The 57,671-nt window shown below is 58.2% G+C and carries 47 protein-coding genes and 1 pseudogene (1 of these 48 only partly in view); 14 read left to right on the top strand and 34 right to left on the bottom strand.

All coding sequences use genetic code 11. The features are described 5' to 3' along the window. The first annotated feature begins 179 nt into the window (after positions 1–179). The 4 genes from FYM52_RS18820 (at position 180) to FYM52_RS19085 (ending at position 3,296) form a co-directional block, all read left to right on the top strand. Complete coding sequence (locus tag FYM52_RS18820) at positions 180–416, top strand: hypothetical protein (RefSeq protein WP_154162662.1); 237 nt, start codon at positions 180–182, stop codon at positions 414–416. A 109-nt stretch (positions 417–525) separates the two neighbouring features. Further along, a complete protein-coding gene (locus tag FYM52_RS00535) occupies positions 526–885 on the top strand; it encodes an RNA-binding protein (protein WP_043385276.1) in 360 nt (119 codons plus the stop codon). A 55-nt stretch (positions 886–940) separates the two neighbouring features. Continuing rightward, on the top strand, positions 941–1,291 hold the full coding sequence (locus FYM52_RS00530; RefSeq protein ID WP_043385176.1) for an RNA-binding protein: 351 nt from the start codon (positions 941–943) through the stop codon (positions 1,289–1,291). 256 nt (positions 1,292–1,547) lie between these two features. Continuing rightward, on the top strand, positions 1,548–3,296 hold the full coding sequence (locus FYM52_RS19085) for a methyl-accepting chemotaxis protein (RefSeq protein ID WP_154162661.1): 1,749 nt from the start codon (positions 1,548–1,550) through the stop codon (positions 3,294–3,296). Between the two features lie 140 nt (positions 3,297–3,436). Here the strand turns inward: FYM52_RS19085 and FYM52_RS00520 are convergent, their stop codons facing one another. Then, positions 3,437–3,931, bottom strand: a complete 495-nt coding sequence (locus FYM52_RS00520) for a GNAT family N-acetyltransferase (RefSeq protein ID WP_154162660.1) — start codon at positions 3,929–3,931, stop codon at positions 3,437–3,439. Positions 3,932–4,178: 247 nt separating this feature from the next. After that, complete coding sequence (locus FYM52_RS00515) at positions 4,179–5,813, bottom strand: EAL domain-containing protein (protein WP_154162659.1); 1,635 nt, start codon at positions 5,811–5,813, stop codon at positions 4,179–4,181. Positions 5,814–6,523: 710 nt separating this feature from the next. Between FYM52_RS00515 and FYM52_RS19145 the strand changes: the two genes are divergently transcribed. The 4 genes from FYM52_RS19145 (at position 6,524) to FYM52_RS00495 (ending at position 8,808) form a co-directional block, all read left to right on the top strand. Continuing rightward, entirely contained in the window at positions 6,524–6,916 is a 393-nt protein-coding gene (locus tag FYM52_RS19145; protein WP_154162888.1) for an HNH endonuclease, read from the top strand. Further along, on the top strand, positions 6,880–7,155 hold the full coding sequence (locus FYM52_RS00505; protein WP_154162658.1) for a hypothetical protein: 276 nt from the start codon (positions 6,880–6,882) through the stop codon (positions 7,153–7,155). Before FYM52_RS19145 ends, FYM52_RS00505 begins: the two co-directional genes overlap by 37 nt. A gap of 73 nt (positions 7,156–7,228) precedes the next feature. Next, positions 7,229–8,191, top strand: a complete 963-nt coding sequence (locus FYM52_RS00500) for a hypothetical protein (protein WP_154162657.1) — start codon at positions 7,229–7,231, stop codon at positions 8,189–8,191. Positions 8,192–8,601: 410 nt separating this feature from the next. Then, the gene (locus FYM52_RS00495) at positions 8,602–8,808 is read left to right on the top strand and encodes a hypothetical protein (RefSeq protein WP_154162656.1); all 207 of its coding nucleotides are present in this window, start codon (positions 8,602–8,604) and stop codon (positions 8,806–8,808) included. An 87-nt stretch (positions 8,809–8,895) separates the two neighbouring features. On the opposite strand, the gene FYM52_RS00490 is transcribed toward FYM52_RS00495, so the two are convergent. Continuing rightward, positions 8,896–9,105 carry a hypothetical protein gene (locus FYM52_RS00490; protein ID WP_162524608.1) on the bottom strand — a complete coding sequence of 70 codons (210 nt, stop codon included), beginning with the start codon at positions 9,103–9,105 and terminating at the stop codon, positions 8,896–8,898. Between the two features lie 136 nt (positions 9,106–9,241). On the opposite strand from FYM52_RS00490, the gene FYM52_RS00485 reads away from it, so the two are divergent. Continuing rightward, positions 9,242–9,577, top strand: coding sequence for a hypothetical protein (locus FYM52_RS00485; RefSeq protein WP_154162655.1), 336 nt, complete (start codon positions 9,242–9,244; stop codon positions 9,575–9,577). 3 nt (positions 9,578–9,580) lie between these two features. On the opposite strand, the gene FYM52_RS00480 is transcribed toward FYM52_RS00485, so the two are convergent. The 9 genes from FYM52_RS00480 to FYM52_RS00435 form a co-directional block, all read right to left on the bottom strand. Continuing rightward, a complete protein-coding gene (locus FYM52_RS00480; RefSeq protein ID WP_043385071.1) occupies positions 9,581–9,841 on the bottom strand; it encodes a hypothetical protein in 261 nt (86 codons plus the stop codon). A gap of 563 nt (positions 9,842–10,404) precedes the next feature. Further along, on the bottom strand, positions 10,405–11,937 hold the full coding sequence (locus FYM52_RS00470) for an aspartate aminotransferase family protein (RefSeq protein WP_154162887.1): 1,533 nt from the start codon (positions 11,935–11,937) through the stop codon (positions 10,405–10,407). Between the two features lie 2 nt (positions 11,938–11,939). Next, the gene (locus FYM52_RS00465) at positions 11,940–13,313 is read right to left on the bottom strand and encodes a diaminobutyrate--2-oxoglutarate transaminase (protein WP_154162653.1); all 1,374 of its coding nucleotides are present in this window, start codon (positions 13,311–13,313) and stop codon (positions 11,940–11,942) included. A 1,141-nt stretch (positions 13,314–14,454) separates the two neighbouring features. Further along, entirely contained in the window at positions 14,455–15,096 is a 642-nt protein-coding gene (locus FYM52_RS00460) for a bifunctional 4-hydroxy-2-oxoglutarate aldolase/2-dehydro-3-deoxy-phosphogluconate aldolase (RefSeq protein WP_154162652.1), read from the bottom strand. Further along, positions 15,078–16,907 carry a phosphogluconate dehydratase gene (edd, locus tag FYM52_RS00455; RefSeq protein ID WP_154162651.1) on the bottom strand — a complete coding sequence of 610 codons (1,830 nt, stop codon included), beginning with the start codon at positions 16,905–16,907 and terminating at the stop codon, positions 15,078–15,080. The genes FYM52_RS00460 and edd overlap by 19 nt, the downstream gene beginning before the upstream one ends. 96 nt (positions 16,908–17,003) lie before the next feature. Next, positions 17,004–18,023 carry a TRAP transporter substrate-binding protein gene (locus FYM52_RS00450; protein ID WP_154162650.1) on the bottom strand — a complete coding sequence of 340 codons (1,020 nt, stop codon included), beginning with the start codon at positions 18,021–18,023 and terminating at the stop codon, positions 17,004–17,006. Between the two features lie 48 nt (positions 18,024–18,071). Next, entirely contained in the window at positions 18,072–19,352 is a 1,281-nt protein-coding gene (locus tag FYM52_RS00445; protein ID WP_154162649.1) for a TRAP transporter large permease, read from the bottom strand. Positions 19,353–19,364: 12 nt separating this feature from the next. Then, entirely contained in the window at positions 19,365–19,871 is a 507-nt protein-coding gene (locus tag FYM52_RS00440; RefSeq protein WP_154162648.1) for a TRAP transporter small permease, read from the bottom strand. A 30-nt stretch (positions 19,872–19,901) separates the two neighbouring features. Then, a complete protein-coding gene (locus FYM52_RS00435) occupies positions 19,902–20,465 on the bottom strand; it encodes a gluconokinase (protein WP_179954916.1) in 564 nt (187 codons plus the stop codon). Positions 20,466–20,618: 153 nt separating this feature from the next. Between FYM52_RS00435 and FYM52_RS00430 the strand changes: the two genes are divergently transcribed. After that, positions 20,619–21,704, top strand: coding sequence for a LacI family DNA-binding transcriptional regulator (locus FYM52_RS00430; RefSeq protein WP_154162647.1), 1,086 nt, complete (start codon positions 20,619–20,621; stop codon positions 21,702–21,704). A 117-nt stretch (positions 21,705–21,821) separates the two neighbouring features. On the opposite strand, the gene FYM52_RS00425 is transcribed toward FYM52_RS00430, so the two are convergent. The 6 genes from FYM52_RS00425 to dctP all read right to left on the bottom strand — a co-directional run bounded on the left by FYM52_RS00425 (position 21,822) and on the right by dctP (position 28,409). Beyond that, positions 21,822–22,490, bottom strand: a complete 669-nt coding sequence (locus FYM52_RS00425) for a glutathione S-transferase family protein (protein WP_154162646.1) — start codon at positions 22,488–22,490, stop codon at positions 21,822–21,824. A gap of 2 nt (positions 22,491–22,492) precedes the next feature. After that, complete coding sequence (locus tag FYM52_RS00420) at positions 22,493–24,127, bottom strand: AMP-binding protein (protein ID WP_154162645.1); 1,635 nt, start codon at positions 24,125–24,127, stop codon at positions 22,493–22,495. Positions 24,128–24,155: 28 nt separating this feature from the next. Next, positions 24,156–25,433 carry a hydroxymethylglutaryl-CoA reductase, degradative gene (locus tag FYM52_RS00415; RefSeq protein WP_154162644.1) on the bottom strand — a complete coding sequence of 426 codons (1,278 nt, stop codon included), beginning with the start codon at positions 25,431–25,433 and terminating at the stop codon, positions 24,156–24,158. A 19-nt stretch (positions 25,434–25,452) separates the two neighbouring features. Then, positions 25,453–26,757, bottom strand: coding sequence for a TRAP transporter large permease subunit (locus FYM52_RS00410; protein WP_238826057.1), 1,305 nt, complete (start codon positions 26,755–26,757; stop codon positions 25,453–25,455). A gap of 8 nt (positions 26,758–26,765) precedes the next feature. After that, positions 26,766–27,293, bottom strand: a complete 528-nt coding sequence (locus FYM52_RS00405; RefSeq protein WP_154162642.1) for a TRAP transporter small permease subunit — start codon at positions 27,291–27,293, stop codon at positions 26,766–26,768. A 72-nt stretch (positions 27,294–27,365) separates the two neighbouring features. Then, the gene (gene dctP, locus FYM52_RS00400) at positions 27,366–28,409 is read right to left on the bottom strand and encodes a TRAP transporter substrate-binding protein DctP (protein ID WP_154162641.1); all 1,044 of its coding nucleotides are present in this window, start codon (positions 28,407–28,409) and stop codon (positions 27,366–27,368) included. Positions 28,410–28,623: 214 nt separating this feature from the next. On the opposite strand from dctP, the gene FYM52_RS00395 reads away from it, so the two are divergent. Continuing rightward, on the top strand, positions 28,624–30,030 hold the full coding sequence (locus tag FYM52_RS00395) for a PLP-dependent aminotransferase family protein (protein ID WP_154162640.1): 1,407 nt from the start codon (positions 28,624–28,626) through the stop codon (positions 30,028–30,030). A gap of 338 nt (positions 30,031–30,368) precedes the next feature. On the opposite strand, the pseudogene FYM52_RS00390 reads toward FYM52_RS00395, so the two are convergent. Beyond that, positions 30,369–31,637, bottom strand: a pseudogene (locus FYM52_RS00390) (tyrosine-type recombinase/integrase). A gap of 701 nt (positions 31,638–32,338) precedes the next feature. Between FYM52_RS00390 and FYM52_RS00385 the strand changes: the two are divergent. From FYM52_RS00385 to FYM52_RS00375, 3 genes are all read left to right on the top strand, one after another. After that, complete coding sequence (locus FYM52_RS00385; RefSeq protein ID WP_154162639.1) at positions 32,339–33,445, top strand: DUF262 domain-containing protein; 1,107 nt, start codon at positions 32,339–32,341, stop codon at positions 33,443–33,445. Further along, positions 33,442–34,095: an MAE_28990/MAE_18760 family HEPN-like nuclease gene (locus FYM52_RS00380; protein WP_162524607.1), complete on the top strand. Its 654-nt coding sequence runs from the start codon at positions 33,442–33,444 to the stop codon at positions 34,093–34,095. Before FYM52_RS00385 ends, FYM52_RS00380 begins: the two co-directional genes overlap by 4 nt. 149 nt (positions 34,096–34,244) lie before the next feature. Then, positions 34,245–34,682, top strand: a complete 438-nt coding sequence (locus FYM52_RS00375) for a hypothetical protein (RefSeq protein ID WP_154162638.1) — start codon at positions 34,245–34,247, stop codon at positions 34,680–34,682. Positions 34,683–34,774: 92 nt separating this feature from the next. Here FYM52_RS00375 and FYM52_RS00370 read toward each other — a convergent pair whose 3' ends face one another. The 15 genes from FYM52_RS00370 to FYM52_RS00300 form a co-directional block, all read right to left on the bottom strand. Continuing rightward, the gene (locus FYM52_RS00370; RefSeq protein ID WP_154162637.1) at positions 34,775–43,087 is read right to left on the bottom strand and encodes a PLxRFG domain-containing protein; all 8,313 of its coding nucleotides are present in this window, start codon (positions 43,085–43,087) and stop codon (positions 34,775–34,777) included. Next, positions 43,087–45,186: a hypothetical protein gene (locus FYM52_RS00365; protein WP_154162636.1), complete on the bottom strand. Its 2,100-nt coding sequence runs from the start codon at positions 45,184–45,186 to the stop codon at positions 43,087–43,089. The genes FYM52_RS00370 and FYM52_RS00365 overlap by 1 nt, the downstream gene beginning before the upstream one ends. After that, on the bottom strand, positions 45,167–45,823 hold the full coding sequence (locus tag FYM52_RS00360; protein WP_154162635.1) for a hypothetical protein: 657 nt from the start codon (positions 45,821–45,823) through the stop codon (positions 45,167–45,169). Before FYM52_RS00360 ends, FYM52_RS00365 begins: the two co-directional genes overlap by 20 nt. A gap of 33 nt (positions 45,824–45,856) precedes the next feature. Next, positions 45,857–46,276 (bottom strand): hypothetical protein, encoded by a 420-nt coding sequence (locus FYM52_RS00355; protein ID WP_154162634.1) that lies wholly within the window; start codon positions 46,274–46,276, stop codon positions 45,857–45,859. A gap of 83 nt (positions 46,277–46,359) precedes the next feature. Next, positions 46,360–46,761 carry a hypothetical protein gene (locus FYM52_RS00350; protein ID WP_154162633.1) on the bottom strand — a complete coding sequence of 134 codons (402 nt, stop codon included), beginning with the start codon at positions 46,759–46,761 and terminating at the stop codon, positions 46,360–46,362. Positions 46,762–46,833: 72 nt separating this feature from the next. Beyond that, on the bottom strand, positions 46,834–47,940 hold the full coding sequence (locus FYM52_RS00345) for a N4-gp56 family major capsid protein (RefSeq protein ID WP_154162632.1): 1,107 nt from the start codon (positions 47,938–47,940) through the stop codon (positions 46,834–46,836). Positions 47,941–48,211: 271 nt separating this feature from the next. Then, positions 48,212–49,153: a hypothetical protein gene (locus FYM52_RS00340; RefSeq protein WP_154162631.1), complete on the bottom strand. Its 942-nt coding sequence runs from the start codon at positions 49,151–49,153 to the stop codon at positions 48,212–48,214. Between the two features lie 42 nt (positions 49,154–49,195). Beyond that, on the bottom strand, positions 49,196–49,387 hold the full coding sequence (locus FYM52_RS00335) for a hypothetical protein (RefSeq protein ID WP_154162630.1): 192 nt from the start codon (positions 49,385–49,387) through the stop codon (positions 49,196–49,198). Positions 49,388–49,397: 10 nt separating this feature from the next. Next, positions 49,398–51,449, bottom strand: a complete 2,052-nt coding sequence (locus FYM52_RS00330) for a genomic island protein (protein WP_238826056.1) — start codon at positions 51,447–51,449, stop codon at positions 49,398–49,400. An 80-nt stretch (positions 51,450–51,529) separates the two neighbouring features. Continuing rightward, positions 51,530–53,080 (bottom strand): terminase, encoded by a 1,551-nt coding sequence (locus FYM52_RS00325; protein ID WP_238826055.1) that lies wholly within the window; start codon positions 53,078–53,080, stop codon positions 51,530–51,532. Positions 53,081–53,095: 15 nt separating this feature from the next. Next, complete coding sequence (locus FYM52_RS00320; protein WP_154162628.1) at positions 53,096–53,869, bottom strand: hypothetical protein; 774 nt, start codon at positions 53,867–53,869, stop codon at positions 53,096–53,098. A 25-nt stretch (positions 53,870–53,894) separates the two neighbouring features. After that, positions 53,895–54,584 carry a hypothetical protein gene (locus FYM52_RS00315; RefSeq protein WP_154162627.1) on the bottom strand — a complete coding sequence of 230 codons (690 nt, stop codon included), beginning with the start codon at positions 54,582–54,584 and terminating at the stop codon, positions 53,895–53,897. A 61-nt stretch (positions 54,585–54,645) separates the two neighbouring features. Continuing rightward, positions 54,646–55,368 carry a hypothetical protein gene (locus FYM52_RS00310; protein ID WP_154162626.1) on the bottom strand — a complete coding sequence of 241 codons (723 nt, stop codon included), beginning with the start codon at positions 55,366–55,368 and terminating at the stop codon, positions 54,646–54,648. 44 nt (positions 55,369–55,412) lie between these two features. Continuing rightward, entirely contained in the window at positions 55,413–56,099 is a 687-nt protein-coding gene (locus FYM52_RS00305; protein WP_202981124.1) for a phage antirepressor KilAC domain-containing protein, read from the bottom strand. Between the two features lie 274 nt (positions 56,100–56,373). Then, positions 56,374–57,671, bottom strand: the 3' portion of a protein-coding gene (locus FYM52_RS00300; protein WP_154162624.1) for a DnaB-like helicase C-terminal domain-containing protein. Its footprint extends 70 nt past the window's final position; 1,298 of the gene's 1,368 nt are visible here — the last part of the coding sequence; the start codon falls outside the window, past its right edge; the stop codon is at positions 56,374–56,376.

Raw genomic sequence — 57,671 nt, 5'->3', positions numbered from 1 at the left:
AACCAACATCGCCCCAGACGATTTTCAATTTTTTACTTCCAATGACTTCTGGTTGTCGTTGGAAAAATAGCCAGGCTGACCGTAGCTAGCTTGGCTCGATTTTTACGTATCCCAAAACGTATAAGCGGCTTGCTTTTGAGCCCTTTTTTTACACGACTGCTTGACGCAGAGCGTTGCTCTTGAACCTCACTCCGTCCCAATCCCAAGTCATCGGTCGATACGCGCTCACGCCTACCGCCGAACTGAACTCCAGCGGCTCTTACACCGCGAAGCTTTCCATTCGCAGCGGCAAAGGCTCTTGCTCACACGACAGGGTATTTCGTTTTATCCCCCTGTTTGTTACCTCTGCTGCAGCCATCGGCTATGCCATTGAGCAAGGCAAAAGCTACTTGCAACTGCCTGGCCTCCCCGCCTAACCAGCAGGTCTTCCTCGCACACCCAAAAGTCCACCCCCACGCGGGCGCTTTGCACCTTTTTTGATTCCTGCACATGCTGGAATCACTCCCAACTTCACTGAGTTACACCATGACAACCAAACTGTACGTCGGCAATCTTTCTTACTCCGTTCGTGACAACGACCTGCAACAACAATTTGCCGAATTCGGCAACGTGATCTCCGCCCAGGTCATGATGGAGCGCGGCTCCGATCGCTCCAAGGGCTTCGGCTTTGTCGAAATGTCCACTGCCGATGAAGCACAAGCTGCCATCGAAGGCATGCACGAGCAGCCCATGGGCGGCCGTAACCTGACCGTCAACGTGGCCCGTCCTCGTGAAGAAGGCGGTGGCTCCTATCGCAGCAACAGCGGTGGTGGCGGCTATCGCGGCGGTAACGGCGGTGGCTACGGTGGCAATGGCGGCGGCTACGGCGGTGGCAACCGCTACTAAGCCTTCCAGGCACTTCGCTTAAAAAGTCCCTGCCGCGTTCCTAGAAAGGCTCCCCATGAGCAGCAAAATTTATGTGGGCAACCTGCCCTACACCGTGACCGATTCGATTCTGGAAAGCAACTTTGCAGAATACGGTGGTGTCTCCTCCGCCAAGATCATGATGGACCGCGATACTGGCCGCTCCAAAGGATTTGGCTTTGTGGAAATGGTTTCCGAAGAAGTCGCTCAAGCCGCCATCAGCGGCCTCAATGGCCGCTCTGTCGATGGCCGCTCCATCGTCGTGAACATGGCTCGTCCTCGTGAAGAAGGCCGCAGCTCGGGCGGCTACCGCGATAAAGGCTACACCTCCAGCACACGCAAAGACGTTGGCTACGGCAACGGTGGCTTCGGCGGCGGCCGTTACTAAGCCCCCCAGGCTTTGCCCACAAAACCGACCCTTAGGGGCCGGTTTTTTTATGGGCAAATGCAACGCATGTCGTCCACTTTAGGCATGTGCAGCCACCCAAGGATGGCAAAACCACGGTGCACAGCACCTGCACCTGGCGCACTGCGCCCCCTGGCCTGCTTGTTCGCCGGGCAAAAAAATTCAAAAAAACCAATGTCTGGAGCCTAGCCTTGCCTAGTTTTCAGAAAATACACCTTTGTGTGTAAGAGGCTCAAAAATGAAAATTTCGACGCGATTAATCTTGTTGGTGGGCGTCATGTCGATGCTGCTTCTGGGCGTTGGTCTGCTGGGCCTGCGCGGCATGGCCGACAGCAATGACGGGCTCGAAACGGTCTACGAAGATCGCACCGTAGCCCTGGGCAAGCTGGGGCAGATCCAAAGCCTGATGATGACCAATGCCTATTTGGTCACCGCGGCAACGCTGGATGCCAGCCCAGAGGTGGTCGGCAAGAACACCGCAGCGGTTGAGACCAACATTGGCCAGATCACCAAGATCTGGGATGAGTACATGGCCACCAAACTCACGGCAGATGAGGCAGCGATTGCCAAAAAATTTGCAGAAGCCCGCGGCAAGTATGTCCGTGAAGGCCTCAAGCCCGCCGTCGCCGCGTTGCGCTCCGCCAATATGCAGGAAGGTCAGCAACTGTCCAACAACGTCCTGCCGGCGTTGTATGCACCGGCCAAAGAGCAGATCGATGCGCTGATCCAACTGCAGCTCGATGTGGCCAAGTCGGAATACGCAGGTGCAGTGCAGGACTACGCATCTGTGCGTACCTATGCCGCGGCGTCCATCGTGCTGGGCCTGCTGTTTGCCGTCAGTATCGGCTACCTCCTGATTACCGGGCTGATGCGCTCTCTGAAGCAGGCCGAGGACCTGTCCCGCGCCATTGAAGCGGGCGACCTGAGTGGCCAGGTGTCCATCACTGGCAAGGATGAATTGGCGCGCTTGCTGCATACCCTGGTGGCCATGCGTGACAGCCTGGTCAAAGTCGTGTCCAGCGTGCGCCAGGGTGCAGAAGGCGTGGCCATGGCCAGCTCTGAGATCGCCCAGGGCAACAACGACCTCTCGGCCCGCACCGAAAGCCAGGCCAGTGCCCTGGAAGAAACCGCCGCCTCCATGGAAGAACTTGACTCTACGGTCAAGCAAAACTCCGAAGCCGCCCGCCAAGCCAACCAGCTGGCCGTCAGTGCCAGCCAGGTCGCCACGCAAGGTGGCGAGGTGGTTAGCCAAGTCGTTGAAACCATGAAGGGCATCAACGAATCCAGCCGCAAGATTGGCGACATCATCAGCGTCATCGACGGCATTGCCTTCCAGACCAACATCCTGGCGCTGAACGCCGCGGTCGAGGCCGCGCGTGCCGGCGAACAGGGCCGCGGCTTTGCCGTGGTGGCCAGCGAGGTGCGTTCGCTGGCAGGCCGCTCGGCCGAAGCCGCCAAGCAGATCAAGACACTGATCAACGCCAGCATCGAACGGGTCGAGCAAGGCACCACCCTGGTCGATCAGGCCGGAGAGACAATGACAGAGGTCGTGGACTCCATCCGCCGCGTCACCGACATCATGGGCGAGATCAGTGCCTCCAGCGCCGAGCAAAGTGCCGGCGTCTCGCAAGTCGGCGAAGCTGTCATGCAGATGGACCAGGTCACACAGCAAAACGCCGCCCTGGTCGAGCAAATGGCCGCAGCAGCCAACAACCTGAAATCTCAGTCTCAGGACCTGGTGCAAGTGGTGGCCGTATTCAAGCTGCGCGATGGTGAGCGCCCCGCGCCCCAGCGCCACACGATCAGCGCGCCCACCACTTCGGTCGCAGCCCAGCACACCGCGCCCAAAGCCGCACCTGCGCCCCGCCCCGCTGGCAAGCCGCTCACCTTGGCGAAAAAGGATCCAGCGACTGCCGCACCAGCCCCAACTGCCAAAGCTGCGCCTGCAGCCCCCAAGGCCAATGAGGATGATTGGGAAGCTTTCTAAGCTGTGACCCTGCTTGTGCGTGCGCAGGCAGCGGTTGCATGCACGTCAAAAAGCCCCGCAGTGCGGGGCTTTTTTGCGCCTGCTGCTGTCGGCCAGCCACAGCCAGTCCATACGGTTTCCAGAAAGCAAGGTGGCCGACTTCAGACGCGCTCTGACGGACCTGGCTTGCCGGCCGCATACAGGCGAAAACGCAGAAAACGAGCCCCTTCAATCTCAACTTCGCCGTCAGGCTGAAAGCCCAGCCTAAAAATCCCTTTGATTCTGGTCCTTGATGGTGGAAGCAAAATTGTGATGGACTCCAACCCCAGCCTGGTAAAGGCACGCTCAGCGATCTCAAGATAAATCGCCTTGCCACTTCCCCAAAAATCAGGATGCAGCACCAGCGCCAGGTCCGCATCGCCGTCCTCGTGCTGCAAGCCACCCCAACCCGCAAATTGCTGATCAATCAGGAATGCCCATGGACCATAACCATGCTGCTGCCACTGTGCGTCCTTTTGCTGGACCCATTCCTTGGCCTTCGCCAGGTCGAAATTTGCACTTCCAAGCGGCATTTGCCTCAGCACATCGGGATGGTTGTTGAGCGAAACGATGTCCATCAGGTCGACTTCGGTCAGGCGCTTGAACTCCAGAGTCATGTTTAAACTAAAAATTGTTGTCTAAAACCCAGCACATCAAAGCGATGATGGGCCGCTTCACCTGAGAGCCAATCGCGCCCACTCGCACCATACTCAACAGGCATGCATCACCAGCACCGGGCACGGCCATAGAAAAAGCCCAGCTGGGTCGCGGATGTGGTGCACTGACAGCTAAATGCTACAAGCGGTCCTTGAAACGATTGAAATGTTCTGGGAACCAGTGCCGGCAGCAAAACCATTCAGCGTGTTATGTGGTGATGCAGTCTTGGGCATGCCCGCCACTGGCCAAAACGGCCCCTAATTGAACTGGATCGGACGATTTTTCCGTCTTTGCTACGTACTCGACGAACTCCGTAAACGTCAACGGCTTGGCGAAGAGATAGCCCTGGGCGTATTGAACGCCTCGCCGCTCCAGAAAGCAGCGCTGCTCCTCCGTTTCCACCCCCTCGGCAATCATCTCCAAATTCAGCGACCTCGCCATCTCAATGATGTGAGAGGCAACGTGGCTGGTTGCTGCATCGCCGCCTATTGTGTCAATGAAGGATTTATCAATTTTGAGGTAGTCGAGATGGAAATTCTCCAGGTAGGACAAACTGGAGTAGCCGGTACCGAAGTCATCAATCGCGATTTTTACGTCGAGAGCGTGAATGTCACCAATGATGCGCTGTGCAACGTCTGCCTGCATAAAGCCACGCTCAGTCGCTTCAATCATCAGGTTGTGAGGTTTGACATCCATTTTGCGGATGAGGTCGCATACAAGATGCACTGTCTCGGCCTTCATCAAGTCCTTGGATGACAAATTGATCCCGATGTGCAAATGGGGATGCTCTTTGAGAAAGCACGCCGTATCCTGAGCAACGAGCCGGAAAACCTCCTTCGTTATGTCGTGGATCAGTCCTGACTCTTCAGCCTCCGGGACGAAAACGTCTGGTCTCACCATCGTGCCATCGTGTCGTCGCCAACGAATCAGCGCTTCCGCTCCCACACATTTGCCCCCCCGCAACTCAACGACAGGCTGATAAACCAGAAAGAACTCGCGCCGCCTCAGGCCAACCCTGATCAAGGCTTTGGTGGACATCTGGGATCGCGTCACATAGATGACCGCGATTGCAAGGATCAGACCAGCTCCAACACCCGCAGGAACCATCAGCATCGCAGCATGTTCCAAACCTTCAGATACCGTCGATTGTTCGATTGCTGCGAAGGAAGCGAAGGTATACCTTGAAGAGTGCTTTAACGCGACCAGATATCGACCACTTTCGGCCGTCGCGCTACCGTGAACGTCTATCCACCTCGGATTGAAATCGCCACGGGTCACCAGAGGCGTCTTTGTTGGCCCAAAAAATACGCCCATGGAAACATCTGGCGTGTTGACCAAAAGCGCTTGATCGGCATCGATCAAGGCGGTGTAGCCGGTTGACGTGTCGGTTGAAGCAAGGAAGGTCTTGCTCGTCACATTGTCGAATCGAACCGAAGTGCGAACCTCAGAGCCAAGAGGACTTCGGTAGCTAGGCGGGCCGAGCGGAATACCCTTGCTTGTTGCATTGTGTTGTCCAAACGAACTGCAGACCATGTAGTTGTTTTCTACATAGCCTACGGCTTTCAGCTGCCCCATCTGCAAGGCAATGCGACGCATCAACTGGATGTTCTGCCTCGAACAGGGGGCGGTCGCTTTAGCCGCCTTCATCAAGCTGAACATTTCGAAGGTCTCGTCGGCCATCAGGTCCATCCGCCGCAGGACTTCACTGGCAGCTCTATCTACCCGACGCTGCTGTTCAGCGAGGTTTTGTTTTTTAGCCCAGTTCAGAGAGGCCGCGATGGGTACCGCAATCGCGAGGACTCCTACAACTATGCCGACCCCAATGACGATCCGCTTGTACAAGGGCCCTCCCCTCAGATCCCGTTTCTGGACGTAACCAGAGTTTTTTATAACACCGAACCAGGCGATACGGCTCCAGTCAAACCCAGGAAAAACTGACCAGATCGACCGCGACAACAATGTCTTGACAACCGAAGTGTGAATCAATTTTCTGAAGGTTGATGGCTTTTGCACACAACCGCCTTTGCTCCAGTTTCAACCCGCGCGCAGTAACGCAGGGTTAATGGACTTAATCATGCATGTCCGCTCCTTTTGTGGCCGGGAGGGCGACGGATACACACCCGCAAGGGGAAGAAATCTGCCTGTCTGTTTGCAGGTTCTTAACCTCCCTGCCGCCTCATTGAAGTGCGTAAGAACGCTTCGATGGGGCTTCGAATCTCAAACAGGAGGACGTCATGTCGCAAGCCACCACAGGCACGTCCGTTGCCATCACAGCCCTTAGCTATTAAATCTTCAAATCTTTGAAAATTTGATAGCTGCTAGCGCTTTCTGGATAAGCTCTAGCAGCACTTTTCACCGAATTCCCAACAAGTCTTGCAGACGTCAATGCGATGCATAAAAACTCACTTGTTCGGCTTGCGAAACCGACCGCACTGGAATAATTCCATGCACAACCGTATTTCCCAAAGGGGCGGTGCCTTGTAGTCTCCCAAGTGGGACTCCTGGAACAGCACAACCAACCTGCTACGGCAGGTTCATTTGTGTTTTTTCAGATGTATCCACTACAGACCCTTCGCAAATCAGCATTCAAAGCCCAAAACGGTTGCTGCTTTTACTGCAGCCTGCCTATGTGGGAAAACAACGATCAAGCTGCTTTTGCCTGTCGATTCAAAATTCCCAAGAAATTGACACCATGGTGCCAAAGCACTGCGGAGCATTTGCGCGCGCAGCAAGATGGCGGCAAGGATGTGCGCGAGAACATTGCCGCAGCGTGCAGATTCTGTAATACAAAACGCCACCAAGGGCGTACAGACCGCGCCCCCAGCCCCGAGCAGTACAGAGCACGCATTCAAAGACTTGTTGCACAGGGCAAGTGGCACCCTGCATTGCCGGCGCTTACTGCCAGCGGATGGCCATCACCAATGCGCCTAACCCACAGGCGGTAATGCCCAACGCTGTCAGCACATGCGCCAACGCAAGGCGGTGGGTCACCCGCCCCCTCGGCGCTGCCGCTGGCCTGCGTGGGGCCGGTCAGGCGCGCATCCAGCGCGGCCAGATAACTGTCGCGCCGCGTGGTGAGCTGTTCGTTGATGAGGTGGCGGTAGATACCCATGCGCCGATGGTCGGCGGGGTGCTGCGAACAATCCATGCGAACGGTTCGCAAAATTCGTTCGCAGCCTTCTAGCGTTTATGCATCAACGGAAAGAACAATCAAATTGATAGCAAAGTTAATATAACTAAAAAGACAAGAGGGAACCATGGACAAGTATTACGCAATGGCTGCTGAGTACTTCAATGAAGTAGAAGGCCGCAGCCTATATCCCAACATTCTCAGCATCCACTGGGCGATTTGGGCCATCAGTATCAGCGGGTTCGGCCACACGATCTTCCGATTTGCCTTCGACGCAGCCATGTTCCAGCCGATAAAAGTCGGCTTTGCCGAACTTATTAGCTGGGAGATCGCATTCATTGGCTCTGCTCTTGCCCTGCATCTTTACAAAAGCAGAAAACTGCTTGAAAGCGCACCAGGTCAATCAAGCGCTGAAGACAAGTCACTCTTGGAAAAAGAAAAGCTCTTGAAAACTGACGTTCTGGCAAAAATCTGCAAAAAGAAACCCACGCAGTTTGCAGCGACAGCGAAAGAAATTTCTGATCTCCTTGCCTATGAGAAGGCCAGCCGCACAATCCTCGACATCGATGTGCAAGACTTCCTTCGCGCCATCTACAACCCTGACTCCAAGGCCCGGATTCTTTCGCTTTTTCTAGCCTTTATCGCACTGCTGGTGACTTTGCTCAAGGGCTCAGAGCTAGCGCCTCTGCCTGACCTGATTGCGGAAATTCATAAAAAAGGCGGTCCAATCGTATTCAGTGTGCTGATGCTTATTGACGTCATCTACGTCTTTGTCATCTTTGGCGGCATCATTCTTGGAATCAGACAGGCTGTGTTCATGCTTTCACTTTGGGCCAGCAAGCTTGGCTGGGGGCAAGCAAGCAGCCGTACCATGCTCAATCACATGCTGCGCGACTTGGTCATGCTGCACGCTCCTGAAGAAGCTACAGATCTAAGCAAGAGCGAAGAAAAAGCTGTTCTTGAACCAGACAAGGCGCTCCAACCTACCTCAACAGCGCCCAAGCTGCGCACTCACTGGGCCGTTTCAGGAGTATTGCTCTGTGGGATGCTGGCTTGTGTTTGGTGCAAGAGCGCCAACCGAGAGAAATAAAAAGCCCCTGCCAGACAACGCCAGCAGGGGCTTTTTCACGTTCAAAAATTCAAGCTCGGCCACCTTGTTCATGCCCAGGCGGGGCCCCTCCACACCCACCGCGCTGGATGAAGTGCTGGCCACCATGGCCCGCCAGGACCGTCGCCGCAGCGCCGTGCTGAACGCTATTGAAAAAAGAGCTGCCGCCCCCACACACTCCGCTTCCACGGCGGCTGGGGCGCGGTCATGCCCTACCGCATCACCGCAAAAACCGAAGCGGCCTCCAAAGCCCCATCAGCCTGACCACGATCGCGACAGATTGAACGGTGTAAATGGAAACAACGGGTATCAGCGCGACGGTTTCGTAAAAACTCAAACTACTGGCACACTAGCCCGAATTCATTTTTTGATGAATATGAAGAAGGGTCCACGTGGCAGCAGCAAAAAACGGCGCTAAATCAGCTAGCGGTTCCGCATCGAAAAAACCGTGGACGCAGCCGGTCAAGCAGCAGGTAAAAACCGTGATGCCCGAAGGAGTCAAAATCCAAGTGCATCAGCGGCAAACTCCACCAGCCAGCTACCGCATCTGTAACGGCACGACTGTCGAGCTCTACCAGCCCAAAACTTGGGGTCGATGAACAAAAAACCCGCTTTAAGCGGGTTTTTTGCTTATGGCAAGCCCAAAAACAAGAAAGCCAGCATAACGCTGGCTTTTATTTTTGCGCTTACTGGGGCAGCGCCACACCCAGCTTCGCAAGCTTGGATGCGATCACATCGCGCCGACGGGCTGCCTTGGCAGCAGTCTCACTCACCGACTTGATCACGCCAGGGCCCTTGGAGGATGACGTCAGGATGAGCGCCGCTTTTTTGGCAGCGTCAGCAGCCACCTTTTTGTAGCTGGCGATGAGTTCAGCGTGTGCAATTGGTTGATTCACAGAAATTCCATATTTAAGAAAAGACCCATTGTTGCCTAAAATGCAGATTTTCGGCACCCAGCCCGCAATTTGCGGGCTTTTAAATTTACAGGGCCAAAAACTTAACCCTGCGCACCGCTAAAGCCGGAGACGATTTATGCATGCCCACGACCCATTCAAAACCACCAGGCCGCACGCCAAGGGAGTGCGCCGCTCCGCCATCCACGTCGAAGACCTGGAGGTAGCCGACGATCCCCCGCCACAAAAGCGCAGCATGGGCCCTGGCCGCTACGACGAGTTGTTCGCGTCCATGAAGCCCGGCCAGTGCTTCAAGTGCGAACCCGAGCACACCGGCGCGATCGGCAACGCCCTGCGCCACTGGATCAAGCGCAAGCGCAAAAAGAACCTGGCCGTCAAAGCGGACAGCCACTACCCAGGTTGCAAAGAAAACTTGGGGCGCGTTTGGCTGCTCAGCACCAAAGAGCCAAGCTGAGCGTCAGGCGCTGAGCGGCACGCGCGTGCCGTCCTTGTCGATCATGGCATCCCCCTCGGTCGACAGCACCAGCGGCACGCCCAGGAACTCCTGCTCCCAGCCGTCGCCCTTCTTGAAGTTCATGGTGTCGTTGACCAGCTTGCGCGTAGCCGCTAGCGAATCCAGCGTGACCTGGGTCAGTTCAAACCGCTGGGGGTATGCGTTGTCATTTGCTTTCCAGTGCTCACGCAGGGCACTGACCATGGAGTCGTAGATATTGGACATGCCCTAAGTCTACGCCCTCACCCACCCAGAAAGCACACCCGGCACCGCGCCGCGTGGACTTTGCTTTTCACCTTCACTCCGGAGACCTTCACATGCGTATGCTCATCAAAGCACTGCTGCCGCTGCTTGCTGTACTCAAAGACAACGCCTACGAAGATGAGCCTTTTGGCCAAGAAATTGCCGCAGCCAACAAAGGGTGAAAAAACGATAAAAAAAAATCACGCCCCTTGCAAGCAATCGCTCTTCAAGTGAGACAACGAAAAATTCAGACATCTGCAACACCTGTTAATGCTGCTTTGCAGTCTTTCGACAGACACTTGCAACAAGTTTTTTACAGTTGCCTTCATCGCCAAATACAGATGGAGCGCATATCGCATGGAAATTCAACAACTAATGATCAAATTTCTACTGAAGCGCCAAGAATTATTGGTGCACGTAAAACAATTTATTTTTTACAATTTTACAAACAATAATTAACACAATATCAAATCTTAATAAATTGCTTTGCAAATATTTTTTACGCCTTAAAAAAGAGCTCCGCAGAGCCCTTTATTTATTATCAATTAGTCGATCGCTGGTTGATAAGTCCCATCAGCAATAGGTTTTTTGATGCGATCAGCCTCACGGAGTACCTGTGCCAGCAATTGCTGCACGTTTTCCAGTGTAGCAATCGGGCTCAAGGTGGTCATCTTCAACGATTGCATTTGCCCCACTTTGGTCACGCCAATATTGGCTTCACCGCGTGCAAACAATTCGTCGGCCACGTTTTGGTTCAGCGTATCCAGCAGTTCGGCGGGGTAGCCTTGGGGCACCACGCGGAACAAGACGGATGCAAACTGCGGCGCCACCAGCAGTTCCAAACCATCGGTAGTCTTGATGTGATCAGCCACCGCACGCGTCAGCGTCACGCCGTGGTCAATCATGGAGCCATAGAGTTCTTCACCCAAAGCCTCAATCGTCATCCACAACTTCAGCGCATCAAAGCGGCGCGTGGTTTGCAGCGATTTGGACACCAGATTCGGCACGCCATGCTCTTCGTCGTAAGCCGAGTTCAGATACTCCGCCTCGTAGTGCATGAAGCGGTAGTTCGCTTCGTCTTTGAGCAAGAACGCACCACACGAGATGCTCTGGAAGAAATGCTTGTGAAAGTCCAGCGTGATCGAGTCGGCCAGCTCCAAGCCTGCCAACAGATCGCGGTGCTGCTGCGAAAGAATCAACGCACCACCCCAGGCCGCATCCACGTGCATCCACGCGTCATATTGCGCGCTGATGGCACGCACTTGCGGCAGCGGGTCAATGGCACCCGCATCGGTCGTGCCCGCAGTGGCCACCACGCACGCCACCATCTTGCCTTCGGCTTGCAGGCCCGCCATGGTGTGTGCCAGCGCATCCATGTCCATGCGTGCATCCCCATCCACCGGTACCGTCACCACGGACTGAAAGCCCATGCCCATCATGGCCATGTTCTTTTGCACGGAAAAGTGCGCATTTTCTGAACAGATGACTTTGACGTTGCGAAGAGCCTCCGCAGGAATGCCGTCGCGCTGTACCGACCAAGGCTGGCCGTGCGCATCCTTCCAGTGCTTGGCAATGCAGGCATCGCGCGCCAGCAGCACGCCCATCAGGTTGGACTGGGTGCCGCCTGAGGTAAAGACACCGGCATTCCCTGCGCCATAGCCCACTTTCCCACGCAGCCAGTTGATGAGCTGCACTTCCATCAACGAACCTGCCGGGCTTTGGTCCCACGAGTCCATGGACTGGTTGGTGGCGTTGATCAGCACCTCGGCAACTTGGCTGGCCACCATCGTCGGGCAGTGCAAATGCGCGAGCGAATGGGGGTGGTGCACTTTCAGGCTTTTGCTCAGAAAAAGCTCCACCATGCGCTGCAGCGCGGGCTGCACGCCCATGCCTTCTTTAGAGGGGTTAAACGCAATCGCACGGCGCAGCTCTTGGATGCTGCCGCCCGTGTACATCTTGTCGTTTTGCAGCCAAGCAGCCACGGCCTGTGTGGCTTGCGCCATGGCCTGTGTGTAGTCGCCAATCGATGCTGCATCGTTGCACAGCAGTGCTTGGCGGTGTTGAGAAAAATCCACCATGTTTATGCGCCTCGCACCGCCACCAGCGCTTGAGCCAATGCATGCTTGAAGCGCACCAGGACCTCTTCGCACTCGGCCTGCGTAATGATCAATGGGCACAGCAAACGAATCACCGTGCCATTGCGCCCGCCCTTTTCTAGCAGCAACTGGTTGTTAAAGCATGCCGTTTGAATGGCCGCTGCCAGCTTGGCATCGGCAGGCAAGGAACCCATGTGGTCAGGGGACTGGCTCTCGTCCACAATTTCAATACCCAGCATGAGGCCACGACCACGCACATTCCCAATGCAGGGGAATTCCGTCGCCATTTTCTTCAGTTCGGCTTGCAGGAAATCGCCACGCTCTTGGGCGTTTTGAGCCAGGTTTTGATCACGAATCGCCTTCAATGTGGCAATGCCTGTGCCCATGGCCATTTGGTTGCCGCGGAACGTGCCGGTGTGGCCTGCAGGCTGCCATGCATCGAACTTGCGCTTAATGCCCAGCACCGCCAGTGGCAAGCTACCACCCACGGCTTTGGACATGACGATGACGTCAGGCTCAATGCCCGCATGCTCAAACGCAAACATCTTGCCCGAGCGTGCAAAGCCTGCTTGCACCTCGTCCAAGATCAATACGATGCCGTGCTTTTCGGTCACTTCGCGGATTTTTTTCAGCCACTTGGTGGGGGCCACCACCACACCGCCTTCGCCTTGGATGGCTTCCAAAATCACTGCCGCAGGCTTGGTCACGCCGCTTTCTACGTCTTCGATAAAGTTTTCGAAGTAATAGGTCAAGGCATCGACGCCTGCTTCACCGCCAATACCCAGTGGGCAGCGGTATTCATGGGGGTAAGGCATGAATTGCACGCCGGGCATCAAGCCATGCACCGCATTTTTGGCAGACAGATTGCCCGTCATGGCCAAAGCGCCATGCGTCATGCCGTGGTAACCGCCGGAAAAACTAATCACCGAGCTGCGGCCGGTAAAGGTCTTGGCCAGTTTGATGGCGGCTTCAGTTCCATCCGCGCCCGATGGGCCACAAAACTGCAGGCAATATGCGTCTTTGCCGCCGGGCAATTGTTCCAGCAAGGCTTCGGTGAACGCGTCTTTGAGGGGCGTCGTCAAATCCAGCGTATGCAAGGGCAACCCGCTGGCCAGCGTGGTTTGAATGCTTTCAATCACTGCGGGATGGTTGTGCCCCAAGGCCAAAGTCCCCGCGCCTGCCAGGCAGTCCAGATACTCCGTACCCTCCACGTCCGTCACCCAGCAGCCGTGGGCTTTGGCAATAGCCAGCGGCAGTTTGCGTGGATAACTACGCACATTCGACTCCATCTGGTTTTGGCGCGCCAAATAATATTCGTTGGTGGATCGAGAAGTTGTTTCTACTAGTGCAAGGTTCATATCGAGTTACCATCCATGATATGGTTTAAAAATTAAGTCTTTGATATTGATATCGTGGACTTGGCGTGTTTGATCTGTCAGACGGTTTATTTATTTAAAACCGTTAAAAATAAAGATAATTGATGAAAAATCATAATTTTTCACATAGTTTCAAAGCCATCAATAAAAATTCAGGCATGAAATAAATCCTGTCATCATTATTTTCAAATAAAGATAATGGCTGATATAGAGTCGCATCACCATATTGATGCGACTTTGACGGACTGTTCACAGGTAGCTGCAGCCGCAATCACCGCGGGCATTCAAGGGCAGCAAAGCACACAACACGGGCACCGTGTAGCGTGCAGGCTAGCGATCTTGGAATCGTGGGGAATGTGGGGCTAGAGCGTGCACGACAGGCTTGCAGACCCTCCGTGCGCGTTTGCATGCGAACGCAGCCAAGGCGTTGCGCAGACATGCATCCCGCTATAGCAGCAATGGGATGCCAACAGGCGCTTTGGAGGGGAGTCGGCTGCAGAGGTAAACAGTGGGCGATACTTCACCCGCCTCAACGGCAGGATCGCCGCAGACCCATCGTGCGCAGTCGGGGGGGCGCAGTTAGCGGGAGTGCGCCAGCTTGCCTTGCAGTGGCAATAGGCGTGCAACATGGGTGCGAATGCACCACAGCATTGCTGTGTTGGACGTCACAAAGTCAATACCCAGCGTCGTGGGTGCACGAGTCTGCATAAGCAACAAGATAAATACAGCTTCCAAAAAGGATAGCTAACTACCAAATTCAGACCTAAATTTCGCGGCATTCTACACAAATTGCCAGATTTCACTAGGGCGCGTGGTAATCCCCCCGCCAAACCAGTGTCTTGAGAAGTAGAGGGTTCACAAGGAGAGTCTCTAGTAAGAAGAAGTGCGGAATCTCAGGCTTGGAGTCACATCGAACTGAAGAGGCCTGATATGAAAGGGTTGAGTCGCCCAGCTTTTCCTAAACAGCTTTCGGGCAATGAGCAGCTCGCTGAAGAAGCCTTGGTTCAATGAGTGCCCTGAGCATCAGCAGGCATTCACATTTGTGAGCTCAAGGACTCCAACCCGGCTAATGCAGTCAGCTAGCGACAGCAGAACGATTAAGCCTATCGGGCCTAGCAATAACTCACAGTGTGCGCAAAGCTACTGCCTCGCGGGCCAGCGCGGTGATGCTGCTCCAATCGCCCTGCTCTATCGCCTCAATCGGTACCAGCCAAGATCCACCCACGCAGACAACGTTCTTCAGAACCAGGAACTCCCGTGCATTGCTTGGTGAAATACCGCCCGTGGGGCAAAAGCGCACATCGCCGAACGGCCCCTGCCAGGCTTTGAGCATGGCCGAGCCACCGGCCTGCACGGCGGGAAAGAATTTCAGTTCGTTGAAACCATCGGCCTGGGCGGCCATGATTTCGCCGCTGGTGGCCACTCCGGGCAACAGCGGCAGCCGGAGCTCCTGGCAGGCCCGGCCCAGCGCACTGGTATAGCCCGGACTCACCACGAAACGCGCACCCGCATTCGCACAGGCCTGCGCATCGCCCGCGCTGCGCACTGTGCCGGCGCCCACAATGGCCTCCGGCACCGCACGCGCAATCGCCTCGATGCAGGACAGGCCCTGGGGCGTGCGCAATGTGACTTCCAGCACACGCACCCCGCCCGCGACCAGGGCCTGGGCCATGGGTACGGCATGGGCCGGGTCGTTCAGCACGATGACCGGAATGACAGGGCCATCCTGCATCAGCTCCAAGGCGGTCAGTCGTTGTTGATCCATGTGCAGGCTCCCTCTTCTGCGCTGAGCGCATGGCGCCGGAATCCGGCAAACAGTTCACGGCCGAATCCCCGGCAATTGGCCTGCCGCAATGCCTGCGGCAGGGTGGCAGCGGTGCGCTGCTGCCATTGTTCTTCGCTCACCAGCACAGCCAGCGTGCCGGCCACGGCGTCCAGGCGCACCAGATCGCCGTCACGCAGGCGTGCCAGCGGACCGCCCACACAGGCTTCGGGTGAGACATGGATGGCAGCGGGCACCTTGCCCGATGCGCCGCTCATGCGGCCGTCGGTCACCAGGGCCACCTGGTAGCCCTTGCCCTGGAGCACGGCCAGCGGTGGCGTGAGCTTGTGCAGCTCGGGCATGCCGTTGGCGCGCGGCCCCTGCCAGCGCACGACGCAAACCACATCGCGGTCCAGCTCGCCGACCTTGAAGGCCTGCTGCAAATCGTCCTGCGAATCGAACACGCGCGCGGGCGCCTCGATCACATGGCGGTCCTCCGGCACGGCGCTGACCTTGATCACGCTACGCCCCAGGTTGCCGGACAGCAGCTTCAAGCCGCCGGTGGCACTGAACGGTGCACTGGCAGGACGCAGCACGGACAGGTCGCCGGACACGGCGGCCTCGTGCCATGCCAACTGCCCGGCCTGCACGGTGGGAATGCAGGCAAACGCCTTCAGGCCCGGCCCGCGCACGGTCAGCACATCGCCATGCATCAGCCCGGCCTGGAGCAGCTGACCAATCACATAGCCCGGCCCGCCTGCGGCCTGAAACTGGTTCACATCGGCGCTGCCATTGGGATAGACGCGCACCAGCAGCGGCACGACCGCCGACAGATCGGAAAAATCGTCCCAGTCGATGGTGATGCCCGCCGCACGCGCCACCGCCACCCAGTGGATCAGGTGGTTGGTCGACCCGCCCGTGGCCAGCAGGGCCACCATGGCATTGACGATGCAGCGCTCGTCCACCACATGGCCGATGGGTGCGAAGCGCCGGTTCTTGGTGATGTCCAGCACCGTACGCATGGCTTCGCGGGTGAGCAGTTCACGCTGGTCATCGCCTGGGTTGATGAAGGCCGTGCCCGGCACATGCAGCCCCATGGCTTCCAGCAGCATCTGGTTGCTGTTGGCGGTGCCGTAGAAGGTGCAGGTCCCCTCGCCGTGGTAGGCAGCCGATTCTGCAGCCAGCAGCTCTTTGCGACCCACCAGACCCTGGGCCGCCTGCTCCCGGACCTTGGCCTTGTCGCCATTGGACAGGCCTGATGTCATGGGACCCGCCGGCACAAAAACCGTCGGCAGGTGGCCAAAATGCAGGGCGCCGATCAACAGCCCCGGAACAATCTTGTCGCAGACACCGAGCATCAGCGCCGCATCGAACACATCGTGGGACAGCGCGATGGCCGCGCCCATGGCAATGGCATCCCGGCTGAACAGACTCAGCTCCATGCCCAGTGCCCCCTGGGTCACGCCATCGCACATCGCGGGCACGCCGCCCGCCACCTGGGCCGTGGCACCCAGTCTGCGGGCCTCGTCCTTGAGGACCTCCGGATAATGTGCCAGCGGCGCATGGGCCGACAGCACGTCGTTGTAGGCCGTGACGATGGCGACGTTGGGCGCCTTTTCCTCCACGATGCGGATGCGGTCACGGCCGGGAATGCCGGCAAAGGCATGGGCCACATTGGCACAGCCCATGGATTGGGCGCCTGGCGGCCTGGCGGCCATAGCGTCCACCTGTTCAAGGTAGGCGGCGCGCGACGCGGCGCTGCGCGCACGGATGCGGCGCGTGACCTGGTCGACGATGGGGTGGATAGTGCTCATGCGTGGTTCCTGCGATGCGCTCGTGGCGCCTCTTCTCTCGTTCATGGGGCGTCCAGGACACGGCCCCCTGCCGTGTCCCGGAACACCCGGTGCGCCTTACTTGGCGGCGCGTGCCTGCTTGACGGCAGCCTGCACCTCGTCCCAGGTGCCTTGGCCCACGGTCTTGGCGATACCGGTGTTCACCGCCGTGAGCTTGTCGCGCATGCGGCCGGCTTCCGCTGCAGGCAGTTCGTTGACCTGCATGCCCTTGGCCTTGATGTCCGCCAGGGCCTTGGCCGCCTCCTCGCGGGTGTCCTTGCGCTCGAACTCACGGCTCTTGATGGCCGCGTCCTGCAGCACCTTCTTTTCGGCGGCGCTCAGGGTGTCCCACCACTTCTTGCTGACGGTGACGATCCAGGGGCTGTAGACGTGGTTGGAGACCGTCAGGTACTTCTGCACTTCATAGAACTTGCTGGACAGCACGGTGTTGAACGGATTTTCCTGGCCATCGACGGCTTTGGTTTCCAGCGCCGTGAACAGCTCGGAGAACGGCAGCGGCACGGCATTGGCCCCCAGCGCCTTGAAACTGTCGAGGAATACGTTGTTCTGCATCACACGCAGCTTGACGTCGGCCAGGTCTTCCAGCTTGGCAATCGGGCGCTTGTTGTTGGTGAGATTGCGGAAACCATTCTCCCAGTACACCAGCCCCACCATGCCCTTGGGCTCCAGCGTGGCCTTGACCTTTTCGCCCACGGGGCCGTCGAGCACCACGTCAGCCTCCTTGGCGTTGCTGAACAGGAAAGGCGTGTCCCACACCGCCATCTCCGGCGACAGACCGACCAGCGTGGCCGTGGAGCCGACCATCATCTCCTGCGCCCCGCCGATCAGCGCCTGCTGCATCTGCGTGTCCGAGCCCAGCGAAGCATTGCCGATGGCCCGCACCTTCATCTTGCCACCCGTCGCTTTCTCCACCTCCTGTGCGAAAAAGCGCACCGCACGCCCCTGGTTGGAATCATCGACCAGGCCATAGCCGAAGCGCACGATGCGCGGCTTGAAGTCCTGGGCCAGGGCCTGGCCGGTAGCGGCCAGCGTGGTGACAGCGGCCATCAGGCTGGCCAGTGCAAAGGGAATACGCATGTTCATCTCCTTGGGTTATAGGTCGTTGGTGACACGGGAAAGACGTCGTCAATGCATCCAGCGCAACGGGGCCAGGATGATTTGGGGGAAAAGCACAAAAAGCACGGCCAGCAGCACGTAGACCATCAGGAACGGGTTGGTGCCTTTGATCACGGTCTCCATGCGCAGCCGGCCCACACCCGCAACCACGTTCTGCACCGTGCCCACGGGTGGGGTGATCAGGCCGATACAGCCCACGTAGATGAACATGAAGCCGAAGTAGATGGGATCGATCCCGGCCTTGACCGCCAGCGGCGCACAGACGGGACCGAAGATCAGGATGGTCGGGGTCAGGTCCATGGCGGTACCCACCACCAGCAGGAACAGCATCATGGTGGCCATGAACAGCATGGGATTGCCCAGCAGGCCCGCGAAACTGTCTGCCAGCATATTGGGCAGGTCCGCCAGCGTGATCATGTAAGCCGTCACCGTGGCCGCACCGCACAGGAACATCACCACGGCCGTGGTCTTGGCCGCGGCCAAGAAGACGGCATACAACCGGCTCCAGGTCATTTCGCGGTAGATCACCATGGACACGAACAGCGCATAGACCGCGGCGACCACGGCAGCCTCGGTGGGGGTGAACACCCCGCCCTTGAGACCACCCAGGATGATGACCGGCATCATCATGGCCCAGAAGCTCTGGGCCAAGGCCTTCAGGCGCAGGCCCCAGGCCATGCGCGGTCCCCGCGACAGGTCATATTTGCGGGCAATGGACCACCAAGCAAAGATCAGGAACAGGCCCATGATCAGGCCCGGCACCACGCCGGAGAGGAACAGCTTGCTGATCGAGGTGTTGGTGGTCACGCCATAGATCACGAAGGGCATGGACGGCGGAATGATGGGCGCGATGATGCCGCCCGATGCCAGCAGCCCGGCGCTGTAGCTGTCGGGGTACTTCTGGTCCCGCATCATGGGCAGCAGAATGGTGGCCAGCGCAGCGGTGTCGGCGATGGCCGAGCCGCTCATCGAGGCCAGCAACACGGCCGCGCCGATGGCCACGTAGCCCAGGCCTCCACGGATATGGCCCACATAGGCGCGCGCCAGGTCGATGATGCGGCGCGATAGACCGCCCGCATTCATCAACTCGCCCGCCAGGATGAAGAAAGGCACGGCCAGCAGCGGAAAGTTGTCGAAACCGGCCTGCAGGTTCTGCGCAAGCAACTGCGAATCGAAGAAATCCAGGTGCCACATCAGCGCCACGCCCGTGAGCACCAGCGCCTGTGCGATCGGCATGCCGATCACCATGCCGCCGATCAGCACCGCCAGAAAGATCAGGGTCACAACCATGGTGTGTACTCCTTACTCGAGCGACGTCTCGGCATGGTTGTCAGCCGGCGCGCCACGGCGCAGGTCGCGCAAGGTCACCACGATCAGGCCCACGGCCAGCACCAGGGTGGCTGCCGCGCCCAGCGCCAGCGGGTAGCCGAGCACCGTGCTGAAACTGTTCAGCCCGGCCTGGACCTGGTCCCAGGAGCCCGACAGCAGCAAGCCCATGCATGCCAGCACCAGCAGCTGCGACAGCCAGAACAGCACCTTGCGTGCAGCGGGTCCCACGCGCGAGGTCACCAGATCGAAACCCAGGTGGCTGCCTTCGAAGGCAGCGACGATGGCACCGATGGCCACCAGCCAGACAAAGAGCAGGCGCGAGATCTCCTCGTACGACACGATGCTGGTGTGAAACACATAGCGCAGCACCACATTGACGAAGACGGCAATGACCATGCCGGCCAGCGCCAGCACCATCAGCGCCTCGGCCAGCCGCTGAAGGCGCGGCTTGGGGCCGGCTGCGGGGGAATCGGTTTGCATGTGGGGTCTCCTGATGTTGTGTTTATGTTGTTAGGTGGTCAGTGCATGGGGCCGGCCCAGCCACGATTGGGTGCGTTGCACGATCTCGGTCAGCGGCAGCGTGGCATCCACGCAGAGCACGGCGCCCTCACCCTCGGGGCGCTCCAGGGTCGCAAACTGGTTGGCCACGAGTTCCGGCGAGAAAAAATGCCCGGAGCGGCCCTGCACACGCTGCAGCGCGGTGTCGTAGCCCAGGTCCAGGAAGACGAAGCCCACCGTACCGCTCGGGCCGGCATCGCGCAGGCGATCACGGTATTTGCGCTTGAGCGCCGAGCAGGTCAGCACCACACCGGCCCCGGGCGTTGCAATGGCCGAGTCCAGCAGGCGCGCCAGCGTGTCCAGCCAGCCACTGCGGTCTTCGTCGGTCAAGGGCGTGCCGGACTGCATCTTGCGAATGCTTTCCTCGGCGTGGTAGGCATCCCCTTCATGCAGCGTCCAGCCCAGGGCATGCGCCAGCGACTGGCCCACGCTGGACTTGCCGCAGCCGGAGACCCCCATAACGACCAGCGCCTGGGGATTGCGTTCGGGTTTGGTTGTTCGGATAGCGCTATCCATAATCTTGCAAAAAAAACAGGCCAGGGCCTGCCTTGGATTTCGGTGTTTCTCTCGGCCATCTGCGGGTTTACACGCAGCAACCATGGCCTCGGGATGAATTGGTTAGCGCTATCATAACCTTCACCCGCACAGCCTCCGACCTAGGACAATCCCTTGGCCCGACACCCTCCTCCCGCTTCACAGCCTGCCCCACCACCCTCTTCTGCCGAGCCTGCGCGCCACCGCGCACGCTCTTCCCGCGCCAGCGGCCGCGTCACACTCAGCGATGTCGCAGAAGCCGTCGGCGTCAGTCCCATGACGGTCTCGCGCGCACTGCGCGGCGAACGCCGCGTGGACCCCGCTCTGGTCGAAAAAATACGCGCCACCGCCGCGCAGATGGGCTATGTGCCGGACCCGGCAGCCCGCGCACTGGCTTCGCAAAAAAGTGCACAGGTGCTGGTGCTGGTGCCCATGCTGTCCAACACCTTGTTCGTGGACCTGATCGAGGCCGTGCACAAAGAGCTGTTCGCGGCGGGCTACCACGCCCTGATCGGCGTGACCCACTACGACCGTGCCGAGGAAGAGCAGTTGTTGCGCACCTACCTGCCCATGCGCCCTGCGGGCCTGCTGCTCACCGGCTTTGACCGCAGCCCCGCCGCACGTGCACTGGTGGCCGCCAGCAAGGTGCCGTGCGTGCACCTGATGGAGCTGGGCGACGGCAGCGGCACGCCCAGCGTCGGGTTCTCACAGGCCGATGCAGGGGCCTCCATCACCCGGCACCTGGTCGAACGCGGCCACAGGCGCATCGCCTTTTGCGCCGGCCAGCTCGATGCCCGTGTGATGCAGCGGGCCACCGGCTACCGCCGTGCATTGCAGGAAGCCGGCCTGTACGACCCTTCTCTGGAAATACTCTGGCCCCGCCCCACGTCGATGGCGCTGGGCGCCGAACTGCTGGACGCCGCGCTGCGGCTGGAGCCCGCCCCTGATGCCCTGTTCTTCTGCAACGATGACATTGCCCAGGGCGCCTTGCTGGAAGCCCTGCGCCGGGGGCTGCAGGTACCGCAGCGCGTCGCCATCACCGGCTTCAATGACCTACCAGGCAGCGACCAGATGGTGCCGCCGCTGACCACCATACGCACGCCGCGCAGCCATATCGGCACCGAAGGCGCACGCATGCTGTTGAAGCTCATACGGGGCGAGGCCGTTGAACGACCCAATTTAGATTTAGGGTACGAGTTGGTTGTACGTAAAAGTAGCTAAGGGCCTCAGTTTCAAGGGTAGAAAAATGGCGTGAATCTGAATGGCTTTGGTAACAACTGGTTTGATCAAATACAAACTTCAGTCTTCGCGGCTTGGACAACTTGCCATGAACTGAGTTCATGGGCGAATTTGAGGGGAAGGTTTTGGCGATATTCCTTGCCTCAATGCAGCTTGTTCTTCAATTTTTAAGGCATTGATGAACGTCGGGCACTGTTGCATTCGCTGCCAGTACGCAGCGGCCCCCGGGGGAAACTTTGGCTCCACCCCTAAGTGGGTAGCAAGTTGCAAAGCATATGTAACGGCAACATCGGCAACAGTAAATCGCTCTCCGCATAGAAATTGCCCATACGTAAAACCATGGTCGACCGCTTTCAATCGCGCTAGAAACCAACGCTGGTAGTCTTCCGCAACTTGCGGTTGCAAGCGTTCCGCCGTCTCAAAAAAACGATAGCGCAAAACAAGTGTCTGTGGGAAGGTCAACGTTGCATCACTCATGTGAAGCCAGTTTAGATAGCGCCCGAATTCAGGGTCATCGGGAAGAACGTCAAGCTGACCGTTGCCATAGCGCCGAGCCAAATACTCACAGATGGCTGCGGATTCCGTCAAACGCACATCGCCGTCCAGTAATAAAGGCACCGTGCCCAGCGGGTTGATGGTCAGATAGTCTCGCGCTAAGCCCCGTGGTGGAAACGGCAGCATGTGAACTTGATAAGGCAGGCTCAGCTCCTCCAGCATCCACAAACAGCGGAAGGAGCGCGCGCTAACACAGTGATAGAGATGCAGCATGCTCAGGTACGCTTCTTCAACGAGCGCAGGTCTTGCATCCCCTGCAGAGTGCGGGGGTCAACACCCTGTTCGAAGATGCGATGCTTCTGGATTTTCTGGGTGCCCGTGGTGGGAATCCCCGCTGTGAACCATATCCACCCTGGCGACTTGTAGTACGCAAGATTACTGTGGCAAAAGTCGAAAATCTCCCGGGCCAGCGATACACGATCCTGGGAAACCGCATCTTCTGCCAGCACCACACAGGCCAGTACTTCCTCTTCACGCACTTCGTCCGGCACAGCCATCACCGCAGCACCACGCACATGTGGGTGCGTCAGCAACAAGGCTTCGACCTCGGCGGCGGCAATGTTCTCGCCCGATCTGCGAATGATGTTTTTCCGGCGATCCATGAAGTGAAACATGCCGTCCATGTGCCGCACGACCACATCGCCGGTGTGGAACCACCCGTCACGCCAGGCATCTTCAGTGGCATGCTCGTTGTCCAAATAGCCGCTGAAGAAGTGCCTGCGAGGATGCTCTGCGCTATAGCGAATCACCAGCTCGCCAGACGTGCCGTCCGGAACAAAGTTTCCGTATTCGTCCATGACCGCGGCATCAAATCCCGGACGTGCTTTGCCAAATGCACGCGTTCCCACTTGACGAGGTTCATGGCAGTCGCAAAGCGGACGTACCATCTCCGTCATGCCCCAGATTTCTAGCAGTGGAAATCCATACCTTTCCTCAAACACTGCATGCAATTGAGGCTCAACACCAGCGCCCAGACCGAAGCGGACACTGTGGCAACGCTCTAGCCTGCTGTCTGGCTGGTTCAGCAGCATAGGTACGACCACACCTAGATAGTGAATGATGGTGGCCTTGGTGTCGCACACCTCCTGCCAGAAACGGCTGGGCTGGAACCTATCTGTCTGTATCTGCGCTCCACCAGTGAGCAGCATGCAGTACAGCGAGAGGATTGAGGCATTGACGTGAAAAAGCGGCAGCGGGTTGTAGAGCCGGTCCCGCCCCTCCTCGATCCCGGCCAGTCCACCCAGCGTGGCATACCACTTCCCAGCTGCCAGTTCATACGCGTTCGAAAGCACACAGCCCTTGGGCTGCCCCGTGGTCCCTGAGGTGTAGAGAATGCTAGCCGCAGTCTCAGCACTGATGGCACCTGGATTGACCGCCCTGGATGCGGGGGCCAGGGGCTGTAGAGACCACTCCTCCAGGGTGATGCTAGGTACCTGGTGCTGTACTTCGTCCAGTGCGCACCGGATTTGCACGGAGCGCGATGCGAGGACAACGATCAGATCGACACGGGAGTGCTCGATCAAGTAGACCAGTTCGCGCGTGCGATAGTCCGGGTTGATGGGCACACAACAAGCACCAATCGCATTGATGGCAAGCTTGTGTAGCACGTGCTCGAGCCGGTTTTCGAGCAGCAGCGCAATCCGGTGGCCTAGCCCATATCCTGCGGCGCGATAGGTATGAGCCAGTGTGTGGACCGCATCCAACGCCTGTGCGTAGGTAATCTCCCGCCCTGCCGGTTCGTAACTGCGGTTGGGGTTGGGTGGCACGACCAGAAAGTCATGGTCAGCGTAACGTTGTGCTGCCGCACGAAACGCCGCAATGATGGTGGTGTTGTCGTCAATGTCGATCATGAGAAGGTTCTTTCCAATCCATGCGACGTCACGCCGAGCGCAGCTTCTGCAACTCAGCTTCCGCAACATCAAGGCGCACGGCAGCCTGCGCCACTAGAGTCCGGGCTACCCGATCGATCTCGTCACCCACAGCACCGGCCATCATGGCGATGTTCTGGGCGTGCAAGGCCATGTGCCCCTTCTGGATGCCTGTCGTAGCCAGAGCCTTCATGGCGGAAAAATTCTGGGCCAGCCCTACGGCCGCAATCGTACGAGCCAGATCCGAGGCCGTCTGCACCTGGAGTATTTTCAAAGCGATCTTGGCTGTCGGATGCAGCTTGGTCGCGCCACCGACTAACCCTACCGCCATAGGCAGCTCGATTGAGCCGCACAAGTCTCCGTCCGCATTGACCTCCCAGTGGGTGAGGCTGCCATAGTGACCTTTGCGAGCCGCATAGGCGTGGGCACCGGCCTCCACGGCGCGGGTGTCGTTGCCTGTCGCGAGGACCACAGCGCTAATGCCATTCATGATCCCCTTGTTGTGCGTGGCCGCGCGATAGGGGTCACAGTTCGCAAAGTGATAGGCGCTCACCATGGCATCGCGCACTTCAGGGCCACCGATATCCTGGGTACGCCATATGCAGCGCGCGCGCGCCAGCCGCCGGTCCGCAAGGTTAGACAAAATGCGTAAATTGGTTTTGCCTTCGGTCCAAGAGGCAATCATCGGTGCCAGCTTCTCAGCCATAGAGTTGACGGCATTAGCACCCATGGCGTCACGCGTATCCACAATCAGATGTGCGATCACCATGGACCCGGTCGGCGTGTCCAGCAGACGCACCTCGAGGTCCTGAAAGCCGCCGCCCATCTTGAGAAGCACAGGGTCTGTGGAATTGCACAGCGCTGCCACTTCGTCTCGGCGCTCCAGAATCTGCTGGCGCGCGAACGCGGGATTAGAAACGCCAGTGAGCTGGATCTGGGCAATCATCGAAGACCCGGACATCGACGTAATAAAACCACCGTGGTCATAGCACTGACGGGCCGCATTGCAGACTGCGGCAACCACCGAAGATTCCTCCGTGGCCATGGGAATCAGCCTGTCCACGCCGTCGATGCGCATGTTGGTGGCGATCCCGATCGGGATGTTCATCGTGCCGACCGCGTTCTCGATCAGCCTGTCTGCCATCTCGGCCGGCAGGTTGCCCGTATTGCGCAGGTGCACCTGTTCATCGTCGGTCAGTTGGATGTAGCTCGCCAGCGTCTCCACTCGGTCTTGAAAGCCCTGTTTATGAAAACCGGAAATGCGGCTGCTGAATGCAGATGTGGTCATGTGTATCTCCAGACGCGGCTCAATGGCCGGACATCATTCGAGGCAAGAAAGTGACGAGGTCGGGCAACAGTGCGCACAGCAACAGCCCCACGAACTGCAGCAGAAAGAACGGCAGAATGCCCTTGTAGACAGCCCCCATGGTGATGTGAGGGGGCAGCGTGCCCTTAATGTAGAAAAGCGTGTAGCCGAACGGTGGGCTGATGTAGCCCATCTGGATCGTGATCGCATACAGCACGCCAAACCAGATTTCGTCGAACCCCAGCATGCTCACGATGGGCAGAAAGACTGGCACAGTCAGCAAAATGATGCCTAGCTCATCCAAGACAGTACCTAGAAAAACCAGCAACAGCATCATCATTGCCAACACCACCCAGCGATTGACCTCCAGGTTCTGGATAAAGTGCAGCAGTGTGTCCGCACCGCCAAGTCCCGTGAAGATGGCAACATAAGCTTTGGCACCCAGCGTGATCCACAGGATCATGGAAGTGGCCTTGAGCGCATCAACACCGGCACTGCGCAACAGCTCAAAATTCAGGCGCCTGCGCAAAACGGCTGGCACGATGGCCCCCGCCACGCCCACTGCAGCGGATTCCGTCGGGGTCGCGATCCCGAAAAAGATGGAGCCCAGGATCATCACGATCAATAAGCTGGGAAAGGCCAGCGACTTGAGGGCCACGAGCTTCTCCCGAAACGAGGCCCGCGGCTGCGATGTGTCCAGCGGCACCCATTCCGGTTTCAGCCAGCTCACGACGACGATGTAGGAGATGTACAGCAACGCGAGGACGATGCCGGGCACGATGCCAGCAATCAGCATCTGACCAATCGATACCTGTGCCGTCACTGCATACACGATAGTCAGCACCGATGGCGGAATCAGAATGCCCAAAGTCCCTGAAGCGCAGATCGTGCCTAGCGCAAGCTCTGGTTTATAGCCCCGACGTAGCATTTCGGGCAGCGCCAAGATCCCCATGGCCGTCACGGCTGCACCGACTACGCCGGTCATCGCCGCCATGATCACGCAAATGATCACGGTACCGATGGCTAGCCCGCCCCGCACGCGCCCGAACCAGATCTCCATGGCCCGGTATAGCTCCTCAATCACTCCTGAGCGCTGAAGAATACAGGCCATAAGGATGAACAGAGGGATTGCCAAGAGTGCCTCAGATTTCATCGTGTCATAGATCTGCAGCACGAGCACGATGACTGCGCCGGGGTTCCACAACGTCACTGTGAAAATCAGCGACAGTCCGCCCAGCACAAAGGCAATCGGTAGCCCGGTGAGCATGAACAAGGTCAGGCCACCGAACATCAGAATCAAGATCATGTTGGAGCTCATTGCTGCCCCCCTTCCTCGGAGCATGCAACAGTGGGCTCATAGACCACACGCAGAAATTCGATAATGGCCTGCATCATCATCAGGGCCAGGGCAAGCGGTACGAAAGCCTTGATGGGCCATACCGGGGGGTTCCAGGCGGAGAAGCTCGTTTCCTTGTACTCCCAGGAGCTCCATGCGCTGGGCACGCTGAAGTAGAGCAAGATGGCGCAGAAGATCACAATTACCGGGTAATTCACCAGGTCCATGCGCCGTTGCCAAATGGGGCTCAAACGCTGGCGCACCACATCCAGGGCAACGTGCCCCTTGAGGTGCAGCAGGTACGGGCCTCCCAGCAGAAAATAGGGCCCAAAAAGCAGGACAGCCAGCTCCATACCCCAAGTGGTCGGTGCATTGAATAAGTAGCGCGCTATCACTTCGTAAAGCATCACTGGTACGACGACAGCCATGATCCAGACTGCGGCCTTGAACAGGGCGCGGTTGATGGCGGTTATGGCGGCCGTAGAGACAGAAAGCCAATGTGGCATGGCAGATCTCCAGGCAAATAAGGTGCTGCCGTGCCGTCAGGCAACGGCACGGTGAGCGCAAGGCAAGGTGACTTACAGCAGACCCAGGTCCTTCATGAACGTGCTCTGGCTATCCAGGATCTTGGTAGCGAGCGCATCGCCCTTGGTTGCTGCCTTCCAGGCCTCCAATGCCTTAGGACGTGCGGCTTTGATTTCGTCAGCAGGCATGTAGATGATTTCGCAACCCTTGGCCTTGTATTTGCCGAGCGCCACCGCATCGTTCACCAGCAGGTGCTGGCGAAACGCGCCGGACACCTCGCGCGCAGCCACGGCCAATGCCGACTTGAACTCTGCAGGCAACTTGTCATACGCACCCTTGTTGGCCACGTAGCTGGTAGCAGTCGTTGGCTGGTGGAAGCCCGGCAAGATGACGTATTTAGCGACTTCAGCCAAGCCAGATTCAAAATTGGAAAGCAGGTCACCGCGGTCTGCAAAATCAACGACGCCCTTATCCAGTGCGGAGTACACCTCACCGGTAGGCATCGTGGTCACTGCAACACCCATGGCCCCCATCACCGAGGAGGCCAGCCCAACAAAACGTCCTTTTTTGCCCTGCAGATCGCTCATTTTTCGAATGGCAACTTTGGAATGCAGCGGCTCTTGGCCATAGACGGTTGGAGCAACATAGAACATGCCGGCAGCAGCATAAGCCTGGCGTGCCAGCTCCAGTCCACCACGCTCATAAAACCAAGCTTCGTACTGGTCACTTTCGGGGAAGCCGAAGGGAATGGTGCTGGTGAATGCAAGCGAAGGAATTTTTCCAGCTTCGTAACCATCAAAAGTCTTCATCATCTCGAAAGCACCGCCACGCACAGCGTCAAATGCCTGCGCTGGAGGTGCAATCTGTCCGGCAGAAAAGAGATTGATCTTGAAGCGACCGCCAGTTAGTTCAGCCACGCGGGCGACGAATTTCTCTTCAAACTTCTGAGCGGTAGTCCCACCATCCCACAGAGTTTGCATACGCCACGTCGTGGTGCTTTGGGCACGAGCAATAGCGGGAGCTATGGCTGCAGCAGCAATGCTGCTTGCTACACCAGCCTTAAGTGCACTGCGACGCGAAAAATTGCCTGCATTCATTGTCTTGTCTCCTAGTTATTTCACATCCCCTGCTATAGCTGCAGCGGTTGAAGTGTGCGCAGGCTCTAAGTCCTTTGTGCACGAGAAAATTCTAGGAAGATTGCCAAGCAACTATAGGTACGGTTGAAGGCATACATAGAAAACTGTACCTATAGCAATTTAGGTACGGTTCGTGTTCAATTCCACATGCCATTGATTTGCATGGGAATTTTTCATGAACACCAGAGAACACAGCTACAAAGTTGAAGCATTAGTGTCTTCCCTCATTGGGGCAATTGAGCGTCATGAATTACCAGCAGGTGAAAAAATTCTCTCTATCCGCTCAGCGGCTGAACACTGGTCCGTAAGCCGCAATACCGTGGTGGATGCGTATGGCAGATTAGAAGCTCACGGCTATATCCAGGCCAAGCTTGGCTCCGGGTATTACGTGCGGGAAACTCAAAAGCAGCACGCACAAGTGGCACAGTCCAATTTCACGGCGGCTGTGGATGTCCTGTCGTTACTACGCGAACAGGTCAATTCTCGGAATGCTCTGCGTGTCGGGGATGGGCGCCCTCCAGCCCACTGGATGGAGACAGGAGATGTATGGGCACAAGTTAGAAAAACCGATCTGCGTGATTTGCTAGATGCAGAGCGTGGCTATGGAGACCCCGCAGGTTTTGAGCCATTACGCAGAATGCTGGCAAGAGCCCTAGAGGAAAGAGGTATTGAAGCTCCCCCCCAGCAGATACTTATGACATACGGCGCCAACCATGCGTTGGATCTGATTGTTCGACACCTTCTCGCTGCAGGCGATAAAGCATTGGTGGACGCGCCAGGATACTACCCACTGTTTGCCAAGCTAAAGCTTTCGGGCATTGAAATGCTGGATGTTCCACGCTTGCCCGATGGCCCTGATCTTGAAGTCTTGGAGCGACTCCTGATGGAGCACAAGCCGAAGGTTTATTTCATTCAATCACTGGCGCACAACCCTACGGGAAGCTCGATCAGCTTGGTCAAAGCACATAAGTTGCTGCAGCTGGCTGCCAAGCACAATATCTGGGTCGTAGAAGATGATGCGTTTGCAGAACTGCTAGATCCCCACATCCCAAGGCTCGCCTCTCTGGACCAGTTAGAACGCGTGTTTTATATAAGCACTTTTTCAAAAACACTTTCAGCAGGCCTACGCGTGGGCTATATCGCCGGACCGCGTCCACAAGTAGCGGAACTCTGTGATTTGAAAATGCTGACCATTATTGCGTCTTCTGATTTTTCAGAAAGAATACTCTTTGAGCTGCTCAGTACTGGCCACTACAAAAAGCACATCACCAAGCTGCAACAACGCACCCAAGAAGCATCCAAACAGTCTGCACGCATAATGCAGCAGCTAGGCCTAAAAGTCCATCCACATATCGAGCACAGTTTTTACCACTGGGTGGAGTTGCCCTCTTCGTGCTCAGAATTCGAGCTTGCACGTTCGGCAGCACAGCACGGCATCTTTCTAGCTCCAGGTTCGGTTTTCTATCCGAACCGTATCTCTCCAAACCCTGCAATGCGTTTGAACATCGCATATGCAGGAGATGCTAAATTAAAAACATTCTTGGGAAGTTACTTTGGACTAACTTCCCATAAATGGACGTAAAGGCTGAAATCAAGATCTGGAGCAGTTTTCACAGCTCTTAGCAAAAAGAGGTCTATAAGCGCCTATATGCTGTTAGCACTGATTTTTCCAATCGTTTTAGCCACGCTAAGCGAGATTTTTAGTCGCAAGTAAACCGCATGCTTACCGAGCACCACACTCATAATCGTCATGCTTAAACATACTGGATCACACACGGCTAGATGAAGGCTAGTTAGTTGAAGTGCAGGTTTTCAGCCAACACAAGTTTTGCGACTTGCATCAATAGTTTACCTAAGCCGCTGCAAGTGGTTATACGACTCAATCCTCTGAGAGCTTGAGCCTCCTGAAACTCGTGTGGTTCAAGCTCTTCTTAGAAGGCTCGTTAAAGAGCGCTTGTGCTGCTCTTGTTGTGCGAGCTCAACGCCGCGCAGCTTGTCAAGGTAATCTGCCCATTGCTGAATCTGCTCGAAACGCTTAGCCAAATATTTGGTTCGGTTGTAGCTGCGCCCATTTGCATCCTTAACGGCATGCGCCAGATTGGCCTCAATCGCCAGTGGATCAAGGTCAAGCTGATCAACCAACATAGTTCTGGCACTAGCACGAAAGCCATGCCAGCTTTGCTCATCGCCAAACCCTAGGCTGTACAAGGCTGTACGCACAGAATTATCAGACATAGGGCGGTCATGGTCACGCTGGCCAGAGAACACATACCGTCCACAGCCACTTAGCGGCAGTAATTCACGAAGCATCGCTACCGCCTGCTTGGGCAGTGGCACCACATGCGGTTCCCCATTCTCTTTTTCCTGCACGCTACGCTTCATCTTGGCGCTAGGAATTTTCCAAAGCGCTGCATCCAGATCCAATTCAGCCCACTCCATCATCCGAAGATTGCCTGGACGTTGATAAAGCAAAGGAGCTAACAAAAGAGCTGTGCGTACAAAGGGCCCACCTTTATAGGCGTACATGGCTCGCAGAAGCTCCCCAAAGCGCTGGGGCTCCACAATCGCAGGAAAGTTCGTGCCTCGATATGGAGTCAATCGAGCTTTCAGGCCTTCGGTGATGTCACGTTGAGTATTGCTGGCTGTTGGTAGCCAGTAGCGCCAGACCTGCCGTGCCAACATCAGTGCTCGGTCAGCGGTCTCCACAGCACCGCGCGCTTCCACTTTCTGCAGCACAGCCAGTAACTCCATGGGCTGGATCTGCGCCATTTCGCGATCACCAATCCACGGAAACAAGTCGCGCTCCAGTTGACGATGCATTCGCTAAGCATGACCAGGGCTCCAGCGTGGCACCTGCTTTTCGTACCATTCCAGCGCCACCGCTTTGAATGTGTCAGCGACCCCAGTTGGGTTGACCAACTTTTCCAGCTTGCGTGCCTTAGCGGGGTCGATGCCTTCTGACTTCTGCAACCGAGCAGCATCCCTAGCTTTCCGAGCAGCCGTCAATGTAACCTGCGGATAGCTGCCTAGAGCCAGACGCCCTTCTTTACCGTCCTTTCGATACTTCCAGAACCAGCGTCGAGAGCCTGCAGGGCTGACCTCAAGGTACAGGCCACCTGCGTCCGAAAAACGCTCTCGCTTGGCTCCGGGGGAACAGGTTGCGTTTCGGCACTGAGCATCAGTCAACATGGGGGAACAAATGCTCTTTAAAAAGGCTTCCCACAGAGGGGGAAGGGGGAACAATTAGGAGAAATTTACCATCACCCCCGTCTGTTCCCCCGTCTGTTCCCCCGTCTGTTCCCCCTAAACAGATTGACAGCAGTGAGATCACCTAAGACCAAAAAAGACTATAAGTCATTGATTTTGAAAAAGAAAAAGGGGTTCAATGAACTTCATTGAACCCCTTTGGCTGGCGGGAATTGAAATAATCTCTAAATACTTTGCTATCGCTACATTTTAAAGATTCGATTTAAAAAAGTACCAACATAAATACCAACAATTTTTTGCGCTGCCTCATATCGAAGGATTAGCGAGAGACTTCAATTCCGCAAATTTCCCTTGAACTCTCGTCCGCAAGTTGCACTCACTCTCGCTTCAGGTGATCCGCACGTAAAGGCCTAGCAGAGACGACCCTAGCAGCTCATTGTGACTAGCTGCAATCCGCCGAGAGCACCCTTCACATCTATCAGCGCAGGTGACAGCTCCAGGCTGGGTGCAGCCGCTCGACCCAAAATATCTAATCACTGCTTACGCATAGAGCAGTCATTCAGTTGAAGCTACTGCGGAATGAAAGCCATCTAGGTAAAGCTGATCCGTTTAGTCTTGCTCGGGCCTTAGCCTAGTGCCACTGAGATAGACTTCGGACTCAATTCTCAACATGGGACATGTAGATGCCATTGCTCGAAGAGATCGCCGCGGCGCGAAAAGAAATCGTCACTGAAGGCTACGAAATGTCAATCGGCGAGTTGGTGAACTTATATCGGGACAACGAACTTCAGATTAGCCCTGAGTATCAGAGACTCTTCAGATGGGACGTAACGCGTAAGGCTCGGTTAATCGAGTCTATTTTGCTTGGACTACCGCTGCCTCCTATTTTTGTGTATCAGCGTGCCGATGGGGTTTGGGAGCTTATTGATGGTCTTCAGCGTGTATCTACATTGCTTGAGTTCATAGGAATTCTCAAGGATGCATATGGGAACTTCATACAGCCATCCCGTCTAGAGGGGACGACCTTTCTGCCGAGTTTGAACAACGTAGGATGGGAGCCATCGACGCAGGATGGCGTGGAAGGGATTGGGTCTACTCTCCAAATCCAGATAAAGCGGGCTCGCTTACGAGTTGAGATTTTGAAAGAGGAAAGTGATCCGTTGATCAAGTACGAACTGTTTCAACGCCTGAATACAGGAGGTGTAAATCTTTCGCAGCAAGAGGTACGAAATTCAGTTGGATATATGGTCGACCCAGCGTTTCAGTCATGGCTTATCACGAGGGCAGAAACAGAATTCTTCGAAAATACGATCGATCAGACGCCGAACGCAAAAGAACGTCAGGCTCATGTCGAGTTGGCGCTCCGATTCTTCGCATTTAGGAATGTTGAATATAAAAATGGACTCGATGTACACGAATACCTAGATGCGGCATTAATTCAAATGACGCGAGACGCGCCAATGAATCGAAAAATCGAAGAAGCAGTTTTCAATCGGACATTTGCGCTGCTTGATTCTGCGCTTGGAAGCAAGACCTTCAAACGCTGGGATGGCCAGGCGTTCACTGGTGCATTCTTAATGAGCGTTTTTGAAGTTGTTGCGCTCGGCGTCTCTCGTAATATTGACGCCATAGAGAGGATGGATCTGGAAGCACGCTCTTTATATATTCAAGATAAATGCAAGGATCTTTGGGCGGACCCTACCTTTGTCCAGTACTCTGGAGCGGGTGTACGTGGCACTACAAGGCTCGCGAAACTTCTCCCTATGGCTCAGGGCTACTTTCAACCGTGAGCAAAATTAGAACCCTCTCAGATCTCCAAGATGCGCTGGATAAATCGCTCGCCTGGAGACTTAAAGAGATCGCCTACGTTAAATCGAATGCGATGTCAGCAAGCTCGTATGCACAAGCAGCCCTTTTACGTGCTGGTGTGCCGCTTATTTACGCGCACTGGGAGGGCTTTGTTAAGGGCGCGTCTGAGGTTTACCTCGAATATGTAGCCAACCAACATCTGCGCTATGAAGAACTTGCTAGCTGCTTTGTGGTATTCGCGGCAAAAAAGCATTTAACAAGCCTAGTGCAGTCAAAACGAGCAGCAATCAATATTGAAGCAGTCGATTTTTTTAGAAATAACAGTGGAAAAGCAGCGAATATTTCACTATCTAACGCGGTTGATACGGAATCCAACTTAAGTTCTGTTGTATTCCAAAATATAGCTATATCTCTAGGAATTCAAACTGAACGATATGCTGTATATTCTAATTTTCTGGATAAATCTTTGCTTGAACGGCGCAACAAGATAGCACATGGTGAATATCTAGACATTGATGCCGAAGCGTTTGGAAAATTGGCTGATGAAGTTCTGAATTTACTGCGGATGTATAAAACTGATATAGAAAATTTAGCGTCAACAACTGCATATCGAATTCGTGTTGAGGCGTAGCTTTGCAGGCTTAGAGTCGCAAGTTCCCACTGCAGATTAAACGAAGCACTCACCAGGGATGGACCTCCTCCTGTGGCACGCACGCTAACGGCTTGATGGTGTTTGACGATCCATGGAACCCGTTAGTTACACTGCGCCTAGGAGGAGACATGAGCGACTTTCGAAGATACCGCCGTCACCGATCTGATGGCGATTGGCTGAAGTGGTCCCTGATCAGCCTGGCTGTTGGGGCCGTCTTGTTCATAGGCTGGCGTGCGTTTGTGATGTACCAGGTGAATCACATGCTCCAAGGCATCGTGACCAACTCCCAAGCTGCTTCGCAGCGCATCCTCCAGCAAGAGAAAGACCGCCAAGCAGCACTCGCACGACAACGCGAGGAAAAGGCTCAACGCGATGCCCAAGCTCTTGCCGCACAGCAGCTCGCTCAACGCGAAGCAAATGAGCGTGCTACCAGAAAAGAAGCTGCCTGGAACCAGTACTTCAAGCCATCTCAAAAATGCCGTGATGACCCGGTGACTGTCGAATGTGCAAACGCGCATATTCGGGCGAAGAACAAGTTCGAGGAAAGCTACCGGGATCCTCTGTAAGGGCGGCCAAGCCATCTGGGGGCTTTGCCTACTAAAAAGGCTCACACCTCCAACAGAGGGTGAGCCTTCAATTTTGATGGCGCTGCGTTGCTTCAGTCGTCTTCACCATCACCCGTTGCGGCAAACCTCCCTGCCTCCACCGCATCGCGTCGATTACGCGGCAAGTACACCCCCTCTTGGGCCTGGTTGATCCGGCGCTGGCGCATGCGCACACTCTGGGCCAGCTGCATCGGCTTGATCGCGCGTGACGGGTTCTTCTCGTTGAAGCGGCTGATGGCTTCGCGCGCTTCGACCTTGCCTTCCTCGTCTCCTGCCATAGCAGCCAGCGCGAACTGCTCCATGAGCGTGGATCGGCGTGCACCCAAGGCGCGGTCGTGCTTGTTGATGGCCGCCTTGCCCTCATAGGCCAGTCGCACTTCAGAGGGAGAAAACCCGGCGAACTGACCAATGAGGCCGGCATAGTCCACATCATCCTTGACCACAATCCCGCTACGGTCCACCACGCCATCTGCGCCATAGCGAATGGACTTGAGCGGACCACGCAAGAAGCTGGGCATCATGCCTTCCAGGCCGCGCAGGTAGTCGCCATCGGCCATATCCTGCAAACCGCGCAGCACGTTCACCCCGATACCAGCCACCGGACCCAGGGCAGATGCCATGGCGGACTCAGCCAGGCGCTGGCCCTCCAGACCTTCCTGCAGGTCGGGGAAGATCAGATTGTCCAAGCCGACACGGCCGGAAATATCCCAAGGCGTCAGGCGCGAGAGGCCATGCGACAGCACCTCTGCTGGCTTTTGCCCCAAGGTGTCGGCCAGCATGTTCTGCAGCGCAATCTGTGCGTCAAAGGGTTCGTCATCGTCGCCACCCAGCATGGACGCCACGGCCAGCAGGGTCGACACCATAGGCAGGCCCAGGGCACCAGCTGCCATGCCGTGCATCACCAGCAACCCACCCAGCATCTTGCGGGCTTCGGCGCGCTCCTTGGCCGTCTGCCCCTTCAGCGACTGCTGTGCAGAGCGGGCAAAGGCATAGACCATGTTCTGGCTGTACTGCTTGAACAGCAGTAGCACCCGGGCCACATTGCCTTGCATGAACCGTGGTCGGTTATTGCTGCTGTAGTCGAAGTGGCCGTCATAGGTTGCCTTCACCGCCTCCGCATAGGCACGGTAGTGGTCGCTGCCAGCATCACGCGCCAGACGGTAAGACGCCACAAAGGTCGCGCTGCGGTTGAACTTCTCAGCATGATGGAACAGGAAGCTGGCCCACTTCATCAGCGGCCGGATCCGCCACATCACGCCCGAGTCCTCACCCTGCGCAATGCCGGCCAGGTCATGTGCCATGGTCACATCGATGACGCCCGAGCGCACCGCCTCGTCAAACGCAGCCTTCTCCTCGCTGTTCAGGAAGTTGGTGATGTCGTTCTTGCCCAGCACCGTCTCCTTGCTGGCGCGCAGCAGCGCCTCGCTGGCCTTGGCATAGCCCCACTTGGCGCCCATCACTGGATAGGCCACCAGCGCGGTCTGGGTCAGGTTGACCATGGCAGAAGCTGGCGACAAACCCAAATGGAACATGAAGCCAAAGCTGGTCAAGGCGGTGGACAGCGGGTTACCGGTCGGATTCATGGCCGACTCATGGCGCTTGACCATCTCGTCCAGCACCTGGCGGGCGCGCACCGATGGGTACTTGGCATCGCTGTCGTGCATGGAAATGTACTTGTCCATGTCCGTCAGCTCGTCCTGCAGCAGATCCGAGTAACGCAGCTTGGCCAAGTAGCGGGCACCGTGGAAGGTGTTTTGCGCGAAGGCGCGGCGCGCGTCCTGGCTGAAGCCGGCCGTGCCCTTGCGGTGGATACCGTGCTTGGCCCAGCTCAGATCCGGCATCGATGCCAGGTACAACTGCCCAATCGAATCCTCCAGCTCGGCGCGCTGCTTGGCGTCCATGCCCTGCTTTTCGAGCAAGCCATACAGCTCCTGGATGAAGCCAGAGCCCACGGTGTCACGGTCAGCCACAAAGTCCTTGGACTTGAGCACCTTGCCCACGGTATAGCCCTGCTCCGCAGAGTAGGCACCGGCCAGCGTGCCGCGCAGGGTGTCCGCCTCGGCCATGGTCTCGGCACGGCTGACATTCACGGCCTTGCCCTCGGCGTTTTTGACCACCACCACATACTGGCCAAAACGGGCCAGAGGGAAGTAGACGCCCTTGATGTGCCCAAAGAAGTCGCCATCGAGTTGCTTGATCATGTCGGCCTTGCGTTGGCCGGTCATATCGCTGCGCTCGATGCGCTCCTTGATGGCCTGGCGCACCTGGCGCATGTGATCACGGTAGGAGTCACGGGCGCGCTGGTAGATGCCACGGGCCTCTGGGGTCAGGGCGCCATAGCGGGCCTTCAGGCGCTGCCATTCGGCCTTGTTGTCCCCTTCCACAAAGTCCTTGGCGGGGTCGATCTGGGCCAAAGTAGCGTCGTGCATCAGCTCTGCCAGGGCGGTCTCGTCCTTGAGCTTGCCCCATTCGGTGGCCAGCTCGTCCGCACCAGCACCGGCTTCGTTCTTGTCCGCATCCATGCGTGCCATCAGGTCGCTGTAGCGCTTGAGCTGGGGCAGGATCGGGCTGTAAACCTCTGTCAACTGGCGGCGGCCCAGGAACTGCAAGCCAATGCCCATGTAATCGGTCACCTTGAAGCCGGCCTGCTTGCGCAGGTTCTGCACGGTCATGCCCTTGAGGGTGTCCCCCACCACCTTCGCCACCTCTTGCGGTGCGGCCGTGCGCATCTTGTTCACATCCGCGGCTGGGTTGGTGGTGGTGTGGGCGGTGGCCACGGCCTTGCCAGATGCATCAATCGCAGACAGTACGAAGCGCTCAGCCTCGTTGTAGCTCATGCGGCGGATGGCGTTGGCCACACTGGTCAGACCCAGCTTGTCGGCAATACTGGCCAGCCACGTCGTCAGGGAACGCAAGCGCAGTGAGCGGGTGCCAGCTTGCTTCTCGGCTTTGAGTTCTTCGGCCACAACGGCCAGCCCTTCCTCAATGGCCAGGGCTTCAAAGCGGGCCTGCAGCTCACTGCCAGCAAATCCCATCTTGGCCAGCTCCGCACGTTGCTCGGCAGCCACTGGCAGGCCCTTCCAAGCATTCGCGTAGGATTGGACCCGATCATCACGCTTAGCCAGATCCAGCATAGTCTGCACATACTGATCAGCAGGCAGAACGTTTCGCAAGCCACGATGGAACAACTCATGAAAGACCGTCTTAAGCACATCGAGTTCAGACCCTACTCCGGACTGAAACACGTAAATGTCCCCACTGCGGAGGGTGACGCCCGAATGCACGTCCTCTCCCGCAACGACCAAACCGAGGTCAGCGGGGCCGTGCACGACGTGGACTGGTGGCGAACCGGGGATGCCCCGAAGGGCCGTTTGCACAATCTGCTGCACACGCTCCAGCGAAAGCTTGGACTCGGGCGGCGTGGTGCGGCTGCTAAAAAGCGCTAGGCCATGGTCCGTCTCACGGGTTTCCACAGTCTGGAAGAAGTGGTCAAAGCCGGCGCGAATGGCCTGGATCTCGTCAGCTGTCGGGTAAGGATAGGCATCATCCTGGCGTAAACCCACCGTCGCAGCTGCCTCCCATGCCTTGGGACTCACCACGTTGGCCAGATAGTCGTTGCTGGCATTCTGGTCCTGCAGCTTGCCGATCAGATAGCTCTCAAAGGCACGGGCACTCAGCTCGATGTCGGTGCTCCAATAGTCCTTGGTGCGGCGCTCATCCAGCTTGGCGGAGCGGGTGCGCAAGGCGGTGGCGTTGATGGCACGCATCACAGCGCCAAAGGCTTCGATCATGGCCGGGCGCACGCCCTCCCCGCGCGGAAAGTATTTGGCACCATTCGCAGCGGCCTTCACGTCGCTGCTGTCGGTCATGTAGCCATTCGCACTGCTGCGCATCCGCGAGAAGTAGTTGTCCACGGCATGCCACCACTCGTGGCCCAAACTCCCAGCACCCGTGCGCTTGGTCAGGTTGATCACCACCTTGCCAGGCTCATAGTGGGCCTTGAAGGCCCCCACACCACCCATGCCGCGGGCACCGAAGGCCATGCCCAGCTCACCATTGAGTGACATGGCTTTGGCCGGCAACTGCAACACTGCCGCCAGATCCATCAGCGCGTCATAGGCATCATTGAGCTCCTGCTGACGCTTGCCCTGCTCCACCCAGTTGCCAAACTCCACACCTCGGAAGCCGAAGGTTTCGCGGAACTGTGTGGGGTTTACGTCCTGGCCCTGGCGATAGTCCTGACCCACGCGGGGGCGGTTAGTGTCTCCACGCTCCTGCGGGATCTGCTTGAACACCTCCAGGGACTTCAGCAGCTCGGCCTCGTTGCCGTCACGGTAGGCGCGGGCCTCCCGGGTGGTTTTGAAGGGTCCAGCCAGCTTGGCATAGGTGCGGCCCATCTTCTTGCCCACGAAGTAATCGCTCGAGAACTGCTCGGTGATGATGTCGAAGGACGCGGCCTTCTTTTCCTTGGTGCTGTCCAGGTTGGCATACGCCTTCTTGAACGCCTCCAGGGCAGCCTCTTTGGTTTCCCCGGTGGCAATTTCGCGCGGCCAGTTGCCGAAAGTGCCGCCCTTGGCCCCCTGCTCCACGGCCCACAGGTGCACGTTCTCACGGCCACGGTACAGCGAATAGTGGTGCTCACCAAAGGTGATGCCCTCCAGGCTCTTGCCATGCCCCACCGCTTCATACAGTTCAGCGCGGCCCAGCACGTCCCGCAGGGAGCGGCTCGATAGCTTCCCAATATCGGCCTTCAAGGCAGCCACATTGACCTTGCCATCCAGCAAGTCGGTGGCGAAACTGCGCAGCACCTTCACCTGATCGGCCCAGCGGCTGACCTTGTAGCTTTGGCGCGGTTTGGTCTCCACAGCATCCCGCAGGGCGCGAACCATGGCCACGGTCTCAGCACTGGCGCCGCCGTCGATCAGCTTTTGGTAATCGGTGCTGGGCCAGACCTTGGACAGGGGCTGCGCCTTGATCTGGTCGTCAGCTACGGCGCGCAGATCCTCACGGAAGCCAGTCCACACGTCCTTACGGGCTCCACCAATCTTTTCGCCCACGTCCTCGATGCGCTGAACGGCACGTTGCGCTACTTTTTGAGTAGCTGCTTGCCGTTTGGCGTTGCTGCTTTTGCTTTCCTTTTGCGAATGCTTTATTGGCTGGCGTGCGCTACCAACTTCATTATTGATAGCGTTAGACGGGCTGAAGATGTCCCCTTGGTTGGGATTTGCGTCCGCGTTGCGGTCACTGCCGGTCAGGATGAACTCGGGACGCTCGCGGTCAGCCTGCTCGCGGCGCGCGGCTTGAAGGTCAGCACGGGCTTGCTCGGACTGTGCACGCTCTTGCTCGGACTGACGGGAAAGAACTTCTTCGCGGGTATAGGTGCTCAGCGCTGTGTCGGCTGCTCCAGCCCCCGGCGCTTCAGGTGCTCTGCCATCACTGCCTTGCGTTGCTTGGGTGGCAGACTCATCAGCGAGGCGACGGCCTTGGCCAACTTCTTGCGCTCGGCTGGGTTCTTGGGCAATGGCATCTTGAATTTCCTCTTCGGTAAAGCCCAAGGCGCGCATAGCAGCCTCGGTGGTTGTGTTGCTGGGCTCGGCATCCCAAGGAATGTCTGCGTCCAGTATCTCAAAAGTGGATGCGTCAGAAATGTCGGCCAGGTGCGCCAAAGCCACATCCTCGTCAAAGTCCAGCGATGCGGGGTCTGTCTGTGCGGTTTCCATTTCCGCCATGGCCATCTGCTCGGCAATGAGACTGTCCATCTCAGCTTGCACCGCATCTGCCGAATATTCCGCAATCACGCGCTCACCGCGCAGCACCCGGCTGATCAGGTCTTGCACCTGCACATCATCGGGTGTGGCAATAAAGCCTTCCTCGTAGGCGGCCTGTGCCAGCTCGTCCAGCTGCTTACCTGTACGGCGGAAGATCGGGCCATAGCCCGGCACCATGGCCTGGCGTTGCTCAGTTGCACCAGGAGCAAAGTCCGCACGATGGTCAACGGTCACTCCATGCTTGCCCAAGAAAGCCTTGAAAGGATTGGCGTCATACGCATTGGAGCGGGCGCGGTTGCCGGGAGCGCGGCGGCGCTTTTCAGCGTCACGCCATTCCTGGCGCTGTAGCTGGGCCTGTGGCGATGCGGAGGCGGTCGCAATCGGCGCTTGAACAGCGTTTTGGCCACCACCGTCAAACCCAGTCTCCATGCGGCTTTTCGGATCAATTTGGGCGATTTGGCCCCCGTCAGCCACCACGGTTTCCGCTGCCGCTGCTGCTTCTCCGTTTGCAACAGAAGAGCCCTCGAATGCAGGGTTTGCAGCCCCTGGTGCTGCAGCCACCTGCGTTTGAAACGCGTTTTGGTTTCTTACGGGATTTGCCCGCATCAAATTGGCGGGTGCTTGCGCACGTTGCTGCTTGGAGTGGCGTTCGGGAATCAGCGCTTCCATCGCGCTGTTGTCGGCCATAGCATCCGCTGGTACGACTTGCTGCACAAGGTCTTCAGGCAATGCCGCGGGCAAGTTCAGGCCCATGAAGGCCGTGCGCGCATCGGCAACCCGGCGAATACGGGCAATCTCGTCCTGTGTCAGCGACTGCTCACCAATGTTGCGCAGCGCCTGGTTCACGCTTTGGATCACGCGCAGGGTGTTGGGGGCACCGCCTTCAAAGGCGTTGCGCACCCCGCTGACCACACGGCCGGCGCGCACCCGAGCGTCAATCTCTGGGGTGATGTCGCCGCGATCGACAGGCGCGCTGAGGGTCTCCTGCTGCGAGACAGGCTCATTGCTCACATTCAGTGCCAGCCAAGCATCTTCCAGTTCGCCGCGCACGGCCTGCACGCGCTGGGGGTCCGTGTATTCGGTGCTCTGGCGCACCGCCTGCTGCGCATCGGCCAGCGGGTTGCCGGCGCTCTGATAGGGCACGCCCACGGGGTTGCGGCGGTAAACCTTGTGCCAATCGGCGGGATCGTCTTCGGTCAACGCGCTGGTGGCCAGTGCCGTGCTCGGACGGTGGGCCGACAGGTTGCGGGAGATGGGACCATCGGCTGCGGCCTGCTGTTCATGCTGCTGCAGCAAGCTGTCCAGCTCCGTACGGCGAAACTGGCGTACGCCCTCCGGGTTGTCCAGGTTGTTGATCTCGTCGGCCAGGATGATCGCCTGCGTGCGTTCCTGATCGGGAAGATCCTGGATGCGTTCATGGATGGGTCGCGGCGCAGGTGTGGCCCCACGCTCCATCTCCTTGGCCACATTGCGCGACAGCGGGCCGGCAGCAGGGTCGATGCCCGGTTGGGCCGCGGGCGACAGCTCGGGATCAATCCCTGTTTCTGGGTTGTCGTCAGGGTCAATGGTGGACGCTTGTGCGGCGACTGCAGGGGCGGCCTCCTGCACAGTCGGTTCGGCGGGGGCTCCTGCAGCGGTGGGTGCATCGCTCGGGGTCTGAGGTTCGCTCTGCCGGGGTTGTCCGTGGGCAAAGGCATTGGTGGCACCGCCCAGCATGGTGCCGGCCACACCTTCCGCCACGGCCTGCCCTGCTACGCCCTGCCATGTGGGGGTGTCAAACCCTTCGTTTTGTAGTGCCAGGTTGGCTGCCAGACGCTCCTGGCCACCTTGCACTAACTCGGGGGCACCCTCAGACACAGCGCCCACACCGATGCGGCCCAGCGCAGAAGCACCACCAGCGGCGGCGCGCCCAGCCATGCTGCGGGCCAACATGCCTTCCACGCCAAATCGGGCGGCCAAGCCACCCAACGCCCCACCCAGAGCGATCTGTCCCGTGTTGTCACCGCCATAGGCTTGCGCCTTTTCTGCGGCGGCACTGGCAGCTTCTTCGGTAGCTCCGGCCTGCAAGTGCTCATCTTTCACGGCCTCATGGATGCTGCCCTTGACGGCGCCGGCACCCTGGGCCACGCCCAACGTGGTGCCCACCAACGCTGCAGGGGCGCGCCCACGGGTGGCCAGCATGCTAGCCACCACTGGCACCACAGAGCCCGCAGCTTGCGCAAACGTGCTGACAGGGGCTTCTGCAATTCCTCGCAGCTGCGCGCCAATTTCGCGCAGACGGCTATCCCCTTTCTCGGCAGCCTGGATGGTCGCAGCACGGCGCTCCTGCTCAGCCTGGCGCTCAGGGCTGATCCAGCTTTGCGTGGCATCCTGCATGCGGCCCAGCCCGGCCGACACAGCATTGTCGGCACCCGCAGCATCTGAGATAGCCTTGGTTGCACCCACGGCACCACTGGCAAACGATGCCCCAATGTCCTTGAGGCGCTGCAGCCCGGTGGCCTTGGGGATAGGGGTGAACTGGCTCCAGTCGATTTCCTGCTCTTGGGAGGCCGGCTGTTGGCTGAAGCGGTTGCTGGATTGCGTTTGAGATTCGGCCATCACTTACCACCTTCCACCAATTCAGGCTTGCCATTGCGTACAACGTACTGGCGGCCATCAGGGCCGCGCACGTAAGAGCCCTCATTGGGCTTTGCTCGGGGTTGCGAAACACCTGGCGTGAGGGTTTCGGCCGTGGTCTCGTTGTAGAGGAAGGGGTTACCGTTTTGGTCGTTACCGCTACGCCAGCGGCCCTGCTCTTGAGCGGTACGGCCATGCAAGGCCAGCAAACGGGCGCGAGCGCTCGATACCTGCTCTGGGGTCTGCGCCTTCTCCAGCTCGGTCTGAACCCGATCCAGACGCTGCATGCCGCGCACGCGCAGGTTGTGCTCTTCGGTTTCGCGGTCGAACTTGGCCATTTCCGCCACGCTGCGCACACCCTCGCGGCGGTTCGCACCGGTTTCCTGAAGTTGCGCACGGCTGTTGGCCCCTTGCTGGCCCATGTTCTCGCGCTCAAGGCCAGCATTGGTCTTCATGGCATCCACATCCAGTGCGGCCTGCCCTGAAATTGCGGCCTGGTCAGCCAGCAAGCCTTTCATGTATGCTTCTTGCGCGACATTTTTCTCTGCCCTGGTCCGATAGATGCCATTGGCAGCCATCTTCAGGCGATCCAGCGCCTGGCGCGCGTTCCAGTCGTTGCCACTGTGCACGGCCGTGGGGCGGCGCATCTGGGGGGTGTTGCTGGGCTGAATGCCCTTTTCCATGGCAATCATGCGGTTGGCAAAATCCGTCCAGCTCTCGCGCGGCTTGCTGGCAACAGGGCTGCTGGCAGACGTATCCACCCCCTCTCCGACCACTGGGCCCATGCGCTCGGAGGGGGTCAGGCGCTGGTCATACGTGGGGCCATAGCCGACACGCTCACCGATCAAGCCGGCCGCCTGTGCTTCTTGCACCGTCATACCCACGGGGCTTCGTGCCTGCTGCGCACCTGCTGCTGGTGCCTGTTGCGTTTGTGCCCATGCAGCCACAGGGCTCTGGGTTTGAGCCACAGCGGCTGCGCGCTGCTGGTCGGCTGTGCTGGGCTGGCCGGTGAAGCCAGAGGCAAACCCCATATCACTGGGGCGGTCGCTGAACTGGCCACGGCCATGCTGGTAGACGCCGGGCGCGACTTGGGGCGCAAATGAGGCGGAGGCTTGGGACTCGGAGGGCGTACCCGGTGCCTGACTGCCGGGAGCTTGCTGCGATGGACCTGCGGCGGGCGCGTCTACCGCGGGGCCGGCTGCCTTGTCGCCGGCAGGCAGCGTGCCTGCCTGCGCTTCGCTCACCGGGAAATTGCGCGCATAGTCCGCCCCCATGGTCACTGCTTCACGTGCGGCGCCGTCACCTGCAGCCAGATTCCCGGTGGTATTGGCCATAGCTGCCAGACGGTTCACGCCCGTGCTGATGGCTCCGCCCGTCGCAGCTGCGCGGCCAATGCCCCCCACACCAGGCAAGGCCATGGCCGTGTTGTAGACCTGACGCCCCACTTCGGTTTGCTTGAGACTGTCCAGCATCCCCGTGGCTTGCCGTGGCGGCGCTTCGTACTCGGTATCGACGGGGATCTTGGCAATCAACTCGTCACGAGTGAAGGTTTTGGGCTGCTCGGCGGGAGGTGGTGCAGGTGTCGCGGCCGGTGCAGGTGCGGTGGCAGCAGGAGCGCTGGCCGTTTTTCGCAGTTTGTCATGTTCATCCTCAACCGGACCACCATCTGCATAGTGATGGGGCTTGCGCTTCTTGCCTGTGGGCTGGTGCGTAGCGGCCACCAGTTGCTTCAATCGGCGCACGCCCACCTTGCTGGTGGTGTCGGCCGGCAAGACAAACTCGCCCTTGGACAGCTTGGCGTCCACAGAGTCAGAGGTCGGGGTACCGGGCCCTTTGATCTTGCCGCCATGGGCGCGCAGGTCTTGAGCTGGCTTGCGGCTGTGGGGCACTTGCCCCGCTGCTAAAGCAAGCAAACGCTGTTTGCCTGTCATTTGTGGTGAGGGCATTGAAGGCTCCTTGAAGTTGCTGCATTTCAAGGGCCAAAAACACGTAAACCCCTGAAGATATTTGGAATTCTTCAGAGGTTTACAGGTGGAAACCAGCCTTAGCGGGGGGAAGCACTCACCATGCGCAACGAACAATCGGAGGCTGACGATCGCTGCGCTTTCGCGCCGTATTGGCATCCACTTTGATACCAAAGATACCGGAGAAAATCCCCTCATGCTCGGAGGCGCGCACAGCATTTTGGGTATCGGCGTCGTTCTTGAGCAAGGCACAGCGGTACACCCAATGCTTGAGACCATCGCGCAAAGACACTGGCACCTCTGGTTCGTCGCTCAAGCACTGCGCCTGCAGCAGCTTGAGAGCGCCGCGGTAGACCGTCAGGCTGACCTGGCCAGCTGCGGCTGGCGTGGGTACCAGACGGAGACGTGCCGCGCGGCCACCCACAGGGGCCTCCAAAATGAAGCGCGTGGGCTGCCCCGTGCGCACTTCCCAGTTGCCGGACTCGGCGTCCATCGCCTCGATGCTGGTTTCCGTCAGTAGGCGGCCTTCGTAGCTGGCGCGCTTGACCTTGAGCACGCTCGGGTGCAGGTTGTAGGTGTCCACTCCAGCTTGGACAGCCACATGACACGCCGCAGGGGTGCTGCGATCTTCAATCAAAAGTGCCCGCTCACACGCTTCTTGCACTGCCTGATTGAGGTAGTACACCAGCTCCGAGTCTTGCCAAAGGTAAGGCTCCTGGACATCGCCCAGCTCGGCGCGGAAGATTTCCAGCATTTGCTTCAATCGCATGGCTGCACTCCCTTGGGCTTAGACGGCTGCGCTGACTTCTGCCCAGGCAGCATCAACCTCAGCGCGGGTCACCGCAAAGCCCACCAGTGCCTTCACACGCGCCAATTGCGGTTTGCCGCCTTCGGTGAAATCTGCCTCATTGGCACCATCCAGCATGCCGTTCAGGGCTTGTGCGATCTTGGCAGCGCGCAGCAACGACAGCTCTTCAGCGACTGGTCCAGCGGTCGCTTGGGTTGTCAGCCCTTCTTCCTGCGCTGCGGCGGCTTGAACAACCGGGGCAGACTGCTCACCATCCTGAGCCTCAACAGCGCCGCGGGCCACGGCCTCAGCGACGTACATATCGGGCACTTCCACCGGTTCTTGGGTCACCACAAAGGTGTGGCCACTGGTCAAAGCAATAGGAATCACGCGCTGAAAAGGAGAAAAGAGTTTCTTCATGGTTGGCTCCCAAAGAAAAGGCCCGGCACATTGAAAGCGCCGGGCACAAAAGGCGCTAAAGCAACGCCATCCACTACACAGGATCAGCCCAGCGATGCGGTCGCGCGGCCTTCGGTGAGGTACTGGACCGTAATGCGCACTTCACCCTTGGTGGCTGCAGCGCCAGCTTGGGCAAGCAGTGCCTGTAGGGATTCGATGCCAACGTGCTTGTGGCCGGTCAAGGTCAGCGCGGTGCGGCCTGCGGTTTTCAGGTCCACCGCCGCTGCGGTGTAGCGGTCATCATCTGCTTTGTCGCCCAGCTTGAGCGTGGCCGTGGTGGCACTATTCCAAGGCTCCACCACGGTGATGTCGCCTCCGGTGACGATGGCACCACCAGGCACGTCGATGGCGGGCTCTGCAGTGCCGTAGGCGGTCACGTCAGAGTGCTTGATGGTCAGGATTGCGACTTGCGGCTCCTGGCGGGCTGCGATCTTTTTGATGGCCATGATCTTTGTCCTTCGAGAATGGTTGCAGGAAGGACGGAGCCCCAAGGCCCCGCCCTTAAGCGGGAGCCCTGGTTAAGCCAGGTAGTGGTCACAGGTGAGGATGGCGTGGTCTTCCACGGCACCGGTCACTGCCGACTCGAACTGAGGCTTCAGCAGGCCCAGGAACTTGTCCACGTTGATGCCATGGCGCTTGCCGTAGTTGAACGACTTCTCGTTCCAGTCGGGCAGGCCCAGGTCCAGCATGGCCAGCGCTTGAGCGCCGCACAGCATGGTGCGTGTGCCGTTGACGTTGCCGCCCGCACCCCACTTGGCGCCGGCTGCTGCGCCCTTGGTGTTGAACACATCGCTGTGCTCATGGATCACGGCGCCGTCCATGGTGACGGTAGCGCCTGTGAACCAGGGCGAGTTCTGGCCATCACGCGACGCCAAGGCCACCAGCGCGTCCTTGTAGTCAGGGTCTTTCTTGAGCGCGCCCAGCGTGCCAGGAGCCACCAGAACCACGTAGTAGTCCTTGCCGCCACTGCGCAGGGCGCGAATGCGCTGCTCCTTGGCGCGGGTCACCAAGTCCACAATCATGTTGTACTTGGGCACAAACGCATTCGTGATGTTGGCGGTGCTGGAGTAGTCCAGGCCAGCGCCGGTCCACATCAGGCCACGCTCAGACGTAGGCGCCTTCACATCGGTCGCAAATTCCAGCACAGGGAATTGCGAATTGCTGCTGCGCTTGGCGCCATTCGTCTTGTACTCATAGCTGATGCCCGCGGCGGTGAGCATGGCCAGCTCATCAATGCGCTGGCTCAGCCACTCGGCCAGACTGTTCTTGCCGGTGCTGCGGAAATTGATCGTAGAGCGCTGGTCGGACAGCTTGCCCTTGTTGATCACAGCGTGCGAGATCATGTCCAGCTTGATTTCCTGGACGTGCGCTTGCATCGCTTCTTCGTTGCCTTCGCTCTCGTTGTCACCGACAACACCGTCTTCTTGCAGGTCACCGACCAGCTGGATGATGGCTTTGTCGCCCTTGGAGGTCTTGGTCAGTTCCTTGACCACCTGGATCATCGAGCCCTGGTCCGTGCCCATGAAACGGTTCACGAAAGAGTTGTGTTTTGCGGTGAGCCACAGATCCTTGGCCCACACTTTGACTTGAGCCTCGCTCAGCTTTCCAAATTCGGTGTACGACATGGCAATGCCTTTTGCAGTAGTTGGTACTTGTGTCCGGGCATGCGCAGCCCTAAAGGCGGAGACATGGCAATGAGGCAGCCAAGCGGCCAAGCCGTTTTGCGTCGGGCTATAAAGACGGTGGCGACTTAACGCCTCACCACGTGGCTGATTCGCTAGAGTTAAGAAAGGTGGCCAGTTTCAGCGAGCGTGCTGGCCTCCTGCGAGTGAACTGAAGTTTCCACCCCACCCCCAGGTTTTCACAACCTTAGGGGGGTAGGCTCAAGAGCTGGCATCAGCCACCACGCATGCGCGCCTTGTCTTCCTCGCTCAGCTTCATGAAGTCTTCATCGCTGATGGTGTTGATGTCATACATCGCCGTACCCATGGCGCGATTGCCAAACCCGCCTTGCATCGATGGTGCTTGGGCAGCCGCAGCCTGTGCCCCGCGCTTGACCGAGTTGGCGGCGCGTGGGTCAACAGCAGGAGGTGGCCCACTGTTTGCAGGCGCGTACCGCGGCAGAATCTCATTTGCCACGTCTTGAAATGCCTTCTCGAACGGCTCGCCACGATGCACACGCACCTCCACCAAGTCCGCCAGGATGTCCTGAACCTTCATGCCTTCTTCAGTGTTCAGCCATGGGTTTGCACTCAGGAATGAATCCACAAAGTCACTGCTGGCCTGTGCCGCTTGACGCTGTGCCTGCTCGTTCTTGATGCGCAGCACGGCCTGCTCTTCAATATGCTGGTTGATCTGGCGGCGAATACTGACAGCCTCCTTGGTGTTGCCATCCATCATGGCAGCCGTGTACTTCTCTTCCAGGGCATCCAGCGCTTCGCTGGGAATGCTCTTGCTGCGCGCGGCTTGTAACTCTGCCTGGGCCGCTTCCAGCGCGGCTTCTGCCTGTTTGCGGCGCTCATTAACCTCTTGGAAGCGCGGCATTGGCACGCTGCCCACGTGTGGCTTTGCTTCATCACCAGCGCCTTCGTCGGCGGCTGAAGCCGCGATTGCCTTGAGCGCCTCCAAGTTCACATCAACAGCTGGTGTAACTGCTGTCTGCGGTGCCTCAGTCTGAGGCCCTGGACCATCGCCACGATCCAGTCCTTCAATCGATGCAAAGTCATCGTCGTTTTGCAGCTCATCAGCCATCGTCTGGCCATCACCGGACAAATCTTGGCCTTCAGCCAACTGGTTCATGAGACGGCGGTTCAGCAGGTTGCGAATAAATGCGGGCATGTTGTTCTCCTGTGGTCGGTGGATTGCCTGGCTACGTTGTGCTTAGGAATTGGCAGAGAGTTGTTGCAGGGCTTCCAGCTCCTTGACCTTCTCTTTGGCCATGGCCACGGCGGCCTTAAAGCGCTTGGCGTCCTTGCGAATTTCTTCGGCGCGCGCCAAGGTGCGCATGTCATCCTCGGCTTGCCATTTGTCGTGGTCGCCAGAGGTAGCAATCAGGTTTTTGTCTTTGGCCATGTCGTTCTCCTTAGGGTTGCACGCCATCTGCATCAGGGGTTCTGATGCCGCGATTCATGCCAACGCTGGGGTTGGCGGGGGTTAAAGGGTTGGTGTTGGTGGGCACGTTGGCAGGCACGCTGAGGGCTGCATTCGCATCCACCTCAGGCACGATGGGCGCGGCATCGTGGTCTTTGAAATTCGCAGAGCGCAGCAGGCCATCTGCCAAACCAGACACAGCGGGATTGGCAGCAATCACTTGGCCGGTCTGCACGGCGCTGTACTGCGTCTCCACTTGCTTGTTGGTAGCCTCTGCATCGATCTTTCGCGTCTGGGCTTCAGTACGGTCAGCTTCCTTGGCTGTGCGGTTGGCCTGCGCTTGCAACAAAGCGGCGCGTGCAGCATCCACGGGGTTCGACTCCTGCGGTACAGGCTGCAGGCCCTGCAGGATCTCGTGCTTGTCCTGGAGGTTGGAGTAGCGCACCACCATGGCGTCCGAGATGCGGATGCCGGCCTTGCGCATCTCCAGAGCCTGGTTGAACTGACTGTTCTGGAACGTGACCTGCATGGGCTGCTCAGTGATCACCACGTCATAGGTGCCCACCGTCACATCGTTGAAATAGCCACCAGTCGCACCGTCGTACTGGTTGATCTCCACCGTCTCCACCTCTTGCTTGCCGGTGTAAGGGTTGGTTTCCGTGATCCGAAAAATGCGGTGGGCATCGTAGAAGGTCTGGATCAAGGCCAAGATACGGCGCGCCAGCAGCCTGCGGGTGTATGCCAGGTTGTCCAGCGGCACGGCCAGCTGCTGCTGCCCTGCAAACTGCCGGCTTTGGATAGCCACGCCTGCCACCTCTGGTCCTGCAGAACCACGCAGCACATCGGGCACCGTCGCATCCCTGATGGCCTTGTCAGCGCGATCGATCAGGCGATCCACACCTGTTGGCACTTCGTTGGGTTTGATCTTCTGGGGAGGCTTCGCCCCCTTCTTCACCTCAATATGCAAGCCAGTCGTGGCACCGCGTTGCTCCAACTCTCCCGAATCCATATTGGTAATGGAGTTCTCTTCGGTGATCCAGCCGCTGTTGGCCGAAGTGTTGAGGATGTGCACGAACTGGCTCACGGCCTTGTTCAGCGCCTCCTGAGGGCCAATCGCATCATCGACCATGCCCACCGTCAGGCCACGGCGGAAGTACGCGAAGTACGGCACCACCGTGAAATCATCGTAGGGGCTTGTTGCATCGTGCAGCACGCTGGTGCAAGTGCTGACCACCCACTCAATGCGGTGCTGCATGCGCTTGGTTTCCACAGCCCCCTTAGCCAGTGCGTCTGCCAGCGACTCCGCAGAGAGCTGATCGACGGGGCGCACATCGCCCGTATCAGGAAACACCACGCACTTCGTGAGCTTGTAGACACGAATCTGCCGGTCAATCACCCGAAAGCGGTGCGGCCCTTCGGCTTGACTGCTGAATGCCTCAGCCACACCAGCAACGCCGCCTGCACCGAATTTGTTGCGCTCTGGGCCATCATCACCAGCATCGCCAAAGTCATAGCCAGCATCACCGCTCTCGTCAGCGATCTTGCGAGCCTTCTTGCCGTAGCGGTTTTCGATTTCATCCAGGGTGAGCCAGCGCGAGATCGTCACATCAGACCAGCCCTTGGGGTCGTAGGTCTTGGCATCCGGGTCGGGCATGACATCCAGCGGGTCCAGCGTATCGACTTGAATCTCACCATGAATGTTCTGGTCGAAGTTCATCCGCACGTCGAAGTAGCCGCGCTGCTGAATCAGCCCATCGCTGAACACCTGCGTTTCTTTCCAGTGCAGGCCACACTGGTCGGCCACCTGCATAGCCACCTTGGACAAGATCGTGGCCGTGGCCAGGTCAGCCTCACCACCGCGGGGCTTGAAAGCGATGTCCATCCGGTTCTGGATCTGGTAGCCAATGGCGGTATTGACCGCTCCCTTGATTTCGTTGAACTCCAGGGCTGGGCGCTTTTGCCCCTCCACAAAGGCGCGATCTTCGGCGCGCCACTGTCGGCCCCCACCCAAATACATCTGTTCGCAGCGGTCGGCCTGCTTCATGTAGTCGATATGGCCACGGTTCTTGCCGTACTGCCAGCGGTCCCAATTGGCACGTGCTTTTGGATTGCTCATGGATTGCCTCACGCAGTCATGTAGTTGCCACCACCGCTGTGCTTTTTCAGGCGGTCGCGCCAGCTTTTTGGAGCGCGCTCTGCCTTAGGTGCGGGGATGTCGGAGATAAAGGTCATGGCCACTGCGTCCCCTTTGTCTGGGGAGCGGCCAAGCGCTTCGCGGATTTCGTCCTTGCTGCGCATCTGAATGGCTGACTTGCTGCCCATGGTCACCACCTTGTAGCGAACGGCGGTCAGGTCACCCAGCAGCTCTTGGTCTGGTGGCAGCGCGATGGGCTCAGGCACGGTGGGGTCCAGTGCTTCACGCAGCCGCCAATACATCTCGGCGCGCTTGTTCCGAAAGCGCAGCTGGCCAGCCTTGTCCATCAGCCCAGAGCCCTCAGAGCCCACCACGGGTAGGACATTGAGGTTCAGGCCCACCAGGAAGTCCAAGGCGCTGGATCCAATGCCGATCGCATCCACACAGATGCAGGCACCGTCACGGACGTGCGGCACAACGAACGCAGCAGCCGTGGGGCCGTCCTTGGTCACCAACCCGGGCGCGGTCACCAGCTCGTCAAACCACTGGCCATGGCGGCGCGCTATCGAAGACTTGTCTTGGCCACCACGGGAAGGATCGAAGCCCAGCGCGGTCATCGTGCCCTTGGCCTCTTTCTTCTCCCAGCGCGCCTGTGCGGCCTTGACCCAATCCGTGGGGATCAACTGCCATGCGGGATCGACAGAACCCGCATTGAAGTCGCCACGCAGCATCTGTGAGCGCAAGGGCTCTGGAAGCGCCTGCAGCTTCTGCTTGTAGCCCGTGGCCATCAGGAAGTAGTTGTCGTCGACACTGGATGGAATGAAGGTGCGGCTCATGGGTTTGACCGGTTCACCATTCACCAGCACGTCCTCTGGACCACTGACTTCCTCATCCTCGCCCTTGTCGTTGGTGATGTACCAACGCAGCTCACCAGGCTTGGCTGGATTGGGGTGCATCGGATCAAGCCACGCAGCCCAAAAGCGCTTGACCCACTCGCCTTCTGGGTCTGTAGGGGGGTTACCGGCGCACACCACGCGCTGACGCACAGAGGGGTCATCAGAACGCAGCCAGCCGATCAGGTTGCGAAATTGCGTCTCTGTGAAGTGAGGAATCTCGTCAAACAGCTTGGCATCGTGGGGGCGGCCTTGGTACTTGATCCAATCCCCAGGATCCTTGCAATGCCCCAGCTCAAGCACGCGCTTGGACGGCAAACGCCAAATGCCGGTCTGTCCGTTGTAGCCGTCACGTGAGCCCAGAATCTTGGTCATGCGCTCTTCAATGCCGGTCAATTGCACCGACTGGCGCCGAAAGAGAATGCTGTGACGCTGCTTTGTCAGGGCCAAGCCCAGTAGCAGGTCAGTCTTGCCACCGCCGGCAGAACCGCCGTAGTAAACGATGTCAGCCAGCGAGTCATAAGCAGCGCGCTGCGGGCCTTCTTGCGGCACCCAGATAGGCGCGTCAGCCAGCAGCACAGCGTCCAGCGCCTTTTTGGCCTCTGGAGTCATGCCTTTGAGGGCTTGAATGACCTTGTTGATGTCCAACTCTGCAGCCACGGCTTACCCCTGAACGCCAGACACCAGCGATGCAATCAGATCCGGCGTGCTCTTGAGGGCGTTGAGCACCCGCACAGCGCGCTCTGCCTCTGTCAGCTCACGCTCTTGGACTTGCACGGGAGGCAGGTCATCAGCACCGCCAACGGCCAGCTTGTCGCCAAAGCGCTTGGGGGATAGCTTGGATGCGTACCACTTGCGTTGATCGGCCTTGGCTTTGTTGTGCGCCAACTCCAGCGGCGTCTTGACTGGCTGGTCAACGATCTCCATCGCTTCTTCTGCCAAAGAGACGCCACGGGCCTCGCACGCGCGCGCGTATTGCTTGTGGAAAAATTCCTTCTCGTCATCTGCCAGCCACCGAAGGACAGTGCTCATATCCGGCATGCCCTCCATGGAGCACACCTTGCGAAGGCTCTTGCCACCTGCAATCTCCAGGCAAATGTGGGTACCCAACTCTGGGGTGTAGCTGCTCTTGCGGCCACGCTTTCCGGTTTGCACTTGGTTTCCAGCTGGCTCAGCTTTACAGGCGTCTTGGCTTCCCACTTCACGGTTGAAACCGGTTTGCACCTCTTCAGTGGCTACTGGGATTTGCTGGGCGCCACACACTGCTGTCCGCACCCACTTGTCTCTGGCGGCACGCTTGGCGATAGCTGGTCCGCTCACGCCGTGATCTTTCGCAATTTGGCGAACGGAAATGGCTGTGGTCTTGTAGAGCGTCTCAATAGCGCCCCAGTCCGCGTTGGAGCGCTGCGCCCGGGTCTTGATGGGTTCTTGTGTCATGGTCTCGTCCCTCATGTCCTGGCGCTTAGGAGCGATAAGAGCCTTCAATCAAACGGTCAGCGAGCACTGCCAAGCGATCACCAAGGCCCTTGGTTGCGGGATCCACGGTGACACCCAATTGCTCACCAATTTGTTCTTGAAAGGCAGTGGTCCTGCGCAGCAGCAACATGCAGGTGGTCAGCTCACTGGCCAAGACGTTGAAGTCGTGCGTTGTTTGCAGGTTGCTGAGAAAGGCTGCGTCGCCCATCAGCATGCTTCCCAGCATGCGGCGCTCCTTGGGCGTCAGATCAATGCACAGCTCCCCCAGCTCCAGCTTGGAAGTGCCGTCAGGCAGCAAGGTATGAGAGATGGATCGTGATTCCCGATAGGTCGCTACCGGTGCATAAACGCCTGCCACCAATCGACGCAGGACTCCCTCATTGACCAGCGTATTGAGGTGGTCATCCACGACGTGTTGCGTCAAGCCCGTGATGGTCTGCATGCGCTGCCTGGAAATCGCCGCTTCCGATTCATGCAACGAGGCAATCGCCTCCAGAATCCGGGTACGGTTACTCTTGCTGGCGATGGCCCCATCCAGCTTCTTCTTGGCGGTAGCCGCCTTGTTCTCCGCCCTCTTGAGCTGCCTGCGCGCTGTCTCCGTGATGCTGCTGATGCGCAGCCCATCAGCGAAAGCTGCGGTGCCGGCAGCACCTTCTTGCGTTGCACACTGGTTCATCCTTCACTCCAACTGCTTGCGATGGGTGAAGTTTTCTGTTTTCGCTAGGTTTGCGCCAACCTTAGAGGGGGGGACTGGTTTCCGGGCCACCTGACTTTCGCATTTGCGCCAAGATCAAGTCGTCCACGCACAGGTGCTCGTAACTTTGCTCAATCTGCTTGGCCGCCTTTTCGAGGATCTTTCGTGCTCTCGACGATTTGCTCAAGGACTCCCGCGCAAACTGGGCAAACTCAAGCACCTCCCGCGGCCAAAGGTTCGACGCTTTAGCGCCCCCATGTCTCCACAGCAGTGGACGTGGCAGGATCTCTCGATAGTGCTTGTGACTGAGCGAATTGCGCTTCACCCCCATAACACGGGCGATGTCCTGCGTTGTGCACAGCATGCCCTGGATCGCCGCATACTTCCCCGTCGCACGCCTGCCGACCCAGTTTTCCCGCTCTTCAGGCAACGTGGAAATTCTGACCAATGAGCCAAACCCCAGGGCCGCATGTTTCTCAGTGAGCAATTTACGCCTCGCCATGTAAATTCTGAGATCCTCGACCCGGGCATAAAGCTTGCCGTCACGCCGCTCCACAGTGATGCACTTGGGCGGCTTGTAGGCCCAAAGGCGCCTAGCGGTTTCCTGGGCGATGGGCACATACTCATGAACCTGCCGCATCGGCAGCCACTCGATGTCCAGGCCATCCAGGCTTTTGAGACCCGCCATTCGCTCAAGCTCGCGGGGGCTGAAGTTAAAAAGGCCGGCAACGTACACGCCTTGGCTTGTCTGTTGAACGCTATTCATTTTTTTGCTGACTGCAAGCGTTGGCAAAATCCACACACAGACCGTCAAGCTGCCAGCGCCTTCATCTGCTTGGCTGCATGGTGCTTGGCAATCTCTGCAGCCAGCCAATGGACCCCCTTGGGGGTGAACTTGGGCTGCACATAGCCATAGCCGCTATCCGACACACCGGTCTTCACTTCAAAGCGGCCGGCCTGAATATGCTGCTGGTAAGGCGTGAGTTTGCCGGCCAAGCGGTACATGACCTGGTGCAGCTCCAAGAACTCGGCCAACCACTTCTCATTGAGGCACAGCGTCTTGCAGACCTGGCGGAAACCCAAGGCCCCGCTGCTGGCCTGCACATATCGCTCGACGAACTCCACCTTCGGCGCAGCTTCGGCAAGGGCCTGCTCCTTCTTCTGGACTTCAATGGCCAGAGCCGCGGCTTTTTCTTCAGATGCAAGGTGTGCACGCAGGGCATCAAGGTAGGTGGCAGGCAAGGCTGGGGCCTGCTGTGCTTCCAGCTCTTGCCAGCGGTCCACGATGCGGGCTGTGAACTCGGGCGAGAGCTGGGCCACCACCACCAAACTGTCACGCTTCTCAAGTTGGTAGACGCTTACGGTCTGACCTAGGTGGTTTGGAACATCCACCAATGGTGGAAGTTGAATCACACCACGCTCGGCCAAGCGTTCAATGGTGCGCTTCACACTGTCATGGCGTGATTCGACCAGCTCGCCAATCTCGGCGCTGGTCATGGTCAGGGGCGCACTGCCCGCTACAGTGAGTTGGTTCATGTTGACCTCGCTAGGTTTTCGCTATGAGGTCAATTCTTGGTTTGCACCCTGAAATGTGGAAACCTTAGGGGGGCGGGTAGCTTTTACACGCAGAGGCCCAGCGCTCGATTGCTTCTAAACAAACGGCCCAAGCCGATCTGGCTACTTGGCTTGGCAAGCAGTCCTCCACCAGGCGTCACCATCATGATGATGGCCTGGATCTCCATGATTGTTTTGCGATCCTTTTTTTATAGCTCTAAAAGTCATCAGCCAGTCGCTTGGTCGTCACGCCCTGCGTGTTACTGCGCAGTGACTCGGTGGATTCTGTCCAGCGCTGGTACGCCCCCTCGAAGTGCAGAGGTACATCACCGGTTTCTCCGTCACGGTTCTTCAGGATCGCGCAGCCCTTGAGATCGCCACATTCCCCCTTGCGGTGAGTCCACAGAGCCAAGATCACGTCGGCGTCTTCCTCGATCGCACCACACTCCTTCAAGTCGGACATGACGGGTCGCGGGTTTGTACGAGATTCAATGGATCGGTTGAGCTGGGAAAGCAGCACGATGGTGATCCCCATCTGCTTGGCCAGCTGCTTCATGCCTCGTGTGATTTCTTCCAGTTCCACACGGCGCTCGCGGTCACGGCTTCGAGGGGGCTCCTTCATGAGCTGCAGGTAGTCGACCACCAGAGTTTTGATGCCGAAGCGGCGCACCAGCTTGCGGGCCTGACTATTCACATCCCCAAGACTCATGCGATGCTTTTCCAGAAGGTGCAGGGGCAACCCACGCATGCGCTCCACAGCATCGGTGACCAGCTCCCAGTCGCCGTGATCCAGGCGTCCGGTCTTTAGCGCACCCAGCGGCACACGGCCCAGGTTCGCGGTCGTTCGGTTGGTCAACTCCTCGTTGCTCATCTCCATGCCGAAAAAAGCCGAAGGGATGCCATCCAGTGCATGCGTCAGAGCGAACTGCTGGGCCAGGCTGGATTTACCCACCGAAGGCCGGGCGGCCACGATCACCAACTGCCCATCGCGGAAACCGCCTGACAGCTTGTGGTCAAGCATAGGAATGCGAGTGGGCCGGCCTGGCTGCAGCTTTCCATCTGCCATCGCCTGCAGACGATCCAGCAGCCCGGCGGCATAGCGCTCGATCGGCGCGGCCTCCACGGTGTTGCGGACCTGAATCACCCCCTCCAACGACAGCACAGCTTTGGAAATACGCTGCTCCAGCGACAGAGACTCATCGCGGGCCAACTCTCGCACTTCATCGGCCACAGCTTCCAGGTGCCGCTGCTGGGCATGGGCAGCCACCATCTCAGCGTGCTGCTGGATGCCTCGCTTGGGGTAGTACCCGGCGCAGGTCAGGCTGTGTACGTACTCCCAGTCCACCTCAAAGCCGCGCATCTGGTCCATCAGCGTCGGCACGTCGACGTGCTTGCCAGCCAGCACCAGCTTTTCGGCCTGCGCCCACAATTGGCGATGCAGCGGGTCGTAGAAGCACTCGCCGTCCACCAGCGTACTGGCCAGGTCGTAGGCGTCTGCACCCAGCATCAGCACGG

The organism is Comamonas sp. CAH-2, assembly GCF_009668305.1.
GTDB lineage: Bacteria > Pseudomonadota > Gammaproteobacteria > Burkholderiales > Burkholderiaceae_C > Comamonas > Comamonas aquatica.
This window is presented reverse-complemented; position numbering and strand designations above follow the sequence as displayed.

Excerpts from the sequence above, each read along its gene's own strand:
- FYM52_RS00535 (WP_043385276.1), top strand. The coding sequence starts at position 526 with ATGACAACCAAACTGTACGTCGGCAATCTTTCTTACTCCGTTCGTGAC.
- FYM52_RS00530 (WP_043385176.1), top strand. The coding sequence starts at position 941 with ATGAGCAGCAAAATTTATGTGGGCAACCTGCCCTACACCGTGACCGAT.
- FYM52_RS19085 (WP_154162661.1), top strand. The coding sequence starts at position 1,548 with ATGAAAATTTCGACGCGATTAATCTTGTTGGTGGGCGTCATGTCGATG.
- FYM52_RS00520 (WP_154162660.1), bottom strand. The coding sequence starts at position 3,931 with ATGACTCTGGAGTTCAAGCGCCTGACCGAAGTCGACCTGATGGACATC.
- FYM52_RS19145 (WP_154162888.1), top strand. The coding sequence starts at position 6,524 with ATGTATCCACTACAGACCCTTCGCAAATCAGCATTCAAAGCCCAAAAC.
- FYM52_RS00505 (WP_154162658.1), top strand. The coding sequence starts at position 6,880 with ATGGCCATCACCAATGCGCCTAACCCACAGGCGGTAATGCCCAACGCT.
- FYM52_RS00500 (WP_154162657.1), top strand. The coding sequence starts at position 7,229 with ATGGACAAGTATTACGCAATGGCTGCTGAGTACTTCAATGAAGTAGAA.
- FYM52_RS00485 (WP_154162655.1), top strand. The coding sequence starts at position 9,242 with ATGCATGCCCACGACCCATTCAAAACCACCAGGCCGCACGCCAAGGGA.
- FYM52_RS00480 (WP_043385071.1), bottom strand. The coding sequence starts at position 9,841 with ATGTCCAATATCTACGACTCCATGGTCAGTGCCCTGCGTGAGCACTGG.
- FYM52_RS00470 (WP_154162887.1), bottom strand. The coding sequence starts at position 11,937 with ATGGTGGATTTTTCTCAACACCGCCAAGCACTGCTGTGCAACGATGCA.
- FYM52_RS00465 (WP_154162653.1), bottom strand. The coding sequence starts at position 13,313 with ATGAACCTTGCACTAGTAGAAACAACTTCTCGATCCACCAACGAATAT.
- FYM52_RS00460 (WP_154162652.1), bottom strand. The coding sequence starts at position 15,096 with ATGGATCAACAACGACTGACCGCCTTGGAGCTGATGCAGGATGGCCCT.
- edd (WP_154162651.1), bottom strand. The coding sequence starts at position 16,907 with ATGAGCACTATCCACCCCATCGTCGACCAGGTCACGCGCCGCATCCGT.
- FYM52_RS00450 (WP_154162650.1), bottom strand. The coding sequence starts at position 18,023 with ATGCGTATTCCCTTTGCACTGGCCAGCCTGATGGCCGCTGTCACCACG.
- FYM52_RS00445 (WP_154162649.1), bottom strand. The coding sequence starts at position 19,352 with ATGGTTGTGACCCTGATCTTTCTGGCGGTGCTGATCGGCGGCATGGTG.
- FYM52_RS00440 (WP_154162648.1), bottom strand. The coding sequence starts at position 19,871 with ATGCAAACCGATTCCCCCGCAGCCGGCCCCAAGCCGCGCCTTCAGCGG.
- FYM52_RS00435 (WP_179954916.1), bottom strand. The coding sequence starts at position 20,465 with ATGGATAGCGCTATCCGAACAACCAAACCCGAACGCAATCCCCAGGCG.
- FYM52_RS00425 (WP_154162646.1), bottom strand. The coding sequence starts at position 22,490 with ATGCTGCATCTCTATCACTGTGTTAGCGCGCGCTCCTTCCGCTGTTTG.
- FYM52_RS00420 (WP_154162645.1), bottom strand. The coding sequence starts at position 24,127 with ATGATCGACATTGACGACAACACCACCATCATTGCGGCGTTTCGTGCG.
- FYM52_RS00415 (WP_154162644.1), bottom strand. The coding sequence starts at position 25,433 with ATGACCACATCTGCATTCAGCAGCCGCATTTCCGGTTTTCATAAACAG.
- FYM52_RS00410 (WP_238826057.1), bottom strand. The coding sequence starts at position 26,757 with ATGATCTTGATTCTGATGTTCGGTGGCCTGACCTTGTTCATGCTCACC.
- FYM52_RS00405 (WP_154162642.1), bottom strand. The coding sequence starts at position 27,293 with ATGCCACATTGGCTTTCTGTCTCTACGGCCGCCATAACCGCCATCAAC.
- dctP (WP_154162641.1), bottom strand. The coding sequence starts at position 28,409 with ATGAATGCAGGCAATTTTTCGCGTCGCAGTGCACTTAAGGCTGGTGTA.
- FYM52_RS00395 (WP_154162640.1), top strand. The coding sequence starts at position 28,624 with ATGAACACCAGAGAACACAGCTACAAAGTTGAAGCATTAGTGTCTTCC.
- FYM52_RS00385 (WP_154162639.1), top strand. The coding sequence starts at position 32,339 with ATGCCATTGCTCGAAGAGATCGCCGCGGCGCGAAAAGAAATCGTCACT.
- FYM52_RS00375 (WP_154162638.1), top strand. The coding sequence starts at position 34,245 with ATGAGCGACTTTCGAAGATACCGCCGTCACCGATCTGATGGCGATTGG.
- FYM52_RS00370 (WP_154162637.1), bottom strand. The coding sequence starts at position 43,087 with ATGGCCGAATCTCAAACGCAATCCAGCAACCGCTTCAGCCAACAGCCG.
- FYM52_RS00360 (WP_154162635.1), bottom strand. The coding sequence starts at position 45,823 with ATGCTGGAAATCTTCCGCGCCGAGCTGGGCGATGTCCAGGAGCCTTAC.
- FYM52_RS00355 (WP_154162634.1), bottom strand. The coding sequence starts at position 46,276 with ATGAAGAAACTCTTTTCTCCTTTTCAGCGCGTGATTCCTATTGCTTTG.
- FYM52_RS00350 (WP_154162633.1), bottom strand. The coding sequence starts at position 46,761 with ATGGCCATCAAAAAGATCGCAGCCCGCCAGGAGCCGCAAGTCGCAATC.
- FYM52_RS00345 (WP_154162632.1), bottom strand. The coding sequence starts at position 47,940 with ATGTCGTACACCGAATTTGGAAAGCTGAGCGAGGCTCAAGTCAAAGTG.
- FYM52_RS00340 (WP_154162631.1), bottom strand. The coding sequence starts at position 49,153 with ATGCCCGCATTTATTCGCAACCTGCTGAACCGCCGTCTCATGAACCAG.
- FYM52_RS00335 (WP_154162630.1), bottom strand. The coding sequence starts at position 49,387 with ATGGCCAAAGACAAAAACCTGATTGCTACCTCTGGCGACCACGACAAA.
- FYM52_RS00330 (WP_238826056.1), bottom strand. The coding sequence starts at position 51,449 with ATGAAGCAGGCCGACCGCTGCGAACAGATGTATTTGGGTGGGGGCCGA.
- FYM52_RS00320 (WP_154162628.1), bottom strand. The coding sequence starts at position 53,869 with ATGACACAAGAACCCATCAAGACCCGGGCGCAGCGCTCCAACGCGGAC.
- FYM52_RS00315 (WP_154162627.1), bottom strand. The coding sequence starts at position 54,584 with ATGAACCAGTGTGCAACGCAAGAAGGTGCTGCCGGCACCGCAGCTTTC.
- FYM52_RS00310 (WP_154162626.1), bottom strand. The coding sequence starts at position 55,368 with ATGAATAGCGTTCAACAGACAAGCCAAGGCGTGTACGTTGCCGGCCTT.
- FYM52_RS00305 (WP_202981124.1), bottom strand. The coding sequence starts at position 56,099 with ATGACCAGCGCCGAGATTGGCGAGCTGGTCGAATCACGCCATGACAGT.